The 57,333-nt window shown below is 65.7% G+C and carries 46 protein-coding genes, 2 pseudogenes and 1 riboswitch (1 of these 49 cut by a window edge); of the genes and pseudogenes, 25 read left to right on the top strand and 23 right to left on the bottom strand.

The features are described from left to right. Positions 1–611: 611 nt before the first annotated feature. The 5 genes and pseudogenes from OKA11_RS01610 to OKA11_RS01590 form a co-directional block, all read left to right on the top strand. On the top strand, positions 612–1,850 hold the full coding sequence (locus tag OKA11_RS01610; protein WP_267218480.1) for an LLM class flavin-dependent oxidoreductase: 1,239 nt from the start codon (positions 612–614) through the stop codon (positions 1,848–1,850). 11 nt (positions 1,851–1,861) lie between these two features. Continuing rightward, positions 1,862–3,394 (top strand): ABC transporter substrate-binding protein, encoded by a 1,533-nt coding sequence (locus OKA11_RS01605; RefSeq protein WP_267218479.1) that lies wholly within the window; start codon positions 1,862–1,864, stop codon positions 3,392–3,394. Between the two features lie 129 nt (positions 3,395–3,523). Further along, complete coding sequence (locus OKA11_RS01600; protein WP_267218478.1) at positions 3,524–4,126, top strand: type 2 periplasmic-binding domain-containing protein; 603 nt, start codon at positions 3,524–3,526, stop codon at positions 4,124–4,126. Positions 4,127–4,183: 57 nt separating this feature from the next. Further along, positions 4,184–4,423 (top strand): hypothetical protein, encoded by a 240-nt coding sequence (locus OKA11_RS01595; RefSeq protein ID WP_446686314.1) that lies wholly within the window; start codon positions 4,184–4,186, stop codon positions 4,421–4,423. Positions 4,424–4,453: 30 nt separating this feature from the next. Beyond that, a pseudogene (locus tag OKA11_RS01590) lies at positions 4,454–4,873 on the top strand (hypothetical protein); the annotation flags it as partial. Positions 4,874–4,992: 119 nt separating this feature from the next. On the opposite strand, the gene OKA11_RS01585 reads toward OKA11_RS01590, so the two are convergent. Both OKA11_RS01585 and OKA11_RS01580 read right to left on the bottom strand, forming a co-directional pair. After that, the gene (locus OKA11_RS01585; RefSeq protein WP_267218477.1) at positions 4,993–6,114 is read right to left on the bottom strand and encodes an MlaA family lipoprotein; all 1,122 of its coding nucleotides are present in this window, start codon (positions 6,112–6,114) and stop codon (positions 4,993–4,995) included. A gap of 224 nt (positions 6,115–6,338) precedes the next feature. Continuing rightward, entirely contained in the window at positions 6,339–7,694 is a 1,356-nt protein-coding gene (locus OKA11_RS01580; RefSeq protein ID WP_006473457.1) for an IS1380-like element IS1247 family transposase, read from the bottom strand. Positions 7,695–7,788: 94 nt separating this feature from the next. On the opposite strand from OKA11_RS01580, the gene OKA11_RS01575 reads away from it, so the two are divergent. The 7 genes from OKA11_RS01575 (at position 7,789) to OKA11_RS01545 (ending at position 15,384) form a co-directional block, all read left to right on the top strand. Continuing rightward, positions 7,789–8,295, top strand: a complete 507-nt coding sequence (locus OKA11_RS01575; RefSeq protein ID WP_267218476.1) for a substrate-binding domain-containing protein — start codon at positions 7,789–7,791, stop codon at positions 8,293–8,295. A gap of 21 nt (positions 8,296–8,316) precedes the next feature. Next, the gene (locus OKA11_RS01570) at positions 8,317–9,087 is read left to right on the top strand and encodes a class II aldolase/adducin family protein (RefSeq protein ID WP_267218475.1); all 771 of its coding nucleotides are present in this window, start codon (positions 8,317–8,319) and stop codon (positions 9,085–9,087) included. A 23-nt stretch (positions 9,088–9,110) separates the two neighbouring features. After that, positions 9,111–10,328: an LLM class flavin-dependent oxidoreductase gene (locus tag OKA11_RS01565; protein ID WP_267218474.1), complete on the top strand. Its 1,218-nt coding sequence runs from the start codon at positions 9,111–9,113 to the stop codon at positions 10,326–10,328. 46 nt (positions 10,329–10,374) lie between these two features. Further along, a complete protein-coding gene (locus OKA11_RS01560) occupies positions 10,375–11,520 on the top strand; it encodes an ABC transporter permease (RefSeq protein ID WP_267218473.1) in 1,146 nt (381 codons plus the stop codon). After that, positions 11,517–12,413: an ABC transporter permease gene (locus OKA11_RS01555; protein WP_267218472.1), complete on the top strand. Its 897-nt coding sequence runs from the start codon at positions 11,517–11,519 to the stop codon at positions 12,411–12,413. The genes OKA11_RS01560 and OKA11_RS01555 overlap by 4 nt, the downstream gene beginning before the upstream one ends. Further along, the gene (locus OKA11_RS01550; protein WP_267218471.1) at positions 12,410–14,197 is read left to right on the top strand and encodes a dipeptide ABC transporter ATP-binding protein; all 1,788 of its coding nucleotides are present in this window, start codon (positions 12,410–12,412) and stop codon (positions 14,195–14,197) included. Before OKA11_RS01555 ends, OKA11_RS01550 begins: the two co-directional genes overlap by 4 nt. Before the next feature lie 149 nt (positions 14,198–14,346). After that, positions 14,347–15,384 (top strand): sigma-54 interaction domain-containing protein, encoded by a 1,038-nt coding sequence (locus OKA11_RS01545; protein WP_267218470.1) that lies wholly within the window; start codon positions 14,347–14,349, stop codon positions 15,382–15,384. Positions 15,385–15,425: 41 nt separating this feature from the next. Here OKA11_RS01545 and OKA11_RS01540 read toward each other — a convergent pair whose 3' ends face one another. Genes OKA11_RS01540 through OKA11_RS01515 form a run of 6 tightly spaced genes read right to left on the bottom strand, consistent with a single transcriptional unit; the run spans position 15,426 to position 23,968 of the window. Then, complete coding sequence (locus OKA11_RS01540) at positions 15,426–16,478, bottom strand: ABC transporter substrate-binding protein (RefSeq protein WP_267218469.1); 1,053 nt, start codon at positions 16,476–16,478, stop codon at positions 15,426–15,428. Between the two features lie 42 nt (positions 16,479–16,520). After that, complete coding sequence (locus OKA11_RS01535) at positions 16,521–18,434, bottom strand: ABC transporter ATP-binding protein (protein WP_267218468.1); 1,914 nt, start codon at positions 18,432–18,434, stop codon at positions 16,521–16,523. After that, positions 18,421–20,295: an ABC transporter ATP-binding protein gene (locus OKA11_RS01530; RefSeq protein ID WP_267218467.1), complete on the bottom strand. Its 1,875-nt coding sequence runs from the start codon at positions 20,293–20,295 to the stop codon at positions 18,421–18,423. Before OKA11_RS01530 ends, OKA11_RS01535 begins: the two co-directional genes overlap by 14 nt. 10 nt (positions 20,296–20,305) lie before the next feature. Further along, the gene (locus OKA11_RS01525; protein WP_267218466.1) at positions 20,306–21,571 is read right to left on the bottom strand and encodes an acyl-CoA dehydrogenase family protein; all 1,266 of its coding nucleotides are present in this window, start codon (positions 21,569–21,571) and stop codon (positions 20,306–20,308) included. Then, positions 21,568–22,854 (bottom strand): acyl-CoA dehydrogenase family protein, encoded by a 1,287-nt coding sequence (locus tag OKA11_RS01520; protein WP_267218465.1) that lies wholly within the window; start codon positions 22,852–22,854, stop codon positions 21,568–21,570. The genes OKA11_RS01525 and OKA11_RS01520 overlap by 4 nt, the downstream gene beginning before the upstream one ends. 16 nt (positions 22,855–22,870) lie before the next feature. Continuing rightward, positions 22,871–23,968 (bottom strand): LLM class flavin-dependent oxidoreductase, encoded by a 1,098-nt coding sequence (locus tag OKA11_RS01515; RefSeq protein ID WP_267218464.1) that lies wholly within the window; start codon positions 23,966–23,968, stop codon positions 22,871–22,873. 494 nt (positions 23,969–24,462) lie between these two features. On the opposite strand from OKA11_RS01515, the pseudogene OKA11_RS01510 reads away from it, so the two are divergent. Then, positions 24,463–24,768, top strand: a pseudogene (locus tag OKA11_RS01510) (transposase); the annotation flags it as partial. Between the two features lie 66 nt (positions 24,769–24,834). Here OKA11_RS01510 and OKA11_RS01505 read toward each other — a convergent pair. From OKA11_RS01505 to OKA11_RS01490, 4 genes are all read right to left on the bottom strand, one after another. Then, positions 24,835–25,017, bottom strand: coding sequence for a heavy-metal-associated domain-containing protein (locus tag OKA11_RS01505; RefSeq protein WP_267218618.1), 183 nt, complete (start codon positions 25,015–25,017; stop codon positions 24,835–24,837). Positions 25,018–25,046: 29 nt separating this feature from the next. Next, positions 25,047–27,494 (bottom strand): heavy metal translocating P-type ATPase, encoded by a 2,448-nt coding sequence (locus OKA11_RS01500; RefSeq protein ID WP_267218463.1) that lies wholly within the window; start codon positions 27,492–27,494, stop codon positions 25,047–25,049. Continuing rightward, positions 27,494–27,943: a heavy metal-responsive transcriptional regulator gene (locus OKA11_RS01495; protein WP_267218462.1), complete on the bottom strand. Its 450-nt coding sequence runs from the start codon at positions 27,941–27,943 to the stop codon at positions 27,494–27,496. The genes OKA11_RS01500 and OKA11_RS01495 overlap by 1 nt, the downstream gene beginning before the upstream one ends. A gap of 108 nt (positions 27,944–28,051) precedes the next feature. Further along, a complete protein-coding gene (locus OKA11_RS01490; RefSeq protein WP_267218461.1) occupies positions 28,052–29,377 on the bottom strand; it encodes a dicarboxylate/amino acid:cation symporter in 1,326 nt (441 codons plus the stop codon). A 475-nt stretch (positions 29,378–29,852) separates the two neighbouring features. Between OKA11_RS01490 and OKA11_RS01485 the strand changes: the two genes are divergently transcribed. Continuing rightward, entirely contained in the window at positions 29,853–31,226 is a 1,374-nt protein-coding gene (locus OKA11_RS01485; RefSeq protein WP_267218460.1) for an FAD/NAD(P)-binding protein, read from the top strand. A 115-nt stretch (positions 31,227–31,341) separates the two neighbouring features. Here OKA11_RS01485 and OKA11_RS01480 read toward each other — a convergent pair whose 3' ends face one another. Together OKA11_RS01480 and OKA11_RS01475 are read right to left on the bottom strand one after the other, a co-directional pair. Continuing rightward, on the bottom strand, positions 31,342–32,250 hold the full coding sequence (locus OKA11_RS01480; RefSeq protein ID WP_267218459.1) for an aldo/keto reductase: 909 nt from the start codon (positions 32,248–32,250) through the stop codon (positions 31,342–31,344). A 171-nt stretch (positions 32,251–32,421) separates the two neighbouring features. Then, a complete protein-coding gene (locus tag OKA11_RS01475) occupies positions 32,422–32,907 on the bottom strand; it encodes a MarR family winged helix-turn-helix transcriptional regulator (protein ID WP_267218458.1) in 486 nt (161 codons plus the stop codon). A gap of 160 nt (positions 32,908–33,067) precedes the next feature. Between OKA11_RS01475 and OKA11_RS01470 the strand changes: the two genes are divergently transcribed. Both OKA11_RS01470 and OKA11_RS01465 read left to right on the top strand, forming a co-directional pair. Beyond that, a complete protein-coding gene (locus tag OKA11_RS01470; protein WP_267218617.1) occupies positions 33,068–34,906 on the top strand; it encodes a cation:proton antiporter in 1,839 nt (612 codons plus the stop codon). Further along, on the top strand, positions 34,903–35,538 hold the full coding sequence (locus OKA11_RS01465) for an OmpA family protein (protein WP_267218457.1): 636 nt from the start codon (positions 34,903–34,905) through the stop codon (positions 35,536–35,538). Before OKA11_RS01470 ends, OKA11_RS01465 begins: the two co-directional genes overlap by 4 nt. Positions 35,539–35,682: 144 nt before the next feature. Here the strand turns inward: OKA11_RS01465 and OKA11_RS01460 are convergent, their stop codons facing one another. The 3 genes from OKA11_RS01460 to OKA11_RS01450 are packed head-to-tail and all read right to left on the bottom strand — an operon-like array spanning position 35,683 to position 41,498. Then, on the bottom strand, positions 35,683–37,101 hold the full coding sequence (locus OKA11_RS01460) for an efflux transporter outer membrane subunit (RefSeq protein WP_267218456.1): 1,419 nt from the start codon (positions 37,099–37,101) through the stop codon (positions 35,683–35,685). Positions 37,102–37,103: 2 nt separating this feature from the next. Then, on the bottom strand, positions 37,104–40,307 hold the full coding sequence (locus OKA11_RS01455; protein ID WP_267218454.1) for an efflux RND transporter permease subunit: 3,204 nt from the start codon (positions 40,305–40,307) through the stop codon (positions 37,104–37,106). 3 nt (positions 40,308–40,310) lie between these two features. Then, the gene (locus tag OKA11_RS01450; RefSeq protein WP_267218453.1) at positions 40,311–41,498 is read right to left on the bottom strand and encodes an efflux RND transporter periplasmic adaptor subunit; all 1,188 of its coding nucleotides are present in this window, start codon (positions 41,496–41,498) and stop codon (positions 40,311–40,313) included. 119 nt (positions 41,499–41,617) lie between these two features. Between OKA11_RS01450 and OKA11_RS01445 the strand changes: the two genes are divergently transcribed. After that, positions 41,618–42,202 (top strand): TetR/AcrR family transcriptional regulator, encoded by a 585-nt coding sequence (locus tag OKA11_RS01445; RefSeq protein ID WP_267218452.1) that lies wholly within the window; start codon positions 41,618–41,620, stop codon positions 42,200–42,202. 106 nt (positions 42,203–42,308) lie between these two features. Here the strand turns inward: OKA11_RS01445 and OKA11_RS01440 are convergent, their stop codons facing one another. After that, positions 42,309–42,575, bottom strand: a complete 267-nt coding sequence (locus OKA11_RS01440; protein WP_242526433.1) for a hypothetical protein — start codon at positions 42,573–42,575, stop codon at positions 42,309–42,311. A 436-nt stretch (positions 42,576–43,011) separates the two neighbouring features. On the opposite strand from OKA11_RS01440, the gene OKA11_RS01435 reads away from it, so the two are divergent. The 4 genes from OKA11_RS01435 to OKA11_RS01420 all read left to right on the top strand — a co-directional run bounded on the left by OKA11_RS01435 (position 43,012) and on the right by OKA11_RS01420 (position 46,790). Continuing rightward, a complete protein-coding gene (locus OKA11_RS01435) occupies positions 43,012–43,830 on the top strand; it encodes a tetratricopeptide repeat protein (RefSeq protein WP_267218451.1) in 819 nt (272 codons plus the stop codon). Between the two features lie 71 nt (positions 43,831–43,901). Further along, positions 43,902–44,816 carry a MipA/OmpV family protein gene (locus OKA11_RS01430; RefSeq protein ID WP_267218616.1) on the top strand — a complete coding sequence of 305 codons (915 nt, stop codon included), beginning with the start codon at positions 43,902–43,904 and terminating at the stop codon, positions 44,814–44,816. Continuing rightward, positions 44,813–45,916 (top strand): MBL fold metallo-hydrolase, encoded by a 1,104-nt coding sequence (locus OKA11_RS01425; protein ID WP_267218450.1) that lies wholly within the window; start codon positions 44,813–44,815, stop codon positions 45,914–45,916. Before OKA11_RS01430 ends, OKA11_RS01425 begins: the two co-directional genes overlap by 4 nt. Before the next feature lie 76 nt (positions 45,917–45,992). Beyond that, positions 45,993–46,790 (top strand): transporter, encoded by a 798-nt coding sequence (locus OKA11_RS01420; RefSeq protein ID WP_267218449.1) that lies wholly within the window; start codon positions 45,993–45,995, stop codon positions 46,788–46,790. 51 nt (positions 46,791–46,841) lie between these two features. Here the strand turns inward: OKA11_RS01420 and OKA11_RS01415 are convergent, their stop codons facing one another. Beyond that, the gene (locus OKA11_RS01415; protein WP_267218448.1) at positions 46,842–50,063 is read right to left on the bottom strand and encodes an autotransporter outer membrane beta-barrel domain-containing protein; all 3,222 of its coding nucleotides are present in this window, start codon (positions 50,061–50,063) and stop codon (positions 46,842–46,844) included. Positions 50,064–50,347: 284 nt separating this feature from the next. Here OKA11_RS01415 and OKA11_RS01410 point away from each other — a divergent pair, with 284 nt between their 5' ends. The 4 genes from OKA11_RS01410 to OKA11_RS01395 all read left to right on the top strand — a co-directional run bounded on the left by OKA11_RS01410 (position 50,348) and on the right by OKA11_RS01395 (position 53,337). Then, positions 50,348–50,785 (top strand): hypothetical protein, encoded by a 438-nt coding sequence (locus OKA11_RS01410; RefSeq protein ID WP_267218447.1) that lies wholly within the window; start codon positions 50,348–50,350, stop codon positions 50,783–50,785. A 20-nt stretch (positions 50,786–50,805) separates the two neighbouring features. Beyond that, the gene (locus OKA11_RS01405) at positions 50,806–52,341 is read left to right on the top strand and encodes a PepSY-associated TM helix domain-containing protein (RefSeq protein ID WP_267218446.1); all 1,536 of its coding nucleotides are present in this window, start codon (positions 50,806–50,808) and stop codon (positions 52,339–52,341) included. Further along, positions 52,338–52,607 carry a DUF3325 domain-containing protein gene (locus OKA11_RS01400; protein WP_267218445.1) on the top strand — a complete coding sequence of 90 codons (270 nt, stop codon included), beginning with the start codon at positions 52,338–52,340 and terminating at the stop codon, positions 52,605–52,607. Before OKA11_RS01405 ends, OKA11_RS01400 begins: the two co-directional genes overlap by 4 nt. A gap of 193 nt (positions 52,608–52,800) precedes the next feature. Continuing rightward, the gene (locus OKA11_RS01395) at positions 52,801–53,337 is read left to right on the top strand and encodes a helix-turn-helix domain-containing protein (RefSeq protein ID WP_267218444.1); all 537 of its coding nucleotides are present in this window, start codon (positions 52,801–52,803) and stop codon (positions 53,335–53,337) included. 30 nt (positions 53,338–53,367) lie between these two features. Here OKA11_RS01395 and OKA11_RS01390 read toward each other — a convergent pair whose 3' ends face one another. From OKA11_RS01390 to OKA11_RS01375, 4 genes are all read right to left on the bottom strand, one after another. Then, positions 53,368–54,420, bottom strand: a complete 1,053-nt coding sequence (locus OKA11_RS01390; protein WP_267218443.1) for a threonine aldolase family protein — start codon at positions 54,418–54,420, stop codon at positions 53,368–53,370. Between the two features lie 57 nt (positions 54,421–54,477). After that, positions 54,478–54,585, bottom strand: a riboswitch (SAM-I-IV-variant riboswitch). A 57-nt stretch (positions 54,586–54,642) separates the two neighbouring features. Continuing rightward, a complete protein-coding gene (gene pncB, locus OKA11_RS01385; RefSeq protein WP_267218442.1) occupies positions 54,643–55,956 on the bottom strand; it encodes a nicotinate phosphoribosyltransferase in 1,314 nt (437 codons plus the stop codon). A gap of 204 nt (positions 55,957–56,160) precedes the next feature. Next, positions 56,161–57,198: an ACR3 family arsenite efflux transporter gene (arsB, locus tag OKA11_RS01380; protein WP_267218441.1), complete on the bottom strand. Its 1,038-nt coding sequence runs from the start codon at positions 57,196–57,198 to the stop codon at positions 56,161–56,163. 4 nt (positions 57,199–57,202) lie between these two features. Next, positions 57,203–57,333, bottom strand: the final stretch of a protein-coding gene (locus OKA11_RS01375) for a GNAT family N-acetyltransferase (protein WP_267218440.1). 406 nt of this gene lie beyond the right edge of the window; 131 of the gene's 537 nt are visible here — the last part of the coding sequence; the start codon falls outside the window, past its right edge; it ends in the stop codon at positions 57,203–57,205.

Here is a 57,333-nt window from a genome sequence, read left to right as displayed (position 1 = left end):
CGGCTTGACAAATATAACCAAATAGGTTAGTTTATGTGTATCCGTTTTCCCAATTGCGCTCTGGCCAGGCACTTGGAAAAGCGGTCCATCGGGTCGGCGCCGAGGGCGGGGACGCGGGCAAAGCCGCGATCGCGCAATCGATGCGTCCAATATACCCGGACCTGTTCATCGTGGCTCCGGCCCGGTCCGCCTTTCAGCCGGTTGGACTTTCCCGGATGTCCCCTGGCCGATGCCCGACGCGAGCCCGCTTGCTTCGGCCAAGCAACAGGTCCTGACCCTAAGGCCGCGCCGGACTGCCCGTCGCTATCCGGCCATTCGCAAGTGACGACGGACGACCCTCCCGCGCTCCGCAAGGACGCTTCCGACGCCGGCCCGATTTTCTCCCTCGGCTGCGTATTTCCTCCGGCGTTATCCCGCGCTCGCCAGCGGGTGATGTGCCGTGTCCGGCGATTTTTTCGCGCCGTTCGCCGCCACTGCGCGGGGTTGCGCAGATGCTGGTGATTTCCGCGCAATTCGGGCCGGTTTTCATGCGGGAATCCCCGAGTTTTGGGATGATTTTCAGGATTGGCACGGTTACTGCTTTGGAAGGTGGCACATCTTGGAGTGCCGCCATGACCATCGAGTTCTTCGCACGCCTGCCGCTTCACGGCGAAACGCAATATATTCCCGGTGACAACCGCAATCGCGGCGACTGGAACCGGCAGCCGCACGCCAGCACCGGGGCGGTTTCCTCGTCCGAGGTGGGCGATGATTTCGCCTATGTGGACTACCTCTCCCAAGTCGCCCGCGCGGCAGAGATCAACGGATTTTCCGGCGCGCTGCTGGTCAATGCGCCGTTCGGGGATGAGCCGTGGATCGTATCGGCCGCACTGGCGCGCGAAACGAAGCGGCTGCGCTTTGTCGATGCATTTCACCCCGGCCATTTCAGCCCCTGGCAGGCGACGCAGATGGCCGCGAGTTTCCAGCGGATCAGCGGCGGCCGGCTTGTCTGGAACGTGATCCAGGGCGGTTCGGATGGATTGCTGCGCGCCAATGGCGAACCGTTGCCGCATGACGAGCGCTATGTCCGCGCCATCGAGTTCCTCGATCTGGTGAAGGGGTTCTGGGCGAACGAGAGCTTCCACTACAAGGGCCGCTACTACGAGGCGAACGGCGGCGGCCTGCGCGGTCCGCTGGCGCGGGCACCGATCCCGACGATATGCTCGGCCGGCACCAGCGATGGCGCCAAGGAACTGGCGGCCAAGCATGCCGATTACTATCTGGTCCTTGCGGAATCGCCTGATCACGTCGCGCGCAACATCGCCGATGTGAAGGCGCGCGCGGCGAAGTACGGCCGCGCCGATCATATCCGCTTCGGCGTCTCCGTGGACGCCATTGCCCGCGAGACCGACGAAGCCGCTTATGCCGAAGCCAAGCGCTTCTTCGACGAGGGCGTGCGTGCAGGCACCGTGAAGGCGGCGGCGGTTCGCTCCACCCAGATGTCCGATACCAACCGCGCCCGCTTCGAGCGCTACAACGGCCGGGAGGTGGCCGACTTCGACGATCTGTTCGTGGAGCCGCATCTGTGGGGCGGGTTCGGTTACATCGGCATCCCGCCGGGCTTCGCATTCGTTGGCAGCTACGAGAACGTCGCCGCCAAGATTCGCCAGTTCGCCGATCTCGGGCTCTCGTGGTTCTTCATCAACGGCTATCCGCATCTGGAGGAAATCTATCGCCTGGGAGAGCACGTCCTGCCGCGCTTCCGCGCGCCGAAGCTGGTGTCGGCAATCGGCAATGCGGGAGAGGGGGATGGCGAGCAGGCGGTTCCGCTGGTTTCGGGCGGCGGCCTTGCCGCGCGCGGCAACGGGTGAGGGGCGGCGTGATGGACGGTCTTACCAGGCGCGGCCTGATCGGCGGCGCGGCGGGCGCGGCGCTGCTGCTGTCCGGCTGTGGGCGGCGGAGTGAAAGCGCGAGCGAGGCGCCGGCACAGCCCAGGCGCGGCGGCAAGCTGCGGCTGGGCATTCTGGACGGCGAACGCTCCGGCAACCTTGACGCGCACAAGCCGCTCGGACTGGGCAGCACGATCCGCGGCTTTGCGATGTATGCCAAGCTGTGGGAGTGGGATGACGACATGATGCCCCAACTGGCGCTGGCGGAATCGGTGGAGCCGAACCGCAATGCCAGTGCCTGGGACATCCGCCTGAAACCGGGGCTGGAGTTCCATAACGGCAAGTCGATCACGGCGGACGACGTGCTGTTCTCGATCCGGCGCATCACCGATCCGCAACTGGCATCGCCCTACGGTGCGCTGGTTTCCCCGGTCGATCGCGATGGGGTGACCAAGCTGGACGCGCGTACCGTGCGTATCCCGATCCGGGAGGGGCATGGCTTCGTCGCCCTGCCGGAAACCTGGACGAACTTCGGCGGCATCGTGCCGACGGACTATCATCCGGTGACCAACCCGATCGGCGCTGGCCCCTATCGGATCGATCGGTTCGAGCCCGGCCAGCGCGCCACGTTCAAGCGCTTCGATAGCTATTTCAAGTCGGGCCGCCCCTATCCCGACGAACTGGAAATCATCGAGTTCAAGGATCAGACCGCCCGCATCGCCGCGCTGCTGGCGGGGCAGATCGATCTGGCCAACGCCATCCTGCCCGAACAGGCCGGGCTGGTACGGCGGGACAGCCGGGCGCGCATTCTCGTGTCCCAGACCAACGGCTGGCAGTCGTTCGACATGAACACGAAGGCCGGTCCCTTTGCCGATGTGCGGGTGCGGCAGGCCTTCCGCCTGCTGGCCGATCGCGACGAACTGGTGCGCCGCGCGCTTCAGGGGGAAGGGCGCGTGGCGAACGATCTCTATGCCCCGCAGGATCCGACTTTCGATCACGCGATTGCCCAGCGCAAGCAGGATCTGGATCAGGCGCGCAGCCTGCTGAAACAGGCCGGGCAGGAGGGGCTGCGCAGCGAACTGGTTGTCGGCCCTCTCAATGTCGCGCCCGCGCTGGTCTTGGCCGAACAGGCCAAGCGGGTCGGCATCGAACTGAAGCTCAGGCAGGTCGATGCGGCAACTTTCGCGGGCCCGGCGAAAACGAGCTGGGCGATCAGCAGCGGCGGCACGCTGGGGGTGCCATGGCTGTCGACCGCGCTGCACATCGACGCGCCCAGCGCGGCCGCGAACAAGACCAATTTCCACGACCCGGCCTTCACCAAACTGTTCGGGCAGGCCCTGGCCGAGCCGGACTTGGCCTCGCGCGCACAACTGGTCCACCAGATGCAGCGCATCCAGCACGACAGCGGCGGCCTGCTGATCTGGGGCTTCGCCAATACGCTGGACGGGGTGGGGCCCCGCGTAGGCGGGATCAAGGCGGAACGCTCGCACTTCCCGACCTGGCGTTTCGACCGGATGTGGGTGTGAGCATAACCGGACAGTCGCCGCGCCGCGAGCTGCGCAAATTTGCGCAGTCCGACGCCCGCTGCTGGCCAGAGTGGCGGATTTCCGCCTTTGGCACGGCGCTTGCTGTGTCAGGGGAATAGTGGAGTTCCAATGACCGACAATGTTCGCACCCTTGGCGAGACCGCACCGGCGGGACGGCTCGACCGCATTCTCTTCACCCGCTGCCCGGTGCCGACCGCATCGGGGATCGCCCATTCGCTTGGCTGGCTGGGGGAGGAATTCGCCCGCGATGGCCTGCGCGTCGAAGCGTTGCAGGACAAGCCGCGCGCCATGCGGGCGCATCACAACGAGCACGATCTGGCCGGCCTGTTTCGCGAGGGCGGCAACATCCCGGCACTCGCCACCAAGGCCCGGGGCACGCCTACGCAAGTGATCGGCCTGACCTGGATCGACGAGTTGCAGGCGATCCTGGTTCGCCCGGAGACAGGGCCGATCGAACCTGCCCAGCTCAAGGGCCTGCGCGTGGCGCTGCCGGCCTGGAGCGTGACGCGCGGCGGCAGCATCGCGCGCGGCATGTCGCTGGCCGGCATCAAGGGCGCACTGGGGATCGCGGGACTGACGCTGGAGGACGTCACTTTCGTGGATGTGCCGCTGGCGCCCCCGTCCGAGGATTCCGCCGTCAATCTTGCCCGCATGTGGTCGGGCATAGAGGCATTGGCCGCGCATCTTCCGTATGGTCGAGGAACGCCATGATCAGCTCGGGATCGAAATCCTCGATCGTTAGGCTCGCTTGCCCAGTTTGAGCGCGATCTGATCCGGGAGCGCACCCATGCAGGCCTCAAGGCCGCTCGCGAGCGAGGTCGCCCCGGTGGGCGGCGGCCAGTGGTCACACCTGACAAGCTCCGCAAGGCGCGCGAACATATCGCTTCCGGCCTCACAGTTCGCGAGGCCGCCGCGCGCCTCAAGATCGGCAAAACCGCCCTCTACAAAGCCCTCGAAGCCACGGAGAAGAACACAAAGTCCCAGCGTTCCCGGTCCGTTCGCTCTTAGCGTGCAGATAAGTCACTTTCGTGCAGTCACCCCATGCTGGCCGTGCGTACCGCCGGCCTGTTCAAGCTGGATGGTGCGGTCGGCATCGCCGCGCTCGCCGGTCGCCTGAAGATGGACGAGATCGCGCTGACCCGCGCCTTCACCCATCTGGGCGAGGCTGTCGGCATCGACTGGGTCCAGTCGGCCGCCGCCCGCATGGAACCGACCGATCCGTGGGAACGCCTGCTCATCTCCGGCGTCGCGCGCGACATGCAGCAGGTGCGGCTCGACTTCCTGGCCCAGGGCAAGGGCAAGGACGTGTCGGACCATGTCGAGAAATGGCTGATCGAGCGCGGTGCGCGCATCCAGCAGTTCCGCGCCCTGGTGCAGCGCGCCAAGGCAGCGGCGTCGCCCAATGTCGCGATGCTCGCGGAAATCGCCGGTCAGGCCCGCGGCCTGCTCGGCCGCTGAGGCCATCGCCCCTTCCCGTCAGCGGGAAGGGGTTTCAACCGCCCCCCCCCAAAAAAAAAAGAAAAAGGCACCCGATCCAGTGATCGGGCGCCTTTTTCTTTTCCGTGCCTTTGATGCGATCAGCGCGGGTCGGCGGGCAGCGGCTGAACCATCAGCGGCTTGGGCGCCGGTGCGGGGGCTGGCGCAGCAGCGGGCGCAGGCACCGGCTCCGCAGCAACCGGGGCCGCAGCCTCCGGCGCATCGGCTGCCGGCTTGTCCTTGCCCGGCACGCGCAGCCCCGGACCATAGACCGGCGTCACGCCCGGCGTGTAGCGACCGTGCAGCGCCTCGATCTCCGCCTTGCGCTGGTTGAGATAGAGGTCGCGATAGCTGCCATAGGGATTGTCGTCGGAACGGATCGCCTGGATGCGCTCGTCGAACGCCGCGCGCTCGCCCAGCTGGTCCAGCACCGCCATCGGAATGACGACCGTGGGCTGGGTGAAGGGCTTGCCCACCGCGAAGGGCAGGATCATCTTGTCGACCGTGTCGCCGATGATGTCGCGCAGCGTCGTCGGGCCGACCAGTGGCAGATACATGTACGGCCCCGGCCCCACGCCATAGAAGCCCAGCGTGTTGGCTAGGCCATTGGGACGATAGGGCAGGTTGAACGGCTTGCGCTTGGCGACGTCGAACAGGCCAAGAAAACCCAGCGTGCTGTTGATGCCGAACCGCCCCGCCGTCTCGAACGCCTTGCCCGGCTTGAACTGCAGCATATAGGCCGCGAACACGACCGGCTCGCCCAGGTTCGAGAAGAAGTTGCGCAGCCCCTTGCGCACCGGGCGCGGCAGGCCCTTGTTATAGGCCTTGGCCACCGGCTCGATCAGCGCCTTGTCGACGGCCTGGACCGCCTCGAAAGACTGTTCGTTGATCGCGGCGAAGGGATCGCGCTTGCGCAGGCCGGTGTCGCCGGTCACGACGATCGCATTGGGATCGACCGGCACCTCTTCCTTGGGCTGCTCCGCGATCGGGCTCAGCGTCGGCAGCACGACCGGCGGCGGATAGGGACTGTCGGGTGACGGCGCCTGTGCCGGCGCCTGTGCCGGCATCTGCGCGGGCTGGACCGGATCGGCAGGGACCGTCTGGGGCGTTTCCGCCGGCGCAGGCGCCACGGCCGCAGCCGGCACCAACGGAGCGCCGCTGTCCACGGCCTCCCCCTGTCCCGCCATCAGCATCATTCCAGTGGCGGCAACCGAAAGCAGCATAAACCTGCATTCCCCAAGTGGCGTGTCGTTTGAGGTGAAGATCGCCTGTATCCGAGCGCTAGACAAGGATTTTCTGCCGCAAGCGGCACCTGCGGTCGCGCAGACTGCTGGATCTGGACGGATCAGACCGCGAAGCCGCTGTTTCCTTGCCCAGGGGCGGCGTTTTTCAGCGCAGCGGACAGATCTGTCCAGCCGCTTTCGTTCAGTTTGAGCGTGGATCGCGATCATGCGCATAGCGGTGGCGCTCGCAATCGGCGGATAGCGGCGAGGATGGCGCGTACCATCGTGCCGGTGACAGCGACCTCGGCCAGCTGGAAGGTGATGGTGCGGGCGTGACGGACCACACGTGCCCCGATCTTGATCAGCTTCAGTTGCAGGCTGGTCAACGACCAGTCGGCCATGGCCTCGGGCAGCTCGATGCAGCGCAAGAAGGTGGCCAGGTTGTACGCCAGGGCGTGCAGTTGCAGCCGCACCTCATTGTCGCGGAACTTCCGGCACGACAGCCGCGTCCAGCGAAAGGCGTATTTGCCCTCTTTGATGTGCTGCTCGGCGGTGCCGCGCTGGTTGTAGAACCGCACCACCCAGTCCGGCTCCATCGGCAGGTTGGTGACGATGAAGCCGACACGCGGGAACAGTTCGCCCGGATGCCATTCGATCTTGGCGATCACCCGGCGTTCCTTGTCCCAGGACGCCGCCTGATACTCGAATTCCTCGAAGAACCGCTTGACCTTGGTCAGTGACGGCCGCCCGACAGGGCGCGTTAGCCGATGCGCGATCTTGTCCTTGAGGACCGCGTTTGCGGGCAGCCGGATGGCGTAGAAGAACCGCGCTTCTTCCAATCGCTCATAGATCGCCGGGATCGCGTAGGCAGCATCGGCCCGGAAGAACCTGCCACCAAGGTCGCGCTCCGCGTAGCGCGCAATTACGGGGTCGAGAACATCACGCCAGCCATCGGCGCTGTGGACGTTGCCATGGCGCAGGGCGCAGCGTTCCAGCATCCCGAACTGGTTGAACAGAAAGTTGGGGTGATAGCAGCTACAGTCGAAATGGCCATTCCAGGCGGACCCTTCCTGGTCGCCATGGGTCGGGCTGACCGAGCTGTCCATGTCCAGAACGATGTACTTCAGCCCGTTACGGTCATGGAACCGGTCGATCCATTGCCCGTTCAGGTCGGCCAGCGCGGCACGGTTCCCGGCCAGAGCCAGCGTCTCGGTCTCGAACCGTCCCATCTGCGATGCCGAGGCCGCTTGTGCATCGACCGCTCTGCCGCCGACAACTTGGCGCATGACCGGATCGCAGGCGAGACGGTTGGCGTCGTTGACATCCTCGTATCCGGCCAGCCGCCCAAAGACTGATTGCCGGAACAGGCCGTCGAGCCGATGGACCGTGTTCTTGCCAGAGCGAGTATCGCGCAGCGCCGCTGACGCCAAATCGGACAACCCGAGCGCGTCATCAAGCTCGCGCATCACCAGAAGGCCGCCGTCGGAACTGAGCTGCGTGCCGCGAAATTCCAGCCGCACGCGAGGGTCGAAATCCACCCGATCTGCCCGTTGCAAGCCCGCACCCTCTGGGTGATCCATGAAACGCGCCCCTCGCAGCCTTCAACACCATGTTTTATATAGGAAATATAATGGTCAGGACAGCGAAATCAGCGCCTTACTTGGGAAATGTGGGTTGGCGGCGGGCAAGGTGGATGCGGTCTACGTCAAGGGCGCATCGGCAGTGGATGCGGCGCGGCGGGCCGGCGTGATCGTGGGCATCGACCTTGATGGCTATCCCAGCAGGCATACGCGCGTGAACAACGGCACACCGCGACCGATCACCGTAAGCCGCGACCTTCTCGACAATCATTTCGATCTGGTCGTGCGCTTTCTGGAACAGACGCTGCGCGCGGCCGACTGGGCGGAGCACAACCTGCCGGCCCTGCGAGGCATTCTCCAGAAGGAGACTTATGCAGGCGCTGCCGGCGTCGAGACCGCATACCGCAATAATTTCCATCGTTCATTGCACCCGGATCTTTCCGAGGAGCGGGTCGCGCTGCTGAAGCAGCAGGCCAATTTCCTGTGGCTCCACGGCTTCCTCGAACACGATGTCGATGTCGACGCGTGGATCGATCGCAGGCCGCTGGAAGTCGCCCTTGAACGACGTGCCGCCTTCACCACCGGCGATCGCGCCGCCTGACAATCCCTGAGGAGAAACAGCATGGCCACTACCATCCCAAATCCCTCCGTCTCTCCGGCCGCCCCCTCTGGCGCCGCCGAGGAGAGCCTGAATTCCGCCGTCCTCGATTTCGCCCGCGACGTCGTCGCCCAGTCCGCGGAGATCTTCCGGGCCTACCGCGAAACCGGCACGATCACCGCCAATGGCACCGTGGGCTTCATCGAGCGCATTCCCGGCGAGGACAAGATCGTCACCGTCAACCTGCCGCATCCCTTCGATCGCAGCATCCATTCCAATGCGCCGTTGAACTTCTCGGTCACCGGGCTGGACGGCACGGCGTTCAAGGGCCGCGCGAACGCGCGCTATCTCAAGGTGTTCAACCAGAACCCCACGATCACCTCGCTCAGCCACGTCCATTCGCCCAATCTCGGCGCCTGGGCGCAGACGCACCGCACGCTGCCGATCAGCTATGTGCCGGTGCAGCGTTTCCATCTCGCCCGTGAACTGCCGGTCTACATCGACCGCCGCCAGGACGAGCAGGACTTCATCAACGAGAAGCTGGCCGAGAACCCGTTCACCCCGGCGATCATCGAGGCAAATGGCGGCGCCACCGTGTGGGGCTGGAAGGGTCTGCGTGACCTGGCCGAGTTCATCCTACTGCTGGAAGAGGGCGCCGATATCCAGATCCGCGCCCAGGCACTGGGCGGCGCGCGCACTTACGGCCCCGGCGTGCTGCGCCAGCAGTGGAAGATGAGCAAGCGCTATGACGAAGCACGCGGCCTTGGCCTGCTGCCCGTCACCGATCTCGACTGAATGCATCCCAGAAGGCGCACCCCATGACCCGTCCCGTGAAGCTGCTATGGTATCTGACCGCGCCCGATGGCCCTTATCCCTGGGCCGAGGAAGGGCGCTGGCAGACCGGCTTCGACCATCTCGAACAGCTTGCCGTGACGATCGACAAGCTGGGCTTCTACGGGGCACTGCTGGGTTCCAGCACGTTCGAGAGCCTTGCCGTGGCCGCCGCGATGATCCCGGCGACGGAGCGGATGAAGTTCCTTGTCGCGCAGCATCCCGGCGAACTTTCGCCGGCGGTGCTGGCGAAATACGCGCAGACGTTCGACCACTTCTCGAACGGGCGGCTGCTGTTCAACGTGGTCAATGGCAACGATGCCGGCCTGGCGGCGCTTGGCGTGCATTATCCGCATGACGAGCGCTACGATTTCAGCTTCGAATACTGGGATGCCTTCCGCAAGGTCTACGCGGGCGATCGCTCAGGCTACGAAGGGCAGTTCGTCAAGCTGTCGCCGCGCGGCGAGGGCGGGGCGCCGATGGGTGTCTGGGCCGGGCCCTACCAGCCACACGGCGTGCCGCTTTGGGGCGCGGGCACGTCGGCGCCGGGCGTGGCCCATTCGGTGAGGCTGCTGGATGTCTATCTCAGCTTCGCCAACACGCCGCCGCTGCTGGGCGACAAGTTCCGCCGCGTCGGCGCGGAGGCGGCGAAGATCGGCCGCACGCTGGAATACGGCACGCGGCTGCAGGTGATCGTGCGCGAGACGGAGGAGGAGGCCTGGGCCCATGCCGAATGGCTGCTCCAGCGCTCTTCGGTGGAGCACGCCTTGCGCTCGATCCGCATGCGCCTGCCGCCCGGTGAAACGCTGGAGACGTTCCGCAGCCCCGATCCGCAGGTCCAGCGCAATATCGAGACGGTGAAATCGGGCCGCCTGCCCAGCGCGCGGGACCTTGAAGTCTATCCCAACGTCTGGGTTGGGCCGGCATGGTTCGGTTTCGACATCATGGGGCCGGCTGCGGGCACGACGCTGGTCGGCAGCGCCGAGAATGTCGCTGCGCGCATTCGCGAATATGTGGAGCAGGGGACGGGGGCCTTCATCCTTTCCGGCTTCCCGCTGATTTCCGAAGCGCACCGCGTGGCGGAACTGTTGTTCCCGCTGCTGGATCTCGACCACGGCTTCGATGTGCCGGCGCTGCGCGTCGGGCCGCCGCGGGCCAGCGCCGATCCGGTGCCAGCGCCGCCGCCGGAGAAAGTGCCGGCCTGAACGGGCGCGGCAAAACGGAACCACTGGACCGCAGATTGGGCACGAGATGGCAACGATCTATTCCCCCCAGCCCCAACCCACGGCCGATCGCCCGGAGGCGGAACAAGGCGGCAGCACTGAAGCCGGCGGAGACGCCCGCGTCAAAGCCAAACGGGCGGTGCGTGAGAGACTGGCACTCCCCGCCTGGCTACCATGGCTGGGCGGCAGGGTGCTCTCGGGCATTGCGACCGCCGTCGTAATTTCCGTGCTGGTGTTCGCCGCCACGCAGGCGCTGCCCTCCGATCCGGCGCGGGTGATCCTGGGGCCGGATGCAAGCGAAGACAGCATCCACACGCTCCAGCGCCAGCTCGGCCTCGACCAGCCCATACCGCTTCAATACGTCCGCCGGGCAGGCCGGGCGGCATTGGGTGAATTCGGGGATTCGCTCGATTCCAGCGTGCCGGCCGGAAAGATCGTGGCCGATCGCTTCGGCAATTCGGCCGCGCTGATGGCGGTGGTCCTGGTGCTGGCCGTGCCGCTGGCTTTTCTGGGCGGGGTGGCGCTGGCGATCCGGCGCGATAGCCGCTTCGATCGCTGGACGATGAATGCGATTATCCTGTTCAAGGCGCTGCCGGCGTTCGTTCTGGCGATCGGGCTGATCCTGCTGTTCTCGACCACGGTGTTTCCGATCCTGCCAGCGGTCTCGCTGCTGGATCCGGAAATCTCTCCCTTGCTGCAGCCGATCTATCTGGTGCTGCCGGCGCTGACGCTGATCCTGATCGTGGCGCCGTTCCTCCTGCGGCTGGTGCGCTCTGCCATGATCGAGACGCTGGAGGCGGAATATGTCGCCGCCGCCCGGCTGCGCGGCATTCCCGAATGGCGGATCATCTGGACCCATGCCGTGCCCAACGCGCTGGTTCCGGTGATCCAGGGCATCGCGCTTACCAGTCGCCTGCTGCTGGGCGGGGGGCTGATCGTGGAAGTGGTGTTCAGTTATCCCGGCATCGGCAATGCGCTGAATTCCGCCATCGAGATGCGCGACGTGCCGGTGATCCAGGCGATCACGCTGACGATGGCGGTGGGCGTGGTGGGCATCAACCTCCTGGCCGATGTCGCGACCGTGCTGGTGACGCCGAAACTGCGCACGTCCGCGCGGCCCCGGCTGCGTGCGGGCACGCGCGCCAAACTCAAACTGAAGGCAGGCGGAGTATGAGTTCCGGTCTTTCCAACTTGCGCCGCGATCCGCAGGCCCGTCTCGGCCTCGTGCTGGCGGGAATAGTGGTGCTGATCGCGCTGCTTGGTCCCCGACTGGCGCCGCAATCCCCGCTGGCGCTGGTCGGCGCGACATATGGGTTGCCGGGCGACGGAGCGCTGCTGGGCTACGACTACCTTGGCCGCGATGTCTGGTCCCGTCTGCTTGCCGGGGGGCGATCGGTACTGTGGATGAGCTTTGCCGCATCGGCCATCGCGCTGGCGGCAGGCGCGATCATCGGCATTTCGGCCGGTCTATCCCGCCGCCGGGTCGATCACGTCGTCGTCTGGCTGACCGACGTATTGCTGGCTTTTCCGGACCTGATCCTTGTGCTGCTGGTCGTATCCATGCTGGGACGCGCGCCTTGGCTGATCGTGCTGACGGTGTCCGTCTCCTTCGTGCCGGGCGTCATCCGGCTCGCGCGCGGCGTCACGCTGGGCGTCGCATCCCAGGAATACATCGAAGCGGCCAGACTGATGGGCTACCCCTGGTGGCGCGTGGTCTTGCTGGAAATCCTGCCGAACATCGCGACCCCGCTGCTGGTCCACCTCGGCATCATGCTGACCTGGGCGATTGGCATGCTCTCGGGATTGAGCTTCCTGGGCTACGGTGTAGCGCCTCCGGCGGCCGACTGGGGACTGATGATCAATGAGAACCGTGCGGGGTTGATGATCCAGCCCTGGGCAGTGCTGGCCCCGGTGGCAATGATCGCCTGTTTCGCGCTGGGCAGCAATCTCATTGCCGAAAGCGTTGCGCGGGCAGGTGCGCGCATTCCTTCCCGCCGCGGAGCGAAATCACGTGCTCGCACCCAGATGCGCGGCATCAAACGCCGCGAGCAGGAGGGCCGGTCATGAGCGTCGTTCCCTTTGTGAAGGCCCTTCTCCACGTGCGCGACCTTGCGGTCTCGCTGGAAGATGGCACGCCGATTGTGGAAGGTATCAATTTCACCGTGGCACCCGGTGAGATCGTGGGCGTGGTGGGCGAAAGCGGCTCGGGCAAGAGCAGTATCGCAACCGCGCTGCTGGGCGATGCGCGCGCCGGCGCGATCGTCTCGGGCGGCTCCGTCCTCGTCGATGGGCGCGACATCCTGTCGCTGGAAGATGCGGGACGGCGGCGGCTGCGCGGCTCGGTGATTGCGCATGTCGCGCAGGACCCCGCGCTGGCGCTCAATCCCATGCGCCGCATCGGCTCCCTGCTCGACGAAGAACTGCGGGTCCATCAGCCAGAACTCGGCAAAGCGGAACGGCAGGCGCGCATAGCGGAAGCTGCTGCCGACGTCGGCCTGCCGACCGCCGCGGAGTTCCTGCGCCGCTTTCCGCATCAGCTCTCCGGCGGGCAACAGCAGAGGGTCTTGCTGGCGCTGGCGGTGCTGTTGAAGCCCGGCCTGATCGTGCTCGACGAACCGACCACCGCACTCGATGTCAGTACGCAGGCGCGGGTGCTGGCGACCATCCGCAATCTGTGTCGCACCCGGGAAATCGGGGCGGTCTATGTCTCGCATGACCTTGCGGTGGTGCGAGAACTGGTCGACCGCGTGGTGGTACTCTACACGGGGCATATCGTGGAAAGCGGTTCGCGCGATCAGATATTCGGCGCCCCCACGCATCCCTATACCCGCGGTTTGCTGGACGCCGTGCCGGACATATCGGGCCGGCACGGCGTTCGCGCCATTGCCGGCCATGCCCCGGCGCTCGATGAGCGCGGCACGGGCTGCGCTTTCGCGCCGCGCTGCGATTTGCGCAGTGCCAGTTGCAACGGGCAGCCCGCGCTGCGCGATTTCGGTGATCGGCATGCGGTGGCCTGCCATCATCCCGTGCGCGGCAAACGGGAAGAGAGCCCGATCGCGGTTCGCGCCGATAGTTCGGCAATCGACTTGCCGGCACTGGCCGTGATCGAACACATTTCTGCAAGCTACGGCGCAAGTCCGGTACTGGTCGACGTCGATCTCACGCTGCCCAGGGGCTATTGCACGGCATTGGTGGGAGAGAGCGGCTCGGGCAAGACCACTTTTGCGCGGGCGCTGGTGGGGGCCGTGGACGATGTCGATGGCGCTTTCTTCTACGACGGCCGGGCTATCCCGTTGTCGGGAGGCCGCGACAGGGATCTGCGGCGCCGGATCCAGTACATCTTCCAGAATCCGTTTCGTGCCCTCAACCCGCGCCAGACCGTGGGGCAGATACTGCGCACGGCGGCACTGCATTTCTTCCCGCTGCGGTCTGCCGATGCGGACAAGGAAGTGGCCGCGGTCCTCGAACGCGTGGCGCTGCCACCCGAACTGGCACAACGCTACCCGCGTGACCTGTCGGGCGGCGAACGCCAGCGCGTGGCCATCGCCCGCGCCCTGATCTGCAAGCCGGAATTGCTTATCTGCGATGAGATTACCTCGGCGCTCGACGTATCGGTGCAGGCCGCGATCATCGATCTGTTGCGCCAGCTTCAGAAGGAGGTGGGGCTGACGATCCTGTTCGTCACCCATGACCTTGGAGTGGTGCGCGCGGTTTCCGATTTCGTGGCGGTGTTGCGACATGGCAGCATTGTCGAGCAAGGGAGTGTGGCGCGCGTGTTGGACCATCCCGAACATGATTACACGCGCGCGCTGGTGGCGGATTCGCCCCGTTTACGGAACACTGCGGCGTAAAGCAGGCACGGTTCGATAGCCCAGCTATTGACGACCCAAGAAATCTCAACTGTTTTGGTAGACAATTGATGTTAGCGTCGTTCTCGACAAGTGGAAGCGGATCACCGCACTGGCTTGAAAGCTAGGAGCGACATCAGTGGGGCTTCAACATGCGCGACACGATCTTGAAATTCGAAGTTTCGGCCCTGGCGATCCGGGCGCGGACGTTCATCTTCTCCGACCCCCGGTCGAAGGCGCTCCTGCCCTTGATCGAGCGGACCGCGCCCAGCAACGCCACAATCATGATCACCGGCGAGACGGGCACCGGCAAGGAACTCGTCGCGCGCTACGTCCACCAGCAAAGCGGGCGGGCCGACCGGCCGTTCGTGGCGGTGAACTGCGGCGCCTTTTCCGAAACCCTGATCGAAAGCGAACTGTTCGGACATGAACGCGGCGCCTTCACCGGCGCGCACAATGCACGGGAAGGTTGGTTCGAAGCGGCCAACGGCGGCACGCTATTTCTGGACGAAGTGGGCGATCTTCCGCAGTCGCTTCAGGTGAAGCTGCTGCGTGTTCTTCAGGAGCGCGAAGTCGTTCGCCTTGGCGCGCGGCGCCCGGTCAGCCTGGACGTGCGCCTGATCGCCGCGACCAACGTCGACTTGCGCGCAGCGGTGGAGGAGGGCAAGTTCCGCGAGGATCTTTTCTACCGCCTTGGCGTCGTCACCCTGCCCTTGCTTCCACTACGTGAAAGGCCGGCGGACATCCTGCCTCTGGCCCGCCATTTCCTGGGCGTCTACGGTGAGAGATCCGGTTCTCCCGCGATCGAACTGAGCCCGGATGCAGAGGATCTGGTGTTCCACTATCCTTGGCCGGGCAATATCCGCGAGCTGGAAAATGTGATACAGCGCGCGACGCTGATCGCGCCGGGTAAGCAGATCGAGCCCGAACACCTTGGCCTGCCCAGCCGGGCCTCGCGTGAACCTCAGATTTCCGCGCGTGAGACCGAAGGACTGGACGGTGTTCGCGCGATGATCTCCAAGCTGATCGCCTGCGGCGAGCCGGAGCTGCTTGATCGGTTGATCGACCTTGCCGTTCGCGAGGCCTTTGCGGCGACGGGCGAGAATCAGGTGCGCACCGCTCAGGCCCTTGGCGTGACCCGCAACGTCATCCGCACTTATCTGAAGAATGCGGGGCTGATCGGCGAGTAAGGCGATTGCGGCGGATCGCAGCGATCCGCCGCAATCCAGTTTCATGCGACCGGATCGGCACGCTCGCGCAGGCGGGCTTGGGCCGCTTCCAGCGGACGGCGGTCCACCCATTCGTCCAACGCGAAATCGCGATCGAGCAGGTTGTGGAGGAACATGAAGGTCTTCTGCTGCTCGAACAGCGCGAGCCGCTCGTCCGAGAGGTCGGGGTGCAGATCGGCTAACGTCGCATCACTATAGGCACGCGCGACCCCTTCGGGACCGGCGCGCGTTTCGCCCTGAAGCAAGGTGCGGACCTCGGCCTGGTTGGTCTGTGACCAGTCGGCGGCGGCCAGGGTACGCTCCAGGAACCGGACGACAAGATCGAAATGATTGTCGAGCAGGTCCTGGTGGACAGTGATCGGACGCGGCGTGCCGTTGTTCACACGCCAACGCCGCTCGGGGAGAGCATCGAGGTCTATGCCCAGTTCCAGCCCAAGCCGCTGGGCCGCGTCGATCGCCGATGCGCCCTTCACGTAGACGGCGTCGACCCGGTCCTCGACGAGGTCGGTCAGCCCGGCCCAGAGCGATTGCAACTGTGTCCGCTCGTCTCCGCCGGACACCGCGCGGGCGCCCACTTCGACGAAGCGCACATCGTCGAAAGTCAGCCCGGCATAGGCAAGGGCGCCCTTGATGCCGTGCAGGCTCATCCCGCGCGCAATGCTGGAGCCGCGGACGTGCGCTGCGTCCGGCCGCTCAACCCAACCGGGCAGAGCGACGCGTCGGCCCTTGAGATCTGCAGGCGTGCGAATGCCCGATCCAGGGCGGACGAGGATCGCCTGAGCCTCGTCGATCCAGGTCAGCCCGATCAACCGGCTCGGTGCGCCTTGGGCGCGCGCAGCAATGGCCAAGAGGTTGCCGCCTTCCCGGATGAGCGTCGGCAATTCATGATCGTAATGGTGACGGCTGAGTGCCGATCCGCGATTGTCCTGCAGGGTGGCCACCTTGATGCCGTCGGGCGCGAATTCCTGATCGAGCCAGCCCAGTTTGTAGGCAAGGCCGGTAGCGGTGGGAACCGGGCATCGGGTAAACCAGAGGGTGTCGATGGCGTCAGTCAAGTTGGCCTCCTTCGGGCTGGTGGTTGATGGGCACGGTTATGATCACGAGGCAGCGGACAATGCGGGATCGCTATTGCCTGCCGGGTCGCCCATCTGTTCGCCCGCAGGTTCGGGCGCGCTGTCGATCAGATCGCCGCTCTGGCGCTGATAGGCTTCGTAGAGCCGCGCATAGGCGCCGCCGATTTCGGTGAGTTCGCCATGGCTGCCAATTTCCACGACCTCGCCATCACGGATCACGGCAATGCGGTCGGCATCGCGGATCGTGGCGAGCCGGTGGGCGATGATGATCGCGGTGCGCCCTTCGCAAAGGCGCCGCAGCGCGCGTTGGATCATGCGTTCGGTATGAACGTCGACAGCGGATGTTGCCTCGTCCAGCACCAGTACGGCGGGGTCGGTGAGATAGGCGCGCACGAGGCATACGAGCTGGCGCTGGCCGTGGCTGAGATTGGCGCCCAATGCGCCCACTTGCGTGTGATAGCCATAGGCGAGCCGGCCAAGCACCTCGTCCGCGTCCAGCGCGCGGGCGGCCTCGATCAGTTCCGCGTCCTGCGCGTCCGGACGGGCCTGGCGCAGATTGTCGAGCACGGTGCCGCTGAACAGCACATTGTCCTGAAGCACGACGCCCACATGCCGGCGCAGCTCCGACTGGCGCATCTGCTTCACGTCGATCCCGTCGATCAGGACCTGCCCGCTCTGAGCCTCGTAGAAGCGTGTGAGGAGCTGGACGAGCGTGCTCTTGCCATGGCCGGTCGCGCCGACCACTGCCACGACTTCGCCGGCATGGATATGCAGGGAAAGATCGTGAAGCACTTGCGGCAAGGTGCCCGGGGCGTAGGAAAAGCTGACCGAGCGAAACTCCACATCGCCGCGCAGCGCCGGGACGGCGACCGGCATTTCCACATCGAGAATTTCCGGCCGGGTATCGAGCAGCAGGAACACGCGCTGGGCCGAAGCCGAGCCCGAGGCATAGCGTTCGAAAAGGTCATTGAGGTCCTGCAGTGGCCCCAGGAACAGCATGACGTAGAACAGGCTCTGCGCCAGCTGCCCCAGCGTGATCTGGCCTTCGAGCAGCCCATAGCTGCCGACGAGCAGGATCATCGCCATTCCCGCCGCGTTCAGTAGCCCGCTGAGCGGCGCGAACCAGCCCGATCGCATATTGCCGCGCACCAGCGCACCGTCGAAATCCGACAGCAGTTCGCGGTAGCGCTTGCGGTTCGGCTCCTCGCGCACGAGCTGCTGGATCATGCGTACGCCGGAGACCGTCTCGACAAGGTGGGAGGTGAAGCGGCTGCGGTTTTCCGCCACCACGGCCCAGCTTTTCTGTGATACGCGCTTGAACAGCCAGGTACCCACGACAAGGAAAGGCACCACGCTGGCCAGTCCCAGCAACAGCAAGGGCGACATGATCCACAGCATCAGCGCCGCGCCGACGAAGCGCAGGATCGCCGAGAGCATGTCGGGCGGCCCCTGCACCAGCAGCGCCTCCAGCGCATCTACGTCCCGATCCGCGCGGGAGAGAATGCGGCCCGCCTTGGTCCGGTCGAAATACCCGACGCTGAGGGCCTGGATATGCTCGAAGATGCGCACCCGCAGCGTGTTGAGCACAGTGAGGGCGGCAGCGCCTGCAAGATAGCTTGAAAGGCCGGCGAACAGAAAGCGGGCGAGCCATGTCACTGCAAGGCCGATACTCAGCCAGGTGAGCAGCCGCTCGTCCAACGTCCAGCCCTGCGCTCCCTTTACCAGTCCGTGGTCGAGGAGTTGGCCGATGAACCAGGGACGCGCAAAGACGATGCCGACCAGCAGCGTCTCCAGGGCGAAGACGGCGGCGACTTGTCCGCGCACCGGGCCGAGCAGGGGGACCAGACGGTGGAACATGCTGCGATCGAGCGCCTTGCGCGCCAGCATTTCCTCGATTTCGATGTCGCTGAGGACGCGCTTGTTGTCAGGCGGCGGCACGGTCAATTCCCAGAAGATCGCGGTAGAGCGGGTCGAGCAGCAGGTCCTCGTGCTTGCCGCTGGCGCGGATGCGCCCGCCAGCCAGAAGCAGCGCGCGTTCAGCCTGCAGAACGGAGGAGAGCTTGCTGGTGACCAGCAGCACGGTCATGCGGCCGCCATGGGCGGCGCGCAGGTTACGGATGCCGGTGAGCACGGCCCGCTCGGTCACGGCATCGAGCGCGCTGGTGGCATCGTCCAGCACCAGGATGTCTGGCCGACCGAGCAGCGCGCGGGCCAGGCAGAGGCGCTGGCGCTGCCCGCCTGAAAGCGTGACGCCGCGATCGCCTATGCGGGTTTCGAGGCCCTCGGGAAGCCGCGCCAGCAGTTCGCCGGCGCCGGCAAGGCTGAGGGCTTCTTCCAATGCGGCATCGTCGGCATCCGGCGCAGCGGCGCGCAAGTTTGCAGCGAGCGTGTCCGAGAACAGGAAGATGTCCTGCGGCACGACATGGACCCGGCGCCTGAGGGCAGCGAGATCGAGCCTGCGGACGTCATGCCAGCCGTTCGCATCGGAACCGATAGCCACCGCGCCGCCGCTTGCATCGGCAAGGCGCGGAAGCAGCGAGGCCAGCGAACTCTTGCCCGAGCCGGTCGCGCCAACGAGCGCGACGATCTGCCCTGGCTCGACGGTCAGGCTGCAATCGTCCAGAACCGCCGTCTCTCCGCCGGGAGAGAGCAGCCGCACGGCATTCAGGCGAAAGCCCAGGGTCCCGTCAGGCAGCACTACATCTCCGCCCACGATCGAGGGGCGTTCGTCCAGCAGGTCCCAGATCCGGGCGGCCGAGGCGCGGGCATCGGCAAAGATGCGCATGACGCGGCCGATCGTCTCGACCCGGAAAACCAGTGTCGTCGCGATGAGTAGGGCGGAGACCAGTTCACCAATGCCCAACCGGCCCGCGACGACCAGATGGGCGCCGTAGGCCATGATCCAAACGTGCCCCAAGGCTACGACTGCCTGCGGGATCGGGATGCGCGAACTGCACCAGGCCAGCGCGTGGCGCGACTGGTCCAGGAAGAAGCCGACATGGCCCTGGAACTTGCGGATGCGGCTCTGTTCCAGCCGGAACGACTTGATGACGCGGACGCCGCCGATCCCTTCGGAAAGGTCCTGGTTTACTTGATCGTAGGCATCGCTGACATTCCGATCGAGCACGACCAGCGTGTCGGTCTGGCGGACGAAGATCAGAAAGCCGATGACGGTCAGCAGGAAGGGAACAAGGCCCAGCACCCGGTCGTACCAGAACAGCAGCCCCATTGCGGCGCCGACCACCAGCGCGGTTTCCACTGTCTGGCGCCAGAACGCGACCAGTGCATCGCGCAGCTTGTCGGCATCACGCGTGGTGCGGGTGATCATCTCGCCCATGCCGTGCTGCCAGTGATAGCCGAGCTGAAGCGACTGCACCTGCACCAGTATTTTCTCGCGCAAGGTGGAGAGCAGCGATTGGCTGGCGCGGATGCTGCACATTCCGGAGATGTATTGCAGAACCCCGCGCGCGGTCGCCAATGCGACAAGCAATGCGGCCCAGTGGAGCGCCACGCTGAAATCGATGCTGCCATCGGGAAGCCGGGTCGCGGCCTTGCCGCTGTTCACCGCGTCGAGCGCGCGGCCGACCAGCCATTGCTGTAGGGACAGGCTGAGGTTGATCACCGCAAACAGCGCGAAAGTGGCCGTGAACAGCACCGGGATCTTGCGATACAGCGCCAGGCTGCGCAGCAGCGGATACCGTGCGAGGGGTGAGCGGGCAAGGGGGGAGCGGACGCTGGGTGAGGGCGATGTCCCGCTCGGCGCCGCGTGGTGCGCGGTGGCAATGGTGGCTTGGGTCATGCGGCTCGGATCAGTCGCTGGAGGGCAGGGCGGGGCGACGGATGGCGACCGCGGAGTATTCGTGCGGCGGTGTACCGTTCAGGTAGTAGTCGCCCACGTGGTGCAGCCTCCAACGGATCGGATCGTGCGTGGTGTGGACGCGGACATCGGCCCAGAAGCGGTCAAGGTTGAACCTGCGGTAGGAGGAACTGGCGCCCAGCAGCGAGAACATGTCGCTGGAGATCAGTAGCGCCGCCTCGTCCGTCTTCACCCTTGCCGCCGCCACCGACAGGATCAGTTCGTCGTCCAGCGTTTCCGGGCGCCCGGCGGCGAGATAATCGTCGTAGAGATTGGCGGCATCGCGCAGCAACGATTCCGCCACGCGCAGGGCCACGGCATAGTCGCCGATGCGCTTTATGATGAGCGGTTCCTGCACCGCGCGCTCAACATCGGCATCGATCCAGACGTTTGCATGCGAGTTGAGATAGGCGATCGCCGCCTCGAACGCGCCGCGTGCGATGCCAGCGTCGATGGCGGCGTGCAGAATCTGTGCCCAGGTGAGCCCGGTCCGCTCGGGCTTGGCCGGTGCGCCTGCGGTGGGAAGCGTTACCTGATCCTCGTCCAGCACAAGGTCGACGAAGCGCACGCCGCCGCTCATCGAATGACGCTGGCCGAAGGCGTTCCAGTCGTTGTCCAGGAACAGGCCCGGCGTATCGCGATGAACGATGAACCCGATCTGTCCCTCGTCGCCCTTCGCGCCCGAGAAGATCCATTCGGCGAGATAGCTGCCGGTGGCGTAGAACTTTGCGCCGTTGACCACCCATTTGCCATCGGTCCGGCGTTCGGCACGGGCACGGGTATCGAACTTGTGCTTGCCGCCCACTTCGGCGGCAGCATGGGCAAGACGCTTTCCGGCGCGCACGTCGGCAATGATCCGCTGTCGCAAAGCGTCGGCCGGGCGGCGCAGGAGCCCGCGCAGCATCATGAAATGGATCTGCACGAGTTGGCCGACACCACCGTTCGCTGCCGAGATGATCCGCGTGATTTCGACGATGGTGGCCACCGACGCGCCAAGCCCGCCATGTTCGGGCGGCAGGCCCACGGTGGTGATGCCGGAACGCTCCAGGATAGCGCTCTGCTCATGGGGAACCCGGTTCCGTTCGGCCGGATCGGCGGAAATGATGGCGATCAGGGCTGCTGCTTCATGGGCGGCGGCAATGGCCTCCGCCTCGTTGGTGAAGCGGGGGGCGAGCGGGGGCAACCGGTCGATCACTGCGGTTTGGGTCTGCGTGCTCATGGCCGCGAAGTCTCCCGTGCGGCATTCGCCGCGCTGTTGGCGTTTGTGGCGATGGCGATCTCCTGCTGGCGCAACCTTGCCGCGCGCCCGTACTCGTCGGGCGGGACGCCGTTCAGGTAGAAATTGCCGATGTGGTGAATGCGCCAGCGGATCGGGTCGTGCGTGGTATGGACGCGCGCGTCGGCCCAGTAGCGTTGGAGGTTCCAGCGATCGAGCGTCGAATTGGCACCGGTCAGGGAGAACAGGTCGCTGCCGATATGGATCGATGCGGCGTCGGACTGGGCGCGTGCCGTTGCCACCGCAAGGATGAGTTCATCCTCCAGAGCGCGATCCCCCGGACTGTTTTTGAAGAGGTCGAACGTGCGCGCGGCATAACGCAGCGCTGACTCTGCAGCGCGCACCGCCACGGCATATTCGCCGATGCGCTTGATCGTGTGCTGTTCGTCGGCGGCGCGGGCAACGCCGGCTTCCGGCCAGGCCCGCATGTTGTCGCGGATATAGGCCGTCGTCGCTTCCAGCGCGCCGCGCGCAATGCCGGTATCGATGGCGGCGTGAAGGATCTGCGGCCAGGTCAGCCCGGTGCGCGGCATGAAGTCGCCACCGCTAGGCCCTGCTTTTACGCCGGGCGCGAAACGTGGATCGACCTCGACATTGTCGAAGCTGATGCTGCCGCTGACCGAATGCTGCTGCCCATAGGCATCCCAGTCATCCGCGAGCGACAGCCCCGGAGCGTCGCGGTGGAGCAGGACGCCGACCGGCCCCGCGTCGCTGGTGGCGGAAATCGAAATCCATTCCGCCAGGTAGCAGCCGGTGGCGAACGTCTTGCGGCCATTGAGCCGCCAGATCCCGCGATCGTCCTGCGTCAACCTGGTTCCGCCGCCCTTGCCTTTCCCCTTGCCCTCGGCCAGCGCGTTGCCGAAGCGTTTGCCCGCGAAAATGTCCGCGATGAGCCGGGCGCGGAATTCGTCGTCGGGCCGGGAGAAGACGCCCCGGATCATCACGTTGTGAATCTGGAGCAATTGCCCGACGCCCCCGTCGGCGGCAGAGATGATCCGCACGGTTTCGACCACGGTTTCGATCGATGCGCCAAGACCGCCCAGTTCGCGGGGTACGTAAATTGCGGTCACGCCGGAGGCGGATAGGATTTCGGCCGCTTGGTGGGGGATCCGATCGTTCAGCGCGGCGTCGCGAGCCAGCACCGCGATTTCAGCGGCAGCGGCATGGGCTGCGGCGATGGCCTCCGCTTCGCTGGCGAGACGGGGCGGGATGATGGTGTCGGTCATGACAGTTGCCTCCCGCTCAAGCCGACTGCAGTTCGGGCGCCTTGGCGGCGGCCAGCTCACGGCGGCGAACTTCCTCTCGCACGGCGGGAATGATCCAGCGGCCGTAATCGACGGCGTCATAGAGCGGCTCGTATCCCCGGTTGAGGAACGTGGTCACCCCGATGTCGTAATAGTCCAGGAGCGCCGCGACGATCTGGTCCGGCGTGCCCACCAGCGAGGTGGAATCATGGGTGGCGCCAACGGCGGTCGCGGTGCCCATCCACAGGCAGCGATCATGCCGTTCACCCCGCTCGGCCGCTGCCAGCAGGCGCTTGGTGCCGGTGCCCTGAACGCCGTGGAACAGCGGGTTGGACGGCGCATTGCGGCGATTGCTGGCAAGCTGCTCGGCAATCCAGTGCGCGCGCTGCCAGGCCTGCTCCTCGGTCTTGCCGATGATGAGGCGCACGGAGAGGCTGACACGCGGCGCAGGCTTGCCGATAGCTGCCGCTGCGGCATGAAGCTTGCCGATCTGCTGCTTCACGTCCTCAAGCGGTTCGGCCCAGAGCGCATAGAGATCGCAGTGCCGCGCGGCGACGTGGTAGGCGGCGTCCGATGATCCGCCGAACGAAACCGGGATGTGCGGCTGTTGCAGCGGCTTGATCGGCGTGAAGACGTTCTTGAGCTGATAGTACTTGCCGTCGTGGTCGAATGGCTCGTCCGACGTCCACGCGCGGCGCAGAACGTCCAGGTATTCGCTGCTACGCGCGTAGCGCTCGTCCTTGTCGGTCAAGAAGTCGCCCAGGCCGGGTTCGGCGGTGATGCCGGTGATCGCGTGGACGCGGATGCGCCCGCCCGTCACATGATCGAGCGCGGCCAGCGATTTCGCGGCTTGCAGCGGGGTGGTCGGGCCAGGACGAAAGGGGATCATGAAGCCCAGCTTTTCGGTATGCGACGCGGCAAATCCGGTGGCGACGATCGCCTCTCCGCCAGCCAGCATCAGCACGCGGTCGAAGCCGGCGTTTTCGTGCGCGCGGGCCAGATCCCGCAGGAAGTCGAGATCGAGGTTCTGACCGCCCCCGGCAGGTCCCAGCAACTGGTTGCGTGCGGCAAGCGCTCCGACGAATTCCACTGGCATTGGTGTACCCCTGACTTGGCGCTTGAAGCGCAATTGCGGGTCCACCAATCAAGAGGCGTGCCAAACAGCGGATATGGCTCTAGCCTTCGGACAATGCGCGCTTCCATCTGGCAGTTCAGGGGCGAAGCGGATCAGAATTGAGCAGGCATGTGCGCGTCGCTGTTGAAAACGGGGCACACGCCAAATCCGTGCTCGGAGCCGGAAGCGCATGCATCGCACATGCGCGGAAGCCATGCCCGCTGCATCACAGAGCTCAAATTACAATATTGAACTAATGAGATTTTATGTCGTTACGCCCGTTGGAATTTGGCCTGGGAAGGACTTCACCATCCGCTGACTGGACCTCGGTGATCCTCCGACATTAACAGGTTCTTTCCTTGAGGCGCTTGAGGTGTTTCAGACGCCTTCTGCAGAAGTTGAAGGTTTTGAAACGCGGGGCGGCGATTACCGGAGCGAAGGGCTGCTTTCCTGCGTGAGCTGCGAAGCCCGGGTTCCTGCAGGCTCTCTATGCAATCCGCTCAGAGCGCCAACTCATGGAGCAGATGGACTACAACCTGCTCTTCCGCTGGTTCGTTGGCTTGGCGATGGATGCGCCGATCTGGGATGTCGCGGTCTTCACCAAGAACCGTCAGAGGCTGCTGTCCAGGGACGTTGCCGCCAAGCTCCTGTCCGACGATCATTTCTCGGTGGACGGCACGTTGATCGAAGCGTGGGCCAGCGTGAAGCGCTTCAGGCCCGAGGATGACGGCGGCCCCGGGGATGACGGCGGTTCAGTCTCTGGCCATGGCGAGCAAAAAACAGCGAAAGCGGGCCCAAATGGTCACCTCGCCAAGCCTTTCCCCGCAGCCTGTTCTGCGTCTACGGCCTTAGCCATGCCCGATCTCGAAGCCGGCATCGCCAATCGCGGCTTCGATGGCTGCCCGGTCGGTGGTGGCGCCGTCGTAGTCGACCGCGACGAGCTTGAGATCACGCCTCACATCGGCCTGCTGGATGCCGTCGCGGGCTTCCAGCACCCGCTTGAGACGGCTGGCGCATCCATCGCAGGTCATGCCCAGGACGGTCAGTTGCACGGCGCTCATCATGAATTGTCCGGTTGGGGCTTGGGTCGCCACTGGCTCAGCAGCAAGGAATTGCTCACCACCGAGATCGAGCTCAGCGCCATCGCGGCGCCGGCGATGACCGGGTTGAGCAGCCCGAAGGCGGCGAGTGGGATACCCAGGACGTTGTAGATGAAGGCGAAGAACAGGTTCTGCCGGATCTTGCCGAGCGTCGCGCGAGAGAGTTCCACTGCCGTGAGCACGCCGCGCAGATCGTTGCGGACCAGCACGACGTCGGCCGCCTCCACCGCCACGTCGGAGCCTGCGCCGATGGCGAAGGAGACATCGGCCTGTGCCAGTGCCGGGGCGTCGTTGATGCCGTCCCCGGCCATGCCGATGATTTCTCCGGAGTCCTGCAGGCGGCGCACTTCCTCGGCCTTGTTTTGCGGCAAGACTTCCGCGGCGAAACGGGTGATCCCGGCTTGCGAGGCGATGGCGGTGGCGGTGTGGCGGTTGTCGCCGGTCAGCATGACAACGGCGATGCCTGCAGCACGCAGTTCGCGGACCGCCTGAACGGAACTGTCGCGCAGCCGGTCGGCAATGGCGATGAACCCGATCACGCTGCCCTCTTCGGCAAGGCCGACCACCGTCCGGCCCTGGGCTTGCGCCGCTTCCACCCGTTCAGCGAGGGCGGGCGGCAGCGGTGCGGCGACTTCGCCGAGCCACAGCGGAGAACCCAGTTGGAGCAGCCGCCCCTCGATCCGGCCCGAGACCCCTTTGCCGGGCAGCGTGTCGAAGTGGTCGACATCGGGGAGGGTGATCCGTTGTTCCTGCGCCCTGTTCGTGATGGCGCGGGCCAGCGGATGCTCGGACCCGCGTTCCAGCGCAGCGGCGAGGGCCACGAGGCGGGCGCCGTCCTGACCCTCGGCAGGAAGGAGGTCGGTTACTTCGGGTGCGCCGCGGGTCAGCGTTCCGGTCTTGTCGACCGCCAGGGTCTGCATCGCCCGTGCGCGTTCGAGCACTTCGGCATTGCGGATCAGCACTCCGTTCCTTGCGCCCATGCCGGTGCCGACCATGATCGCGGTCGGCGTCGCGAGCCCCAGCGAACATGGGCAGGCAATCACCAGGACGGCGACCGCATTGACCATGGCAGTCTGGAAATCGCCGCTCCATAGCCAGTTGCCTCCCAGGGTCACCACCGCGATCGCGATCACCACCGGCACGAAGATGGCGGTCACCTTGTCGACGAAATACTGGATGGGAGGCTTGGAGCCTTGCGCCTCGTCCACCATGCGGATGATCTGCGCCAGCACGGTATCGGCGCCGACGCCGGTTGCGTGGGCGCGCAGCATCCCGTTCTGGTTGATGGTCGCGGCATAGATCCTGGCACCCGGCTCCTTCATCACCGGCATGCTCTCGCCCGAGAGCATCGCTTCATCGACGCTGGAGCGGCCGGAAATCACTTCGCCGTCGACCGGCACGCTTTCGCCTGCCGCCACAACGAAGACATCGCCCACCAGCAGGGTTGCGGCATCGACTTCGACAATCCGGCCCTCGCGCTCGATCCGTGCCGTCGTCGGGCGTAGCTTGAGCAGGGCGCGGATGGCCGAGGACGTCTTGCGCTTGGCATTGGCCTCCAGCAGGCGTCCCAGCAGGACCAGCGTGATGATCGCGGCAGATGCCTCGAAATAGACGTGCAGGTCCATCCGCCCGGCGATGGTGACGACGGTGCTGTAGGCGTAGGCAATCGTGGTGCCCAGCGCGACCAGCACATCCATGTTGGCAGTGCCCGCCCGCAAGGACTTGAACGCGGCCTTGTAGAAGCGCGCGCCGATCCAGAACTGCACCGGAGAGGCAAGCGCGAACTGCCAGTACCGCGGCAGCAGTTCGCCATGGTGTCCGCCCACGACGTGGCTCCACTGCCGCAAGTCGAGCATCACCACCATCTGCGCGAAGAGCGGGAGGGTGAGAAGCAGCGCGACCGCGAACATGGCCCGTTCGCGGCGCCATTCCTGGCGGGAGGCGGCCTCGCGGTTTGCAACTTCATCGGCGGTCAGGTCACGTGCCTCGGTTGCCTGGTAGCCGGCCCTGGCGATCGCTGCGGCGAGTGCTGCTGGATCGGTCACGCCGGGGACATAGTCGGCGCGGGCCTTGCCCGAAGCGAAGTTCACGGTGCTGCCAAGAACACCGGGCACACGGCTGAGCACGGTTTCGATACCCGCGGCGCAAGCGGCGCAGCTCATGCCGCCAATGTCGAAGACCACGGTTTCCGGCGGAACGTCATAGCCCGCCGTCTCGACCGCCGCGATCATCTCTTGCGGGGATACTTGTGCGGGATCGTAGGCCACGGCGGCGCGTTCGGCCGCGAAGTTGACTTGCGCATCGACCGAGGGAAGGCGGCGCAGGACTTTCTCCACCGTTGCCGCGCATCCTGCGCAGGTCATCCCCCCGATGGGCAGGGTCAGCGTCACCTCTTGCGTCTGTGTCATTACGACGCGGCCTTGCCCGAGCCGCCTTCGCGGCATTCCGGCGTTTCCTCGCCATGCAGCGCGGAGAGGATCGGGCAGGCTTCCGGTTCGCCGCTGCCCGGGCAGGCATCGGCGAGGGCCTTGAGTGCATCGCGCATGCCCGTCATCTCGGTGATCCGCCGATCAAGATCGGCGATGCGTTCCTGGGCGCGCTGCCGGACACCTTCGACGCCGTTCTCGCGGTCGGTTTCGAGAGCGAGCAGCCCCTTGATCTCGCCCAGCGTGAAGCCGAGGCTTTTGGCGCGAAGGATGTATTGCAGGCGGGCTACCGCGTCTGCGTCGTAATGCCGATAGCCGGATGCGAGCCGGTCGGGACTGCCAAGCAGCCCCTCTCGCTCGTAAAAGCGGATGGTATCGGCGCTGACTTCGGCCTGTTTTGCCAATGCGCCGATGGTCAGGAAACGCTTCACCGGATCGACCCCGTCGTTGTCTTTGCCGTCTGTCTAGCCCTTGGACCATGGTCCAGAGTCAACGGCTTTTTGCGGAACGAACGGAATATCGGGGCCAATCGCCCGGTATCAAGTCAGCGCGGGACTCGCGGACGGGCTCAGGCGCTCGCGCTTCGAGACGATCAGGGTGACAAGAAGCTGCCCTGCAACGTTTACCGCCGTGCGCCCCATGTCGAGAATGGGATCGATGGCGAGCAGCAGTCCGGCTCCCGCCAGCGGAAGTCCCAGCGTGGAGAGCGTCAGCGTCAGCATGACGACGGCCCCGGTCATGCCCGCCGTGGCGGCGGAACCGAGGACCGAGACCACGACGATCAGCAGGTAATCCAGTCCGTGCAGCGGCATGTCGTAGAAATTCGCCACGAAGATTGCCGCAAGTGCCGGATAGATCGAGGCGCAGCCGTCCATCTTGGTGGTCGCGGCCAGCGGCACTGCAAAGGCGGCATAGGCATTGGGCACGCCGAGCCGTTCCGCTGCCAGTTCGGTGACCGGCATCGTGCCGACCGACGAGCGCGAGACAAACGCCAACTGGATTGCCGGCCAGGCCTCGCGGAAGAATGCGCCGGGGCTAATGCCGTTGAGCGTCAGCAGCAGGGGGTAGACGACGCCGATGACCAGGAACAGGCCAAGATAGACGGCAAAGGCGAAGCCGCCGAGCTGCAGCAGCGTGCCCCAGCCATACGTTGCGATGGCAGCGCCGATCAGCGCTGCCGAGCCGATCGGGGTCAGCTTGATGATCCAGCCAAGAATGGTGCGCACGACAGCGAGAAGCGCGCGCACGAAGGCGACAAAGGGTTCCGCCCGCGCACCGGCCTTGAGCGAGGCAAATCCGACTGCAAGCGAGATGACGAGGATCTGCAGGGTGTTGAACGAGAGGCCGGTGGTGACCTGGCCGGTATCCGCGACCTTGGAGGATGCCGCAAGCCCGAGGAAATTGGCGGGGATCAGGCCCTTCAGGAAATCGAGCCAGGTACCCACGGTCGCCGGGGCGGCCGCGGCCGCAAGACCCGGATGACTGCCGGCGCCGGGCTGGACGATGAGGCCGACGCCAATGCCGATCACGACGGCAATGAACGCCGTGATCGCGAACCAGATGAGCGTCTGTCCCGCCAGTCTTGCGGCATTGTCGAGGTCCCTGAGATTGGTGATCGAACTGACGATGGCCGCAAAGATCAGCGGCGGGACGGTTGCACTCAGCAGGCCGATGAAGATGCTGCCCAGGGTCTTGAGCGCAACTGCCAGCTGGTTGGGGCCGCCCGCCGCGTCCGGGCCGATCCACCGCGCTGCAAAGCCCAGCGCGATGCCGATGGCCATGCCGACGAGGACTTGCCCGCCGAAGCTGAACGTCCGGACTTTGCCGGTGGGAAGCGATTTTGCGGTTTGAGCGGCGGTCGTCATGGGGGGCACTCTTGAACGGGAACGATGCGTACGCTCCCGGCTAGCGGGCGCGCGTACTGGCAGAGATGGTGGCTGGAGAGGCGCTGCATAGGCTTGCGGAGCGTCAGGCAGGCACGAGAATTCCTTCGTCTACGCCAAGTTCGGCTAGCAACGGGGCGCGGCGCCGCATTTCAGTTGGTGAGCCATGCTGTCGAGGTCGACCGGCACAGGTGCCATAACGATGACGCCATATTGTCTACTATATCGGTGGACAATATGGCGTCAATGGGAAAGGCATGGGGGCGGGACCGCCCTGGCAAAAGCAGGGATTGCCCAATAAGGGCTAGCAGCGACGACAAGGCACCAAACTTGGCTCTTCAGCGGTGAATCAAGAATTACATTCAAAATACTGATTTTAGGCGATTTCATGAGAATTTCATATTCTCTACTAAATGAGTTGATAATTGGTCGGTAATGCGGTTAGGCTGGCGCTGACATGACACGGATGGCCCCCCAATTCGAAGCCGAGGACCTTCCCGTCGCCGTTGTCGGCGCAGGGTTCAGCGGCACTCTCCTGACCATCAACCTGATCCGCCAGGGCGTGCGGGTGGTGCTGATCGAGCGCAGCCAGGCGCAGCTTGCCAAAGGTCTCGCCTTCGGCACCAAGGGCCCCGAACACCTGCTGAACGTTCGCGCCGCAAACATGAGCGCCTTTCCCGACGATCAGGCCAATTTCCTGCGCTGGATCGGGCAGGCCGGGGAGGAGCAGGCCAATCGCTTCGTGCCGCGCCTCACTTACGGGCTCTACTTGCGCGAACTGCTGATCAAAGCACTGTCCGACGCCGGGCCAAAGGCGCAGATCGTCCATGCCGAAGCGCTTTCGGCGCGTTTCGGGGACCGCACAGTCACTGTCGTGCTTGATGACGGCAGCGAGATCGTTGCCCGTTCACTGGTGCTGGCGCTCGGAAACTTTCCACCGACGCCGCATCCCGCGCTCGCGGCGCTGCCGCCCGAACTGTGCTTTTCCGATCCGTGGAACCCCGCTGCAGTCGCCGATGCCGCTGCGCTCGATCATGTCCTGCTGATCGGCACCGGGCTGACCGCGGCGGACATGATCCTCTCGCTCGACAAGGCGGGGTTCAAGGGCCGCATCACCGCGCTGTCGCGGCGCGGTCTGAAGCCCCATGCCCACGCCGAGACCGGTCCCGCCGTGGAACATGTCCCCGCGCCCGACGCGCGTGGCTCGGCGCTGGTCCGCCAGATTCGCGATCGGGCCAAGGCGATCGGCTGGCGCGCGGCGGTGGACGAGCAGCGCCCGCATACGCAGAACCTCTGGCGCCGTCACGATCTTGCCGGGCAGCGCCGTCTCCTGCGGCATGTGCGCCCCTATTGGGACGTGCATCGCCACCGCCTCGCTCCCGATGTGGCCCGCCGTCTTGCCGAGCTGGAGGCAGAGTGCCGGCTGGAGTTCGTGGCCGGCAAGCTGGTCGGATCCGATGTGACCGAGGGCGGGGCAGCGGTGGACTATCGCCCGCGCGGAGAGGAGGAATTCCGGCGTATCGAAGTGTGCCGGGTGATCAATTGCACCGGGCCGGAAGGCGATCTTCTGCGCAGCGGCTTTCCGCTGGTGAAAGACCTTGTCGCGCAGGGCAGGGTTCGGCCCGACGCGCATCGCTTGGGGCTGGATGTCGAGCATCTCGGCCGCGTACGCGATGCCGGCGGCAAGCCGCAGGACACGCTTTTCGCGGTGGGGCCGGTTACCAAGGGCGAGGCGTGGGAGATCGTTGCTGTGCCCGATATTCGGCGGCAGGTCTGGAACCTCGCGCGCTATCTGGCTGATGCGCATTGGGTCGGGGGTGAGGGGCTTTAAGAAGGAAGCAAGACGCACGGGTTCCGGTGTTCTTCATCGCTTCCCTCCAATCCGGTCCCCTCCCGCCGTCAACCCGCTGACGTCAACCCGCTGACGTCGCAAGGCGATGGCGTCCTTACGGCAGGCGTTCCCCGCGCGCGGTTTCCAGCACCTTGTACCATTCCGAAGCGGTCCACTGGACCTTCAGGGCATCGCGGGAGGAGAGAATGCGTTCGGGCGTTTGCGTGCCGACGATGGGAATCGGCCGCGAGGGGTGCGCCATGAGCCACGAGAGTGCGGCGGCGGCGGTGTCGGTGCCATAACGCTCGCCCTGGGCAACCAGCAGCTTGGCGACGGGATCTCGCCAGGCCGAAACCAGACGTCCCCCGCCCAGCGGGGACCACGCCAGCACGGCGGCATCGTGGGCCATCGCCTGGTCGAGGGTGCCGTCGTAAAGCGGGGCATAATGCATCGCCGAGAATTCGGGCTGGGTAGAAACGATCGGGAAGGGCAGGAAGGCCTGCAGCGCCGCGAATTCGGCGGGGCTGTAGTTGGAAACGCCGATGGCCCTGACCTTGCCGCTTTCGACCATGGCGGCGAGGGTATCGGCCACATCGCGCGGATGGGCCAGGCAGTCGCGGCGGTGAATCTGGTAGAGTTCGACCGCAGGCAGGCCCAGGCGTTCGAGCGAGGCGTCGAGCGCCTTGTGCAGATAGTCCGGGCTGGAATCGTAAGGCACGCCCGGCACGATGCCGCCCTTGGTGGCGATCACCATCCGTTGGCGCAGGTCAGGCCGACCGGCAAGCGCCTTGCCCAGCAGCCGTTCCGCGCCGCCGAAGCCCAGTGCCGCGTCGCAGCCGTAGATGTCCGCTGTGTCGAACAGGGTGATCCCCGCCTCAAGCGCCGCCTCGATACGCGCGACGATGGCACCGATATCGTCCTCGCCGTCAGCTCGGGCGAGCCGCCACATGCCCCAGGCTATCGGAAAAACGGAAATTCCACTCTTGCCGAGCGGAACGGAATGGGTGGGCAGGGGGAGGGTCATGTTCTCAACCAGTGCAATAGGGATCGCTGAAATAAAAGCCGCTTTGCGCTACGGGATCGTGGGTACGGGAACGATGGGTGCACGACACATCCACAACATCAAAATCCTCGAAGGCGCGCAAGTTGCAACTGCGGGTTGTCCGGAACCGACTTCGCGCCGCGATGGTGCCGTTTATGAGTTTACGACGTAGCCTGCCGCCTTGCTACGGCGCAACGGAGCGCGGCTGAGCTCGTTACCGCTTGCGGTGACCCGCGACAGCAGTGCGACGAAGGTCGCCTGCTCTGGCGCGGACAGCGCGCCGAGGATGTCTTCCTGGACCCGCTCCACCAGGGGGGCGGCTTCACCCAGCAGGTCTTGTCCCTGGTCGGTCAGCGCCAGCACGCGGGCACGCCGGTCTGCCGGGCTAGTTTCACGCAGGACCAGCCCTTTGAGCACGAGCCGGTCGACCACGCCGCCGATAGTCACCCGGTCATAGGCGATCATGCCCGCCAGGGTCTGCTGGTCGATGCCAGGGTGCTGGCGGAGCGTGACGAGGGCGGCAAATTGCACCGGAGTGAGGTCGATCTCCGCTTCGCCCATCCGGTGGGTAAATAGCGCGACGCTAATCTGCTGCAGGCGGCGGATCAGGTGTCCGGGCATGGTTTCGAGATCGCTCATTGCGCTACCTAGCGTGATGTTTGACCGCCGCTCAAGCCCGGCAGATAGAAATGTTCAGGCAAGGCCGGCCTGCATGCGATTGTGATCGAAATCCGCAAAATGCAAAAAATCTCGGACTTCGGCGGTTACCTTCTACGCCGTCGGCGGTTATGCCATGCCTATGGAGACGCAAGCCCTTGTCTTTGCATTGATCGGAATTCTCGGGATCGGTGCACAATGGATCGCCTGGCGCACCGGATGGCCCGCGATTGCCCTCATGCTGGCGGCAGGGGTGCTTGCCGGCCCTGTGACCGGCCTGATCGTGCCCGAACATACATTTGGCGAACTGCTGGAACCGATGGTTTCGGTGGCGGTGGCGCTGATTCTCTTCGAAGGCGGCCTCAGCCTCAATTTCCGGGAGCTGCGCAAGACCGAAGGCGCGGTGACGCGGCTGATGTTCCTGGGCATTCCACTGGGGTGGGTGCTGGGATCGCTTGCCTGTTATTACGTCGCCGGGCTGGTCTGGCCGGTGGCGATCCTGTTTGCGGGTATCCTGGTCGTGACCGGACCGACCGTCGTCATCCCGCTCCTGCGCCAGAGCAACGTGGCCCAGCGTCCGCGTGCGATCCTGAAGTGGGAAGCCATCGTCAACGACCCGTTCGGCGCTCTCTGTGCCGTCATCACGTATGAGTATCTGCGCAGGGTGGACGAGGGCGGCACCCTGCTTTCGGTGGTGGCGGCGCTGCTGGGCGCGGCGGTGGTGGCCGGGCTGATCGGCTATGCGGTGGCACGGGCGGTCGCCTGGGCATTCCCGCGCGGCCATGTGCCGGAGTACCTCAAGGCTCCGGTCCTGCTGGTGGCGGTAATCGGCACGTTCGTGCTGTCCAACCTGATCCAGCAGGAGACCGGCCTGCTGGCGGTGACGGTCATGGGCGTGGCGCTGGCCAACATGCGGCTGGATTCGTTGCGCGACATCCATCCGTTCAAGGAAAACATCACCGTTCTGCTGATTTCCGGCGTGTTCGTGCTGCTTTCCGCCTCGCTCGATCTTGCGGTCCTGCGCCAGTTCGAATGGCGGTTCCTGGCGTTCCTGCTGGCGCTGCTGTTCCTGGTGCGCCCGGCCACGGTGCTGGTGAGCCTCGCTTTCAGCAAGATCCCGTGGAACGAACGCCTGCTGGTGGCGTGGATCGCGCCGCGCGGCGTGGTGGCGGTCGCGGTGTCGGGCCTGTTCGCATTGCGGCTCGACCAGCTTGGTTATGGCGACGGCAGCATCCTGGTGACGCTGTCGTTCTCGGTCGTCATCGCGACGATCATCGCCCACGGTTTCAGCATCCGGTACGTCGCGCGCTGGCTCAAGGTCACGGGCGCGCGGAAGAAGGGCCTGCTGATCGTCGGCAGTACGCCGTGGAGCCTGTCGCTGGCCGAGCAGATGCGCCAGCTCGAAGTGCCGGTGATGATCTCCGACACCAGCTGGCAGCGGCTGTCGTCGCCGCGCCAGTCTGGCGTTGCCACCTACCACGGTGAGATCCTCGCCGAATCCACCGAGGAGCGGCTCGACCTGACGCAGTTTCAGGTGCTGGTGGCGACGACCGACAACGAGGCCTATAACGCGCTCGTGTGCAGTGAGTTTGCGCCCGACATTGGCCGTGATTCCGTCTACCAACTGGGCGGCATGGGCGATGACGAGGATCACCGCAGCCTGCCGGAAGCGTTACGCGGGCGAGCGATGTTCGCCTCCGGTGTGGGCGTCTCGGAAATCGCCGAGCGCGAACGGGCCGGTTGGAGCTTCCGCAAGACCCGCATTTCCGAACAGTTCGACTTTGCCGATGCCCAGGCCTCGCTGCCGGACGAGGCGGACATGCTGTTCCTGCTGCGCAAGGATGGCAAGATCCGCTTCTTCACCCATGCCTCGCGGCCTACGCCGCAACCCGGTGACACCATCGTTTCCTACGGCCCCTCGCGCCATGGCGAGGCTCCGGAAGGCCCCGAGAGTTCCAACAAGAAGGAGGCCGCGACATGAAGAACGCGCCCATCATCGCCGGATCGCTGTTGGTTGCGGTGCTAGCCGGATGCCAGCAGGGCCCGGGGAAGGGAGAGGCCGGCGGATCGCCTGCCGCACAGGACAGCATCATGGACGATGGCGATGCCAGCGAGGCGGCAGTCGACGAACCCAAGAAGTCGATCATCCGCCCGGAAATCGACACCGCGCCGCCGCCCGCGCCAATGATCGAGGCGGTCGACCTGACGGTGCCTTATCCTGCGCGGGGCAGCAGCCCCGACGCGGCGGGGCGGGCTCTGCTCGACGGCTTGCTTGATGAGCCGGTGGTCAAGGCGGGCGGCAAGGTGACGATCTGGGGCCACAGCGACTCCCGCGGGTCCGATGCCGAAAACCTGGCGGCGTCGCGCCGCCGGGCGGAGGCGGCGCGCAGCTACCTCGAAAGCAAGGGCATCGCCAGGTCGCGGATCACCGTAGTGGCACTGGGCGAGGCGCGGCCGATTGCACCCAACCGCAAGCTGGACGGAAGCGACGATCCCGACGGACGGGCGCGGAACCGCCGTGTCGAGATCCGGGTCGATATTCCGGTGGCTGGGCCGGATCCTGCGGGCGGCCCGGCTCCTGCCGCATCATCGAGGGCGCCGGGCGGAACCTGACCGCGTCAGGCATAAAAATACCGGGTCGGGCAGTGATGCCCAACCCGGTCCCACCGCATCATCCAGCCTCTCGGTGGCATATCGGATGCGCTGATGGGGTTTTCGGAGGATCGGGGGGATGATCGTTCCGAATTCTCGAAAAGCTTACTTGAGACCACCGCCAATCGCGCGGTAGATCTCCACCATGTTGCTGGCGCGGGTCAGGCGCGTGGCAACAAGCGTCTGCTCCGCGTTGTAGAGCGTACGCTGCGAGTCAAGCGCGGTCAGGAAATCGTCCACACCGGCCTTGAAGCGCGCATCGGAAAGCTGGTAGCTCTTGCGCGCGGCATTGCGCAGCGAGGTCTGTGCTTCCAGCTGTGCCGACATCGTCGCGCGTCGGGCCAGCGCGTCGGCCACTTCGCGAAAACCGGTCTGCACGCTTTTCTCGTAAGTCGCGACCATGGCGTCGTAGGTAGCCCGCGCATAGCGCAGGTTGCCCTGGTTCTTGCCGAAATCGAAGATCGGCAGGCTGGCCGATGGGGCTAGCGACCAGTAATCGCTGCCCGACTTGAACAGGTTCGACAGCCCCAGGCTCATCGTCCCGAACGCGGCGGTCAGCGAGATGGTCGGGAAGAAGGCCGCGCGTGCCGCGCCGATATTGGCATTGGCGCCGATCAGCTGATGCTCGGCGGCGGCAATGTCGGGCCGGCGCAGCAGCAGCGACGAGGGCAGTTCGGCGGGCAGGTTGGCCAGCGTCACGTCGGTTTCGGGCAGGTTGCTCGGCAGGTCCTCGGCCCCGAGGCTGGTGCCTGCCAGGAGGTCGAGCGCGTTCTTGTCCTGCGCGACCTGGGTGGTCGCGGCGGCGATGTCCGAACGGGCCTGATCGTAGCTGGTCTGTGCCTGGCGCACTTCCAGTTCCGAAGCGATGCCCTTCGAGAACCGCGCCTTGGTCAGATCGAGAGTCTGGCCGAACGCCTTTTCCAGATTGCGTGCGATCTGGAGACGTTCCTGATCGGCGGCCATCGTCAGCCATGCGGTCGCCGTTTCCGCGATCAGCGCGGTCTGCGCGGCGTTACGGTTCTCGACCGAGGCGAAGTAGCTTTCCTGTGCTGCCTTGGTGAGATTGCGGACGCGGCCGAACAGGTCCACCTCCCAGGCCGAGACGCCGACCGAGGCGGTGTAGATGTCGGTCCGGCCCGATACGCCGCCGGTTCCGCCCGACGACTGCTGGGCAAAAGGCTGGTCCTGATAGGTGGCGCTGCCGTTGACGCCTACCGCCGGCAGCAGGTCCGCACGCTGCACCCGGTACTGCGCGCGGGCCTGCTCGACATTGGCGAGAGCGATGCGCAAGTCGCGGTTGTTGTCGAGCGCGGTCTGGATGACCCGCGCCAGGCGCGGGTCGGTGAAGAAGTCCTTCCAGGCGGTATCGGCCGAAACGGCAGTGGCATCGGCCGCGCCTCCGACCGGCCCCGCAGGGCTGGTCTCGGGAACCGGAAGATCGGGGCGGACATACTTGGGCGCCATGTTGCAGGCCGCCAGCGCGAGCGCCAGCGACGTGGCGGTAAGCGCTTTCACATTACGCATTTTCATGCCTCCTGCGGCTCGGTCGAAGCCTTGCCATCGAGATCGTTGCCATCGTCTTTCCCGTGATGTTCACGGAACAGGCGCTTAACCACGGTGAAGAACACCGGCACGAAGAAGATGGCGAGCACGGTGGCGGACAGCATGCCGCCGACCACCGCCCAGCCGATCGCATTCTGGCCGCCGGCACCGGCGCCGGTCGACAGGGCGAGCGGCAGCACGCCGAAGATGAAGGCAAAGCTGGTCATCAGGATCGGCCTGAGGCGCAGCTTGCCGGCTTCGAGCGCGGCCTGGACCGGCGAGAGGCCGTCCCGCATCTTCTCTTCCGCGAACTCGACGATGAGGATCGCGTTCTTGGCCGAGACGCCGATGGTGGTGATGAGACCGACCTGCAGGTAGATGTCGTTGCTGAGGCCCACGAGCCGCGCCGCGATCACCGCGCCGAGCACGCCCAGCGGCACCACCAGCATGACCGCGATCGGCACCGACCAGCTCTCGTAAAGCGCTGCAAGGCACAGGAACACGATCAGCATGGACAGCGCATAGAGCGCCGGGGCCTGACCGCCCGAGGTCTTTTCCTCGTAGGAAATACCGCTCCATTCAAGGCCGACACCGGCGGGCAGCTTGGTTGCCATCTCCTCGATCACGTTCATCGCCTCACCCGTCGAGACGCCGGGCGCGGGGGCACCCATGATCTGCAGCGAGGACACGCCGTTGAAGCGTTCGAGCTTGGCCGGGCCATAGGTCCACTCGGTCGTCGCGAACGAGGAGATCGGAGCCATGACGCCGCTGCTGCCGCGAACGTAGAACTGACCGATCGATTCCGGCTTGGTGCGGAACTGGCCGTCGGCCTGCACGAAGACCTTCTTCACGCGGTCGCGATCGATGAAGTCGTTGACGTAAGTGCTGCCCATCGCGGTGCTGATGGTCGAGTTGATGTCCGCCTGGGCGATGCCGAGGGCACCGGCGGCGGCCTGGTCGACGTCCAGCTTGAGCTGGGGGGTATCTTCAAGCCCGTTGGGACGGACCTGCGCCAGGCGCTTGTCGGCCATGGCCATGCCCAGCAGCTGGTTGCGGGCTTCCAGCATCTTGTCGTGGCCGAGGCCGCCGTTGTCGACGAGCTGGAACTCGAAGCCAGTGGCATTGCCCAGTTCCTGCACGGCGGGCGGGGCGAAGGCGATCGCCATGCCGGACGTGATCTTCTGGAATGCCATGTTGGCACGAAGCGCGATGGCACTGACGGTGTTGTCCTTGCCCTTGCGCTCGGACCAGTCCTTCATGCGCACGAAGGCAAGGCCCACGTTCTCGCCCTGGCCGACAAAGCCGAAGCCGGAGATCGTGAAGACGTCGGCCACGTTGGCCTTCTCGTCCTTGAGGTAGTGATCGCGCACCCGGGCGAGCGTGCGTTCGGTTTCCTCCATCGTCGTGCCGGCGGGCAGCGAGACCTGGTTGATCAGCATGCCCTGGTCCTCGTCCGGCAGGAAGCCGCCGGGCAGGCGCAGGAAGATGAAGGCCATGCCGGCCACGATGAGGGCGTAGACGAGCATCGTCCGGCCCCAGTTGCGCTCCACCTTGTCGACGGCCTTGCCATAGCGTTCCACACCGCGGTCGAACGTGGTGTTGAACCAGTGGAAGAAGCGGTTGAACACACCGGCAATGCCAGTTTGCTTGCCGCCTGCGAGGCCGGAGCCATGGCCGTGGCCGTCGGAAGCGCCCTTGAGGATGGTCGAGCACAGCGCCGGGGTCAGCACCAGTGCCACGATCACCGAAAGCACCATCGAGGAGACGATCGTGATCGAGAACTGGCGGAAGATCACGCCGGTGGAACCGCCGAAGAACGCCATCGGCAAGAATACCGCCGAAAGCACCAGGCCGATGCCGATCAGCGCGCCGCTGATCTCGTCCATCGAGCGGCGGGCCGCTTCCTTGGGGCTGAGCCCTTCGGTCTGGATGAGGCGCTCGACGTTTTCGACCACGACGATGGCGTCGTCGACCAGCAGGCCGATCGCCAGCACCATGCCGAACAGGGTCAGGGTGTTGATGGTGAACCCGGCCAGGTCGAGGACTGCGAGAGAGCCGAGCAGGACGACGGGAACCGCGATCGTCGGGATCAGCGTCGCCCGCCAGTTCTGGAGGAACAGGAACATGACGAAGAACACGAGCACGACGGCTTCGACGAGGGTGTGGATCACCTGCTCGACCGAGAGCTTGACGTACGTCGAGTTGTCGACCGGGAACTTGTACTTCACCCAGCTCGGGAAGTTCTTCGAGAGCTGGTCGATCTTGGTCTTCACCGCGTCCACGGTGTCGAGCGCGTTGGCGCCCGGCGCCAGCTTGATGCCGAAACCGGCGGCCGGATGGCCGTTCAGCTTGGCGCCGAAGCTGTAGTTTTCCGCGCCCATGTCGACACGGGCGACGTCGGCGAGGCGCACCACCGAACCGTCGGTGTTGTTCCGCAGCATGATCTGGCGGAACTGGTCCGCCGTGCGCAGACGCGACTGCGCCGTGATCGTGGCGTTGAGGGCCTGCCCCTTGGGCGAGGGCGAGCCGCCGATCTGGCCTGCGGACACCTGCGCGTTCTGCGCCTGGATCGCCGCGGTCACGTCGCTGGTGGTGACGCCGAGATTGGCCATCTTGAAGGGATCGAGCCAGACGCGCATCGAATACTGGGCGCCCAGCAGCTGGGTGTCGCCCACGCCGTTCACACGGCTGATCGGATCCTGCAGCGACGACGCGATGAAGTCACCGGCGTCCTGCTGGTCGTGAATGCCGTCATCGGCGTAGACGGCCATGACCATGAGGAAGGTCGAGGTCGACTTGGTCACGCGCAGGCCCTGCTGCTGCACTTCCTGCGGAAGCAGCGGGGTCGCCTGCGACAGCTTGTTCTGCACCTGGACCTGGGCGATGTCGGGGTCGGTGCCCTGCTCGAAGGTCAGGGTGATGGAAAGGTTGCCCGCGCCGTCGCTCGACGAGGCGAAGTAGCGCAAGTGGTCGATGCCCTTGAGCTGCTGCTCGATCACCTGGGTGGTGGTCGATTCCAGCGTCTGGGCGTTGGCGCCCGGATAGCTGGTGGCGATCTGCACGGCAGGCGCGGCGATTTCGGGGAACTGGGCCACGGCCAGCGAACGGATCGCCAGGGCGCCCGCGAGCATCATGACGATGGCGATGACCCATGCGAAGATGGGTCTGTCGATGAAATAGCGGGACATGGGTTACTGGGCCCCGCCGTTTGCCGGCGTGCCTGCCGCCACGGTGACCTGCTGCGGCATGCCGGGCTTGACCACGGTGCCGGGGCGCAGGTTCACCAGACCCTCGACGATAAGGCGGTCGCCGATGTTGAGGCCCTTGGTGACAATCCACTTGTCGCCGACCATGCGGTCAACCTCGATCTGGCGGACTTCGACCTTGTTGTCCTTGCCCACGACCATCGCGGTGGCCCGGCCGCGCGGATCGCGGGTCACGCCCTGCTGCGGGACGAGCACGACGTTCTGGCGCAGGCCTTCGACCAGCCTGGCGCGCACGTACATGCCGGGCAGCAGCAGGCCGTTGGGGTTGGGGAAGGTGGCGCGCAGGATCACCGAGCCGGAACTGGGGTCGACGGTGACGTCGGCGAACTGGAGGCGGCCCTCGATCGGGTAGATCGAGCCATTGGGCAGGATCAGCTGGATGCGCGCACCTTCGGCCTCGCTGACGCCGCCGGAGGCCATCGCCTGCTTGAGGTCGACGATCTGCGCGGCCGACTGGGTGACGTCGACATAGACCGTGTCGGTACGCGAGATGACGGCCAGCGCGTCTGCCTGCGCTGCCGATACAAGCGCGCCCGGCGTGAACAGCGAACGGCCGATGCGGCCGGAGATCGGCGCGCGGATGCGGGTGAAGTTCTGGTTTACCTGAGCGGCCTGGACAGCGCCTTGCTGCGCTGCGACATTGGCACGGGCCTGCTGCGCGGCGGCGGCGGCATCGTCATACTGCTGACGGCTGACGGCGTTGATCGCGATCAGGTCCTTGTACCGCTTGGCCTGGAGCGCGGTGGAATTGATCGTGGCGTTGGCGACCGCGAGCGAGCCCTTGGCCTGCGCGAGCGCGGCGCGATAGGGCGAATCCTCGATCTCGTAGAGCAGCTGGCCGGCCTGGACGTTGCTGCCCTCGGTGAACAGCCGGCGGCGGATCACGCCGGTGATCTGCGGGCGGACATCCGCGGTTTCCAGCGCCGCGATGCGACCGGGAAGCTCGTTGGTGAGCTCGGCTGATTCCTTGGTGAGAGTGACCACGCCGACCGTCGGGGCCGGGGGTGCCGCCGGTTGCTCCTTGCCGCATGCACTAAGTGCCAGAGCCAGAGCAAGAGCCAGTGTCGGGGCCGAGGTACAAGCGCGAATGCCTGCGGTTACCGCCTTTTGCATGATGGGTCTTTCGTCGCGATCGTTGGGGGGATTTTGAGAGTGAACGATCATTCACATTGCATCGCCACTAGAAATCGGCCATGGAGAATTCAAGCGAAAAATACATATCGAGACAGAAAATGGGTGCAGTGCAGCAAAAACTGCCCAGCGCAGATCGCATTCGCATCGCGGCCAGAGAGCTGTTTGCGACCAACGGCTTCCATCAGACCTCCATGGCTGAGCTGGCAGCGGCTGCCGATATGTCGGTCGGCCTGATCTACCGCTCGTTCAAGAGCAAGGCGGACATCATCGAGGCTATCGTTCGCGCCGATTTCGACGAAAAACTGCTCGAAATCGGCGCATTGCGACAGCAACTCGCAGACGGCGAACTTACTGTTCTGGAGACCTTCCGGCAACTGTTCCTTCAGGTGATGGACGAAGGGGACGAGGCGCTGTCGTTCGACATCCTCGCCGAAGGGTTCCGCAACGAGCGCGTGGGCCAGACCATCGGCGAGATGTGCGAGCGGTTTCGCGGTTATCTGCGGGAATTTGCAAGGGCGGCCAACGCGCGGCTCGACGGCGAGGACCTGGAAGGGGCGACCGAATTGCTGCTGGGCTGCCTTTTCGGCCTGGGGCACCGAAGCATTTCGCGGCCGAATCTGGACAGCGCGCATATTGCCGAACAGAGCGCGCGGATGATCGTAGCCGCCTTCAGGGACATGTGAAAGCCGCGGCGGCGGGACCGGTGCCGGACTTGCTCATGCCGCGCGGACCTTGCGGCCCTGCGCGGGAGCGTGATTCAGGGCCGTTTCCAGCTGATTGGGAAACGCCTTAATGGCTCTTGCGATGCTTTCCGCCGTAGCGCTTGCCGCAGAACTGTTCGAGGCTGGCCATTTCGCGCGCGGCGGCGGCAGCGGTGGCGACATCGCAAGGCATGGCTTTTTCCGCCGCGGAAATGCGTGCGTCGACACGGTCCTTGAGTTGCTCGATATCGGCCCTGCTCAGCACGTTCTTTTCGCGCAGGTAGCAGATCAGGCTCTGCAGGATGATGATGGCCTTTTCACCGGAATCGACTTCCATGATATCCATGCCTTCCATTGACGTCCCTATCCTTCTCCGGCTTCGGATTATGTTCCGAATGCCGCTTCCCGAGGGCGATGATTCTGCCCTTCTGGAGTAACAGCGTTGCGTGAAGCCGGGGTAAACGCAAGGGAAAGTTGCGGGGCGGCCGCGATGACCATGTCGGCGGGGGCCGATCAGCCCTGCAGCAGGATCGCCCGCAGGCCGCATCGATAGCCACCAATATCTTGAGCCGATGGGTGAAATTGGCGCTCAACGGGCCAAGGGTGCCAGGCCGCAATCCTGACCCGATTGATGGTCACGGGCCGCGCGGCCATGTGGCTCACCGGATCGCCGAGGTTACGGATTCTTCAGGTTCCGGCGAACTCGGCGCAATGTTCGATGGCGCAGCAGGCGACTAGCGGCCCTCGCTCGGCCGCCGTTGCCAAGGCAACGGAACGTGATGAGACCTCCCATGCGCCAAGCCCGCTTGCTGATAGCCGCCCTGTTGCTCGTGCCGCTGCTTCCCGTCGGAGCATGTGCCGCCGAATCCGCCCCGGACAAGGCTGGCGGTTCGGCCGGAGCCGACCCGACGATCGACCAGATCCATGCGCTGGCGACCAGTGGACATGTCGATCAGGCGCTGATCCGCATGGACCGGGTGCTCAAGGATCACCCCTCCAGCGCCAAGGCCCACTATGTCGAGGCGGAACTCTATGCGCGGGAAGACCATGCGGCACAGGGCCGCCGGGAACTGGCCAGGGCCGAGCAACTTTCTCCCGGTCTGCCGTTTGCGGATGTCTATTCGGTCGCGCAGCTGAACCGTCAACTCGCGCTGGGCACGGCATCGGCGGAGGGCATCGCCGTCGCGGCGAAGCCGGCGCCACCGGCCGCACCGCACGTTCCCTGGGCAATGATCGCCGGGATCGGTGCCGCTCTGTTCGGCCTGTTCCTGCTACTGCGCCGCCCCCTCAATGCGCGGCAAACGCCGTCCGCATGGCAGCCATCGGCCTATGGCGGCGCGAGTTTCGGTGCTCCCGGCGGCGTGTCCGGAGGCATGGGGTCGGGCCTGCTCGGTAACCTGGTCTCGGGCGCGGCGATGGGGGCGGGTTTTGCGGCGGGCGAGGAAGCGATCGACCACCTGTTTGCAGGAGAACGGAGCGAAGGCCGAACCGAACCCGGGATGCATGGCAGTGATGTCGGGGGCTCCAATGCCGACTTGGGCGGCAGCGATTTCGGCATCGCCGATGACGGTTGCTGGGACGACAGTGCGGCGAACAACGACGCCTGGTAGGCGCGGGGCGCGATAGGCGGCTTTCATGCGGGCGCCTGGCGGGGCGAACAAAGGATCTGGTAGTGCAAGGAATGACATCCATCCGGGCGACCCGGTGCGGGGCCGCGAAATGGGGCGCCATCGGCCGCGCCCGCAATACGGCAATTCTGCCCGTCCTTGTGGCCACGTTGGTCGCTGCACCGGCCATGGCGCAGGACGTGTCCGGGCGACCGGATGACCTCAAGATCGGGGGCGACCGCATTTCGGTGGGCATCGGCATGGCATCGACGCCGGACTACATCGGCGGTGCCAGTTCGAGCATCACCCCGACCGCCGCCATCCAGGGGCAGGTCTCCGGCATCAGCTTCAACACCCAGGGCACTGCCATTTACATCGATGCGGTTCCTTCCAGCGGCCGGCCGGGATGGAAGCTGGAGCTTGGGCCGCTGGCCGCGCTCCGTCTCGACCGGACCGGCAAGCTGGACAACCCTGCCGTGCGGGCGTTGGGCCGTCTCGACAAGGCCGTGGAACTGGGCGGCTCGATCGGGGTGCAGCGCACCGGCGTCGTCACCAGCCCTTACGATACGCTCTCGTTCAGCCTTTCCTACCAGCATGACGTCACCGGTGCGCATGGCAGCTACGTGGCCAGTCCCGAGATCGACTATGACACCCCGCTGTCGGAACATGCCTTCGTGTCGCTTTCGGCCTCGGCCGACTATGTGGGGGCCGGGTTCGGGCGCTATTATTACGGCGTCGACCGGGCGGGCAGCATCGCCAGCGGCCTGCCGATCTATCCCGGCGCCGACAAGGCCGGATGGAAAGACTGCAATCTCAGCACGATGGCCGTCCATTCGCTGACCGGAAACCTGCTGCACGGGCTGGGGGTCTTTGCCACCGGCGGCTACCAGCGGCTGCTGGGCGCCTATCGCCGCTCGCCGGTGGTTGCCGATGTCGGCAGCGCCAACCAGTGGAGCGGCGCGCTCGGCCTGGAATACAGCTTCCGATGAAACGCCGCAGCCTTGTCCTGTCGCTGGCGGCTCTCTCGGTGCTGGCAGCGTCCTTCCCGCTGACCGGCTGCCTCGATCGCAACCGCACGCCGCTTTCGCGCATCTATTATCATGGCCCCCGGTCCGATCATTTCGACGGGGAGCACTTCTTTAATCCGGAAGGCGAGGAAGGCACCGGCGGTGCCCAGCGTGACGGCATCGGTACGTTCCTGCGCATCGCCGAGGGGCGCGCCGGGCATCATGGCTGGCCAGCCTCGGTGCCGGTCGTCCAGAGCGTGCCGCCGCGCCGGGTGGATGGACAGCGTATGCTGGTCACCTGGATCGGCCATGCCACCACGCTGGTTCAGACGCAGGGCATCAACATCCTCATCGATCCGGTCTGGGCCAAGCGGGATTCCCCCGTGCAACTGGTCGGACCGGAGCGGGTCCGCAAGCCCGGCGTGAAGCTGCGCGACCTCCCGCCGATCGATCTCGTGCTGATCAGCCACAACCACTACGATCACCTCGACATGCACGCGCTCGAGAAGATCGCGGCGCGGGACCATCCCACGATCATCACCGGGCTCGGCAACGATACCCTGCTCGCACAGTACGGCATCCCGGCCAAGGCGGGTGACTGGGGCCAGACCATCGCCTTGCGCCCCGGCATCGACGTGGAGATCACCCGCGCCCATCACTGGAGCGAGCGCTGGTATGACGACCGTGACCGATCCTTGTGGTGTGGGTTCCGGGTCAGGTTGCCCTCGGGCGGGGATCTCTACTATTCCGGCGACACGGGTGACGGGCAGATGATCTGGGCACACCAGGCGGTCGAGCCGGGACGGCCGATCCGTCTCGCGATCCTGCCGATCGCACCCTACAAGCTGACCCAGGCGAAGACCGGCAATCACATCGATCCGGGCGGCGCGGTGACGGCTTTCGGGATCCTGCATCCCGCATGGGCGCTCGGCGTCCACTGGGGTACGTTCGAACTGGGCGAGGAAGGGGTGAACGACGCGCCCAAGCGACTGGCGGCCTCGCTGGCCGGCCATGCCATCGCGCCTGACCGGTTCCGCACGCTGGAGGCGGGGCAGAGCTGGGATGTGCCGGTCTCCCGCTGAAGCGGCGGGCACGCTGCTATAAGGAACCTTGAGCTGCCGCGCGGATTTCCCGGTGGTCAGCGATGGGGTCCCGAACATGAAAATTGCGGCAATCGTTCTTTCGGCAACGGCGCTGCTGCCCGCCGCGGCGGCAGCGCAGGAGCGCAGCTATTGTCCCGACCGTCCCGGTATCGGCACGCCCGCCTGCACGATGGCACCGGGGCAGTTTTCGCTGGAACTCGGCCTCGGCGACTGGACGCTGGAGCGCGGCGAGGGGCAGCGGCAGGACAGCTTCACGCTGGGCGATGCGCTGCTGCGCTATGGCATTGCCGATCACGCAGAAGTGCAGGTGGGCTGGACGATGCTCGGCCTCGCCCGCACCCGCGACAGCGTCAGCCACACCGTCGATCATCGCAGCGGCAGCGGCGATATGACGCTGGCGCTGCGCCGCAACCTGATCAATCCCGACGGGTCGGGGTTCTCGCTGGCGGTGATGCCTTATGTCTCGCTGCCGGTGGGGCGAACCCCGTTCGGCAGCGGTGACTGGGGAGCAGGCATGCTGGTGCCGGTGTCCTATCAGCTCAGCGACACCTGGAGCCTGTCCAGCACGAGCGAATTCGACGCGGCCGTGGACGAGGACGGCCATGGCCGCCACTTCGCGGTGGCCGAGACGGTCGGGGCGACGGCGGCCGTCAGCGGTTCCATCTCGGTGACGGCAGAATATCAGATCCTCGGCGACCGGGACCCTGCAGGCCATAGCGTCCAGCATCTCGCCGGGTTGTCGCTGGGCTGGCAGCCGCAGGATGATCTGCAGCTGGATCTCGGCGCCAATGCCGGGCTCGATCGCGACGCGGCGGATGTCGAAGTCTATTTCGGCATCGCGCGGCGGTTCTGAGGCAGTGCTCGGGGAGCGGACTAGCCGCTCCCCGAAACGTTCATTCTGCGATCAGAAGCGGACCGTCGCCGAAGCGCGGATACCGTGGTCTTCGCCGCGGCTACCGATCGAGCCGGTATAGCCCGCACCCAGCGAGAAGGCCGAAGTCGCGCGCCATTCGATGGCGGCGTCGAGGTTCACGCTATCGCGCGAGAGCGGCGCGCCCTCGACGATGAAGCTCGAACCGCCCTGCTGGAAGGCCACGCGCGAGCCGACGTCGACATCGCTGGTGGCATGTTCCCAGGCGACCTTCGTGCGCACGGCGACCGGCGCGGTGGCCGAGCCGAGGGTCATGCGCAGACCCGCCGAAGTCCAGCCGTAGCCCTGCGTGCGCTGGCTGCCCTTGAGCGCGGCGGTGCCGCCGGTCTCGCGGAAACGGTCACCCGTGAGCCACAGGGCGTTGAAGCCCGCGAAGGGTTCGATCGAACCGGCGCCGAGCGGCAGCACGTAGCCCGCCTCGCCAAACACCTGCTTGACCGAGCCGCCGCCCTTGCCATCGAGCGATTCCTCGAGCGAACGGTAGTCGATGGCCCGCTTGGTCTTGGTGTCGAGGTCGGTGTAGCTGGCACCTGCACGCAGGGTCAGCGGGCCGAAACCGGCCGCCGCATAGATCGCGCCGTAGACCTCGTCGAGATCCGCCGTCGAGGCGCGGCGAGCGACCGTCACGTCCTGATGCGCGGTGCCACCGGCAAGGCCCAGCTTCACGCTGTCGCTGGGGCTCAGCTCCACGCCGCCGACGAAGCGGTAACCCGAGGCGCTGACCTTGGCGGCATTGGCGTTGCCGTCCTTGTCGTTCCAGTTGCCGCCGACATCGGCCCAGAGCGCAATCTTGCCGCCGGTCGCCGACGAAGGTGCGGCGCTGCGCGCACGCTCCAGCAGGGTGCGGCGCAGGTTCGCGGCATCGTCCGCCGCCACCGACAGCGTCGAGGCGTGGATTTCGCCCGAAAGCGCGTCGAGGCCCGAGCCGATCTCGCTCGTCGAGGAGCCCACCAGTGCGTCGTAGATCGGGGTGCCGATCACGAACGTGCCGTCGATGGCCGTGCCCACGGCGATCTGGTTGGCGGTGGTGCCGGCCCCGGCGAACGTCACGTCGTTGCGCGTCAGCGTCAGCAGCACGCCATTGGCGGAGTAGCTGAGCGTCGGCACGAGGAACGCGAAGTTGCTGGTCACGTCGTCGAAAGTGCCGCTCACGCCGCCATCGGCGGTGAGGATCACGTAGCGGCCCTGGGGCTTGTAGTCGCCGGCTTCTGCCAGGACTTCGACCGTGCCGCCCTCGATGGTGGCGACGCCCGTGGTCGAGATGCGGTCACCGGCGCCGGCGGCGTTGACTTCGACGGCATAGGTCGAACCGACCTCGAACGTCAGGTCGCTGGCGACGTGAAGGTGGCCGATCGAGTTGCCCGGAGCCGCCGTGGCGCCGGTGCGAACGATGAGGCCGCCGACCGTGCCGTTACCGCCCATGGTGCCGCCGCTGTTCACGGTGACGACCGAACCGGCGATCGAGCCGTTCACCGCAAGGCGGCCCTCGTCGACGGTGGTGGCGCCGGTATAGTCGCTGGTACCGGTCAGGTTGAGCGAACCCGCGCCGGTCTTGGTGAGGGTGCCGGTGCCGCTGATGCTACCGGAATAGGCGCCCGCGGTAGCCTGGTCGAATTCGACGTTGGCGGTATTGAGGATCGGGCCTTGCAGGCTCGACGTGTCGCCCGCCAGCGTGCCGCCAGTCACCACGGTGCCGCCGGTGTAGGTATTGGCGCCGGTCAACGTCAGGGTGCCGAAACCGGTCTTGGCGAACATGCCGCTGCCCGAAACCGCGCCGCTGTAGGTGCCGTCGGTGGTCTGGTCGAACACAACGGTGCCGCTGTTGGCAACGTCGCCCTGAAGGCTGGCGGTCGTGCCGACCAGCGATCCGTCCAGCACGGTGGTGCCACCGGTGTAGCTGTTGGTGCCGGTCAGCACGACGGTGCCGCTGCCATCCTTGGTGAACGAGCCGGTGCCCGACATGGTACTGCCCAGGGTACCGTCGCTGTCCTGATCGATGATCAGCGCGGCATCGTTGGTCACGGCGCCCTGGATGCTGGTGGTGGTGCCGACCAGCGTGCCGTCGGCGATGGTGGTGCCGCCGGTGTAGCTGTTGGCACCGGTCAGCACCAGCGTGCCCGCGCCGGTCTTGGTGATGCCGCCGTCGCCGCTGATCACGCCGGTCAGCGCCGCGTCGAAGCCGTTGGTGTCGATTGTGCCGTTGTTCGAGGTGACGGCGATGTCGCTCGAATAGCTGTCGGCGGCGTCAACCGTCAGGGTGCCGCCATCGATGACCGGTAGCACCGCGCCGTTCAGCAGGTCGCTGGTGGTGTTGTCGCCGGTGATATTGCCCACGCCGCCGACGGCTGCGGCGATGTCGGTGCCGAAGATGTAGGAATAGTCGAAGCTCAGCGACGACCCGCTCAGCAGGTCGCCGAGCGAAAAGCCGAGGCCGATGGTGTTGTCGCCGTTGCCGACATTGGTGCCGGCGAGATAGGATGCGGTGTCGCGCGACCATCCGGTGACGGCGGCATTATGTTCATAGGTGGTGTCGGTATAGAGGCCGATCACGTACTTGGAGACGAGCGCCTCGGCATAGACCAGGTCGGTCGCCGGAATCGCGCCGTTGCCCAGGTAGTTGTTGGTGGCGCTGGAATCGCCGGCAGCCGCAACCGCGTCGGGATCCAGCTCGCGCGAGAAGGACAGCCCGGTAAGGTCGCTCAGCGCGGTGATGCTGGTGGTGATGTTGACCTGCTGGTCGGTCACATTGAAGTAGTAGTCGTTGGTGATCGTGAACAGGTCCGCCACGGTAGCGGTCCACACGGCGCGCCGGTCATAGGTGGTGCCGTTGTATTCGGCGCCATTGTAGTTGGTCAGCGTACCGCCGGTGATGGTGGCGGTGAAGGCATTGTTGTTGCCGATGCTGAATGCCGAACCGCCGCCAGTGCCTGCAACGACGAAACCTTCGAACGGTGAGCCCGGGGTCAGGTAGTCGTAGCTGGTGTTGAAGGTCCCGGTCCCGGTGCCGTCGTAGAGAATGCCGGGCGACACGCCGCCATTGTAGCCCAGCGTGCCCTTTTCGTTGAGGCCGATGGTGATGTAGTCGCCTGCGAGCACTTGCGAATCCGCAAAGGCGGGCGCGGCAGCCAGCAGCCCGATGGCCGCGCTGGAACAGAGCGCAGCCTTAAATGCGGCGGCGCGGTTTGCTAACTTCATGAATTTCCCCCTGATGTCGGTGTGCACTTCACCGCGGAATTCGTATTATAGGACCGCCCCCGCATGATCCGGCCCCGAGGCAGGGATAAAAGCAGGCGGCTAACGGCATATTCACCATGGCCCCTGTCAAATGTCCGTAAGGGGTGTTTCCGGGGGTCGGGGCGGATGCGCGCCAGGCGTGGCAGCGATTGACAACCCCGCGGCCGGGCTTATACACGCGGTCAATGCGAATAATTCGCAATAGCGTTCTCTAAGCCCGATCGGGAGTGTCTCCAAATGCCGCCATGCGTTCCGACCGCTTCGGCTCGCGCCCACCGGCACCTCCTGCCGATCCCGACGGTAGCCAGGGCGCGCGCTTCGCGATGACCCCCGCCGAGATGGCCCATCCCGACAGGACCAGTCCCTTGCCAAGGCAGAAGGCTGCAAAAGGTATCAGCCGCGGCAATCTTGCCGCACGGCTCATCGCGGCGATCCCCGCCAATTACCTGCTGACATCGCTTGCGACGGCAGCACTCGCGCGCCTTCTGGCGCAAGGGCTGGGCGTGCCGCCGGTCGAGGCCAGCGAATCCGCCACGCTGCTGTCCTTCGCGGTGTTTGCAGTGCTGGCGATCGTGGTGTTCTCGGTCCGCTCCATCGCCCGGCTCTGGATCGGGTTCGTGCTGACGGCTGCCGTCATGGGGGGCTGGCTATGGCTCTCGCTGGAGGCGGGAGGCCGGCTGTGAGGGAAAGCCTGCGACAATCGATGGCCTTGGTCCATACCTGGACCGGACTGGTGCTGGGCTGGCTGCTTTTCGCCATGTTCGCGACCGGGACCTCCGCCTATTTCCAGGACGAGATCACCCGCTGGATGCAGCCCGAGATCACCGGATCGGCCGATCCGGTTGCGTCGGCGCAAGGCGCGGCGCGGTATCTTGAAAGGAACGCCGCCGGGGCGGGCTACTGGTACATGACGCTGCCCAACGGGCGCAGTGCCACCACCCAGTTGTTCTGGCAGCCTGCCGACGGCAGCGGTTACCGCGAGGCGGTGGTCGACGAGCAGGGCAGGGAAGTGACCGTGCGCGAGACGCGCGGCGGCTATTTCCTCTACCGCTTCCACTTCGACCTCCATTACCTGCCGGTGATCTGGGCACGCTATCTTGTCGGCATCGCGGCCATGCTGATGCTGGTGGCGATCATTTCGGGCGTCATCACCCACAAGAAGATCCTCGCGGACTTCTTCATGCTGCGCTTCGGCAAGGGCCAGCGTTCATGGCTCGATGCGCACAACGTCAGCGCCGTACTGGCGCTGCCGTTCCATGCGATGATCACCTTCACCGGCCTCGTCACGCTGGCCTCGATGTACATGCCCTGGGGCGTGCTGGCGAACTATGCCGCGCCAACGACGTTCCAGGAAGCGGTCTTCGGCACCTCGCACGACGGTGTCGCCGCCGGAAAGCCCGCGTCCCTGCCCGAACTGGCGCCGCTGATGCACCGCGCCTCGGCGGCATGGGGCGGACGCGAGGTGGGGATCGTGCGCGTCACCAATCCCGGCGACGCGGCCGCAACCATCGAACTCACACGCGCCTCGAAGGATGCACTCGGCTCGCGCGGGGAAGTGCTGGTGTTCGACGTGCAAGGGCGGCAGATCGGCGGCAGCCCGGCTCCGGGCCCATCGGTACGGACCGAAAGCGTGATGATCGGTCTGCACGCGGGGCGTTTTGCGCAGCTGGGCCTGCGCTGGCTCTATTTCCTGAGCGGCATTGCCGGCACGATCATGGTGGGCAGCGGCCTTGTGCTGTGGACGGTGAAGCGCCGCCAGCGGCTGCCCGATCCCGAGCATCCGCATTTCGGCTTCCGCCTCGTCGAGCGCCTGAATGTCGCGGCCATAGCGGGGCTTGGGGCCGGTATCGCCGCCTATTTCCTCGCCAACCGGCTGCTTCCGACCGGACTCGCCGCGCGGGCGGACTGGGAAGTGCACACGATGTTCCTCGTGTGGCTCGGCGTGCTGCTCTGGGCCGTGGTTCGCCCGCCCCGCCGGGCCTGGATCGAGGGACTGTGGCTGGCGGCCGCGTTCTTTGGAGCGGTGCCGGTGGTGAACGCGCTGACGACGTCGCGTGGTTTCCCCGTCGACGTCCTGCACGGTGACTGGCTGTTCGTCGGTTTCGATCTGGTCATGGCCGCGCTGGCATTTGCCTTTGGCACTGCCGCCCTGAAGCTCACCCGGCGCTGGAGCGCAAGCGCGCAGGCAGAAGCGGCCCCGCGCCGCAAGACAGCACGTGGCAAGGCTGTAGAGGCATGATCCACTTCACGGCAATCCTGCTGGCGCTTGGCGGCTTTTGCGCGCTTGCCCTGTCGATGACGCGGCATCAGCGCGATCTGGTCGGGCGGACGCTGGCGGCACGGCAGGCGACTGCGGCGCGGATTTCGGGGTGGGTGCTACTTGTTTCAGCGGGCGCGGTCGATGTCGCGGTGCTGGGGGGAGGATACGGCCTGGTCGCCTGTTTCGCGCATCTCTCCGCAGGGGCGTGGCTGACCATTGCGGTGCTGCACTGGCGCCGCCGGTAAGGACGCAAGCGGGCTGCCCGGTGCACCGAAATCCCCCTCTGGGGGCGCCCTATGACACCCATGTCACTTTACCCTCATGTCACTTTGCCGGTGGCCGCTGGTAAAGTGACATAGATGGAAAAATTCACCCGGAATTCGCGCAGGACGCCGATTGTGGATTCACAGCGATTCGCATCTGTGCTTGATTCGTTCCATGTTGGAATTGCCGCTCACGCAGCCATTGCCGGTCGACCGCGGACTGGACCTGCCCGGGATCATGCGCACGATCGCCGATCACTCCGCCCGCCCGCGCTACACCTTCATGGTGCTTGACCTGATCGCGCGGGTCGCGGGCAGGGGCGGGGCTGCGGGCCCGCTGGTCCGCGACGGGGAACAACTGGTGCCTATCCGGGAGTGGCTTTCCGCTGCCATCGCGCCCAGTGCGGCCCGTCACCATTACCGCAAGGCGACCATCGAAGCTGTCCGGCGCGACCTTGCATCGCGAGGCATGCTGCCTGCCGACAGGCAGGAAGCCGAGCGCATGGTGGCGTGCGAGGTGGCGGACAGAGTACGCATCTCGGGCATGACGGCGGTCAGCCGTGCGGTGTCGGAACTGGTCAAGGCGGGTCTGGTGAAGCGCCATTACCAGGGATACCGGGTGGACCATTGCAACCGCGGCGCGCAGCGCCAGGCGGTCTATACCGTGCCGGGCCACGTGCTGGCCGCATTGACGCGCGGAGCCGTTGCCTGAAGCAGCGACGGCTCCGCGAACCGTTCCGGCTCAGGCGGCGCGCCGGCCTGCAAGTGCGCTGGCGGCACGAATGTCGGCGGCAAGGTCGTTCACCACTTCCGGCATCGCATCCCATGCGAACATGAAGCGCGCGCCGCCGCCGATGAAGGTGTAGAAACGCCAGCCACGCGCGCGCAGTTCGGCCAGGACTGCCTCGGGCGCGCTGAGGAAGACGGCGTTGGCCTCGGCCGGGAAGATCAGTTCGATGTCGGGCAGATCGGCCACTTGCGCGGCAAGCGAGGCGGCGCAGGCATTGCCGTGCGCGGCATTGCGCAGCCAGGCGCCGCTTTCCAGCATGCCGACCCAGGGCGCCGAAAGGTAGCGCATCTTCGAAGCGAGCTGGCCGGCCTGCTTGCAGCGATAGGAAAAGTCCTCGGCCAGCGCGCGGTCGAAGAAGATCACGGCATCGCCTACCGCCATGCCGTTCTTGGTTCCGCCAAAGCACAGCACGTCGACGCCTGCCTGCCAGGTGATCTCGGCGGGCGAGCAGCCGAGGCTCGCGCAGGCATGGGCAAATCGCGCTCCGTCCATGTGCAGCTTGAGGCCCAGTTCGCGGCAGACCGCCGAAATCGCTCGCACTTCCTCGATCGAATAGACAAGGCCGGTTTCGGTGGGCTGCGTGATCGTCACCACGCGGGCCTTGGGGAAATGGATGTCCGAGCGGCCGGTCGCCAGCGCGCGGATCGCATCGGGCGTGATCTTGCCGTTGTCCGAAGGCGCCAGCAGCAGCTTGGAGCCGTTCGAGAAGAACTCAGGCGCGCCGCATTCATCGGTCTCGACGTGGGCCGAGGAGGAGCAGATCACGCCGTGGTAGGACTGGCAGAGCGAGGCGAGCGCGAGCGAGTTAGCGGCGGTGCCGTTGAACACGAAATAGACGTCGCAATCGCTGGCGAACAGCGCGCGGAAGGCGTCGGCAGCCTTTTGGGTCCACTCGTCCTCGCCATAGGCCGTCGCCGAACCGGCATTGGCGAGCGTCATGGCTTCCAGCGCCTCGGGGCAGATCCCGGCGTAATTGTCACTGGCGAATTGCTGTACTCGGTTCACGTGCGTCTTCCCATGCTCAGGCGGAGCAGGGCGCAAGAACGAACGAAATGTGGCGCAGGAAACCCGTTTTGTTGCCGGTTCGGCCACATCCCTCCTTGCTGGAGGCACCACCTTGCCCGGTAGGCAGGTTGGTGTCGGACGTCGGCCCGACTCTTGATGCTGAAAGCGCCCATAGAAGCCGGCGGCGGGCCGGTCAAGAACCGATCCCGCCGCGGCGAAAGGTCATACTTCGGGGGTGCGGGCGTTCATGCCTTCCTGGCCGAAGATGCGCAGGTAACGAGCGACTTCCGCCGTCGTGCCGGTGGCCTTGGCGGGGTTGTCCGACAGCTTCACCGCGGGCTGGCCATCTGCCTGCATCACCTTGGCCACCAGCGAGATCGGTTCGAGACCGGCGCCGCCGGCCGGATCGCAGCCGCGGAAATCGTTGGTGAGATTGGTCCCCCAGCCAAAACTCATGCGCACCCGGCCATGGAAGTGGTGATAGGTCCGCTCGATGGTTTCGATGTCCATGCCGTCGGAAAAGACCAGCAGCTTCTCGCGCGGATCGCGGCCGTGCTCCTGCCACCAGGCGATGATCTGCTCGCCCGCCTCGATCGGCGGCATGCTGTCGGGCCGGAAGCCGGTCCAGTCGGCGACCCAGTCGGGGGCGTTGCGCAGGAACGCGGCGGTGCCGAAGGCATCGGGCAGGGCGACCAGCAAGTTGCCGTCGTAATGGGCGCGCCACTCTTCGAGAACCTGGTAGGGCGCCGCAGCTATGGCTGCGTCGTTGCCGCCGCGCCCTGCGAGCGCGGCCAGGACCATCGGCAGTTCATGGGCATTGGTGCCGGTCGCCTCGAGGTCGTTGTCCATCGCCAGCAGCACGTTGGAGGTGCCGATGAGCCGGTCGCCAAGCCCTTCCTTCAAAGCCTCCACGCACCAGCGTTGCCACAGGAAGCCATGACGCCGCCGGGTGCCGAAATCACTGACGGCGAGGTCGGGCAGGGCGCGCAGGCGTTCCACCTTGTCCCAGAGCCGGGCCTTGGCGCGGGCGTAAAGCACATCGAGCTCGAAGCGTCCGCGCCCCTTCAGGACCGCGCGCGAGCGCAGTTCGTTGACGATCGCGAGTGCAGGGATCTCCCACATCGTGGTGTGGGTCCAGGGGCCGGGAAAGCGCAGTTCGAACTGGCCGTCGACCTTGCGCAGTTCGTATTCAGGCAACTGGAAATCGGCAAGCCAGGCGATGAAGTCCGGCGCGAACATGCGCGCCTTGCCGTAGAAGCTGTTGCCCGCCAGCCAGATCAGCTCCTTCTTGGAAAAGCGCAGCGTCCGCGCGTGATCGAGCTGGTCGCGCAGTTCCTGCTCGTCGATCACATCGGCAAGACGCACGGTGCGCGTGCGGTTCACCAGCGAGAAGGTGGCCTGTACGTCATCATGGAGATGACGGATCATCTGCAACATCAGCAGCTTGTAGAAGTCTGTGTCCAGCAGGCTGCGGACGATCGGATCGAGGCGCCATCCGTGATCGTAGGTGCGCTTGGCGATATCGGTGACGTTCATGCAGGCTCCTGAAAGCGGATATGCGCGTCTGCCGTCATGAACCCTGCAGCGCAAGGAGAGAGTTCGCCCGCATCGAACGCCATCCCGGCGGTCTCGTGCCGGCCATCTTCGCGCCCCCGGATCAGGCGATCAGCCAGTCTGCGACGTGCCGTCGCGGTGAGCAGCCCCTGAACAAGGCGAACTGATAATATATCTTATGTTAAATTATACCGACCTTGCGGTGACCCCGCGTTCGTACCAAGGACGCGTGCGCTTCACCAAGGCGACGATCGACAGCATCACCGGCACTTCCACCAGCACGCCGACCACGGTGGCCAGCGCCGCGCCGGAGCCGAGCCCGAACAGGCTGATCGCTGCCGCGACGGCCAGTTCGAAGAAGTTAGATGCGCCGATCAGGGCCGATGGCCCGGCGACGCACCAGTCCACGCCCAGACGCCGGCTGAGCCCGTAGGCAATTCCGGCATTGAGATAGACCTGAAAAAGGATCGGAACCGCGATGAGCACGATGACCAGCGGCTGCCGCACGATCTGCTCTCCCTGGAAACCGAACAGCAGGACCAGGGTCAGCAGGAGGCTGGCCAGGCTGAACGGTCCGACCGCCGAGAGAAAACGATCCAGGCGGGCGCCCCCGCCACGCAGCAGGGCGCGGCGCAGCACCTGCGAAACGAGCACCGGAACCACGATGTAGAGGCCCACGGACAGCATCAGCGTATTCCAGGGCACCGTGATCGAGGCAACTCCTAGCAGCAGGCCGACAAGCGGCGCGAAAGCGATGACCATGATGAGGTCATTCAGCGCGACCTGGCTCAAGGTGTAGTTCGGCTCTCCGTCGACAAGGTTGGACCAGACAAATACCATCGCCGTGCATGGTGCCGCGGCCAGCAGGATCAGCCCGGCGATGTAGGACGAGGAGGCTCCGGCCGGCAGCATCGGCGCGAAGAGATAGCCTAGGAAAGCCGTCCCCAGCAGCGCCATCGAGAACGGCTTGATGGCCCAGTTGACCAGCAGTGTCACGCCGATGCCGCGCCAGTGCCGGCGCACGCTGTGCAGCGCGCCGAAGTCGACCCGCAAGAGCATCGGCACGATCATCAGCCAGATCAGCACCGCAACGACGAGATTGACCCTGGCCACTTCCATCGCGGCAATGGCCGCGAATGCCCCTGGCGCCAGATGACCGAGCGTGATCCCGGCAACAATGCACAGTGCCACCCACAGCGAAAGATAGCGTTCGAACAGCGACATGCGATCATTCCATCGTTGAATTGTCGGGGGCCGAGCCAGTGCCCTCCCCTAGCGCGATTTGCATATAGACCGTGTCGAGCCAGCGCCCGGCCTTCCAGCCCATGCCGGTCAGCCGCCCGGCATGCGCGAAACCGC

Origin of the sequence: Novosphingobium clariflavum, from assembly GCF_026420865.1 — a bacterium.
Classification (GTDB): Bacteria; Pseudomonadota; Alphaproteobacteria; order Sphingomonadales; family Sphingomonadaceae; genus Novosphingobium; species Novosphingobium clariflavum.
This window is presented reverse-complemented; position numbering and strand designations above follow the sequence as displayed.

Excerpts from the sequence above, each read along its gene's own strand:
- OKA11_RS01610 (WP_267218480.1), top strand. The coding sequence starts at position 612 with ATGACCATCGAGTTCTTCGCACGCCTGCCGCTTCACGGCGAAACGCAA.
- OKA11_RS01605 (WP_267218479.1), top strand. The coding sequence starts at position 1,862 with ATGGACGGTCTTACCAGGCGCGGCCTGATCGGCGGCGCGGCGGGCGCG.
- OKA11_RS01600 (WP_267218478.1), top strand. The coding sequence starts at position 3,524 with ATGACCGACAATGTTCGCACCCTTGGCGAGACCGCACCGGCGGGACGG.
- OKA11_RS01585 (WP_267218477.1), bottom strand. The coding sequence starts at position 6,114 with ATGCTGCTTTCGGTTGCCGCCACTGGAATGATGCTGATGGCGGGACAG.
- OKA11_RS01580 (WP_006473457.1), bottom strand. The coding sequence starts at position 7,694 with ATGGATCACCCAGAGGGTGCGGGCTTGCAACGGGCAGATCGGGTGGAT.
- OKA11_RS01570 (WP_267218475.1), top strand. The coding sequence starts at position 8,317 with ATGGCCACTACCATCCCAAATCCCTCCGTCTCTCCGGCCGCCCCCTCT.
- OKA11_RS01565 (WP_267218474.1), top strand. The coding sequence starts at position 9,111 with ATGACCCGTCCCGTGAAGCTGCTATGGTATCTGACCGCGCCCGATGGC.
- OKA11_RS01560 (WP_267218473.1), top strand. The coding sequence starts at position 10,375 with ATGGCAACGATCTATTCCCCCCAGCCCCAACCCACGGCCGATCGCCCG.
- OKA11_RS01555 (WP_267218472.1), top strand. The coding sequence starts at position 11,517 with ATGAGTTCCGGTCTTTCCAACTTGCGCCGCGATCCGCAGGCCCGTCTC.
- OKA11_RS01550 (WP_267218471.1), top strand. The coding sequence starts at position 12,410 with ATGAGCGTCGTTCCCTTTGTGAAGGCCCTTCTCCACGTGCGCGACCTT.
- OKA11_RS01545 (WP_267218470.1), top strand. The coding sequence starts at position 14,347 with ATGCGCGACACGATCTTGAAATTCGAAGTTTCGGCCCTGGCGATCCGG.
- OKA11_RS01530 (WP_267218467.1), bottom strand. The coding sequence starts at position 20,295 with ATGACCCAAGCCACCATTGCCACCGCGCACCACGCGGCGCCGAGCGGG.
- OKA11_RS01525 (WP_267218466.1), bottom strand. The coding sequence starts at position 21,571 with ATGAGCACGCAGACCCAAACCGCAGTGATCGACCGGTTGCCCCCGCTC.
- OKA11_RS01520 (WP_267218465.1), bottom strand. The coding sequence starts at position 22,854 with ATGACCGACACCATCATCCCGCCCCGTCTCGCCAGCGAAGCGGAGGCC.
- OKA11_RS01515 (WP_267218464.1), bottom strand. The coding sequence starts at position 23,968 with ATGCCAGTGGAATTCGTCGGAGCGCTTGCCGCACGCAACCAGTTGCTG.
- OKA11_RS01505 (WP_267218618.1), bottom strand. The coding sequence starts at position 25,017 with ATGACCTGCGATGGATGCGCCAGCCGTCTCAAGCGGGTGCTGGAAGCC.
- OKA11_RS01500 (WP_267218463.1), bottom strand. The coding sequence starts at position 27,494 with ATGACACAGACGCAAGAGGTGACGCTGACCCTGCCCATCGGGGGGATG.
- OKA11_RS01490 (WP_267218461.1), bottom strand. The coding sequence starts at position 29,377 with ATGACGACCGCCGCTCAAACCGCAAAATCGCTTCCCACCGGCAAAGTC.
- OKA11_RS01485 (WP_267218460.1), top strand. The coding sequence starts at position 29,853 with ATGACACGGATGGCCCCCCAATTCGAAGCCGAGGACCTTCCCGTCGCC.
- OKA11_RS01480 (WP_267218459.1), bottom strand. The coding sequence starts at position 32,250 with ATGACCCTCCCCCTGCCCACCCATTCCGTTCCGCTCGGCAAGAGTGGA.
- OKA11_RS01475 (WP_267218458.1), bottom strand. The coding sequence starts at position 32,907 with ATGAGCGATCTCGAAACCATGCCCGGACACCTGATCCGCCGCCTGCAG.
- OKA11_RS01470 (WP_267218617.1), top strand. The coding sequence starts at position 33,068 with ATGGAGACGCAAGCCCTTGTCTTTGCATTGATCGGAATTCTCGGGATC.
- OKA11_RS01465 (WP_267218457.1), top strand. The coding sequence starts at position 34,903 with ATGAAGAACGCGCCCATCATCGCCGGATCGCTGTTGGTTGCGGTGCTA.
- OKA11_RS01460 (WP_267218456.1), bottom strand. The coding sequence starts at position 37,101 with ATGCGTAATGTGAAAGCGCTTACCGCCACGTCGCTGGCGCTCGCGCTG.
- OKA11_RS01455 (WP_267218454.1), bottom strand. The coding sequence starts at position 40,307 with ATGTCCCGCTATTTCATCGACAGACCCATCTTCGCATGGGTCATCGCC.
- OKA11_RS01450 (WP_267218453.1), bottom strand. The coding sequence starts at position 41,498 with ATGCAAAAGGCGGTAACCGCAGGCATTCGCGCTTGTACCTCGGCCCCG.
- OKA11_RS01445 (WP_267218452.1), top strand. The coding sequence starts at position 41,618 with ATGGGTGCAGTGCAGCAAAAACTGCCCAGCGCAGATCGCATTCGCATC.
- OKA11_RS01440 (WP_242526433.1), bottom strand. The coding sequence starts at position 42,575 with ATGGAAGGCATGGATATCATGGAAGTCGATTCCGGTGAAAAGGCCATC.
- OKA11_RS01435 (WP_267218451.1), top strand. The coding sequence starts at position 43,012 with ATGCGCCAAGCCCGCTTGCTGATAGCCGCCCTGTTGCTCGTGCCGCTG.
- OKA11_RS01430 (WP_267218616.1), top strand. The coding sequence starts at position 43,902 with ATGACATCCATCCGGGCGACCCGGTGCGGGGCCGCGAAATGGGGCGCC.
- OKA11_RS01425 (WP_267218450.1), top strand. The coding sequence starts at position 44,813 with ATGAAACGCCGCAGCCTTGTCCTGTCGCTGGCGGCTCTCTCGGTGCTG.
- OKA11_RS01420 (WP_267218449.1), top strand. The coding sequence starts at position 45,993 with ATGAAAATTGCGGCAATCGTTCTTTCGGCAACGGCGCTGCTGCCCGCC.
- OKA11_RS01415 (WP_267218448.1), bottom strand. The coding sequence starts at position 50,063 with ATGAAGTTAGCAAACCGCGCCGCCGCATTTAAGGCTGCGCTCTGTTCC.
- OKA11_RS01410 (WP_267218447.1), top strand. The coding sequence starts at position 50,348 with ATGCGTTCCGACCGCTTCGGCTCGCGCCCACCGGCACCTCCTGCCGAT.
- OKA11_RS01405 (WP_267218446.1), top strand. The coding sequence starts at position 50,806 with ATGGCCTTGGTCCATACCTGGACCGGACTGGTGCTGGGCTGGCTGCTT.
- OKA11_RS01400 (WP_267218445.1), top strand. The coding sequence starts at position 52,338 with ATGATCCACTTCACGGCAATCCTGCTGGCGCTTGGCGGCTTTTGCGCG.
- OKA11_RS01395 (WP_267218444.1), top strand. The coding sequence starts at position 52,801 with ATGTTGGAATTGCCGCTCACGCAGCCATTGCCGGTCGACCGCGGACTG.
- pncB (WP_267218442.1), bottom strand. The coding sequence starts at position 55,956 with ATGAACGTCACCGATATCGCCAAGCGCACCTACGATCACGGATGGCGC.
- arsB (WP_267218441.1), bottom strand. The coding sequence starts at position 57,198 with ATGTCGCTGTTCGAACGCTATCTTTCGCTGTGGGTGGCACTGTGCATT.